Source organism: Devosia sp. Z6_126 (assembly GCF_058133495.1).
Window position 1 is genome coordinate 898046 of record NZ_JBYUNO010000003.1, and the last position, 57061, is coordinate 955106.

At 60.6% G+C, this 57061-nt stretch carries 53 protein-coding genes, 1 tRNA gene and 5 pseudogenes; 26 read left to right on the forward strand and 33 right to left on the reverse strand.

Translation table 11 applies throughout. The features are described 5' to 3' along the window. Positions 1-52: 52 nt before the first annotated feature. From AC3YOG_RS16575 to guaB, 5 genes are all read right to left on the reverse strand, one after another. Positions 53-373: a TspO/MBR family protein gene (locus tag AC3YOG_RS16575; RefSeq protein WP_489935863.1), complete on the reverse strand. Its 321-nt coding sequence runs from the start codon at positions 371-373 to the stop codon at positions 53-55. A 224-nt stretch (positions 374-597) separates the two neighbouring features. Next, the gene (locus AC3YOG_RS16580) at positions 598-1881 is read right to left on the reverse strand and encodes an RsmB/NOP family class I SAM-dependent RNA methyltransferase (RefSeq protein WP_489935864.1); all 1284 of its coding nucleotides are present in this window, start codon (positions 1879-1881) and stop codon (positions 598-600) included. 7 nt (positions 1882-1888) lie between these two features. Next, the gene (locus AC3YOG_RS16585) at positions 1889-2314 is read right to left on the reverse strand and encodes an MAPEG family protein (protein WP_489935865.1); all 426 of its coding nucleotides are present in this window, start codon (positions 2312-2314) and stop codon (positions 1889-1891) included. Positions 2315-2354: 40 nt separating this feature from the next. Further along, a complete protein-coding gene (locus AC3YOG_RS16590; protein WP_489935866.1) occupies positions 2355-2699 on the reverse strand; it encodes a DUF3140 domain-containing protein in 345 nt (114 codons plus the stop codon). 68 nt (positions 2700-2767) lie between these two features. Next, a complete protein-coding gene (guaB, locus tag AC3YOG_RS16595; protein ID WP_127754352.1) occupies positions 2768-4270 on the reverse strand; it encodes an IMP dehydrogenase in 1503 nt (500 codons plus the stop codon). Positions 4271-4588: 318 nt separating this feature from the next. Here guaB and AC3YOG_RS16600 point away from each other — a divergent pair, with 318 nt between their 5' ends. The 3 genes from AC3YOG_RS16600 to AC3YOG_RS16610 all read left to right on the forward strand — a co-directional run bounded on the left by AC3YOG_RS16600 (position 4589) and on the right by AC3YOG_RS16610 (position 8000). Then, complete coding sequence (locus AC3YOG_RS16600) at positions 4589-5983, forward strand: MFS transporter (RefSeq protein WP_489935867.1); 1395 nt, start codon at positions 4589-4591, stop codon at positions 5981-5983. Between the two features lie 36 nt (positions 5984-6019). Beyond that, positions 6020-7405 carry an MFS transporter gene (locus AC3YOG_RS16605; protein WP_489935868.1) on the forward strand — a complete coding sequence of 462 codons (1386 nt, stop codon included), beginning with the start codon at positions 6020-6022 and terminating at the stop codon, positions 7403-7405. 70 nt (positions 7406-7475) lie between these two features. Continuing rightward, the gene (locus AC3YOG_RS16610; RefSeq protein ID WP_489935869.1) at positions 7476-8000 is read left to right on the forward strand and encodes a DUF4126 domain-containing protein; all 525 of its coding nucleotides are present in this window, start codon (positions 7476-7478) and stop codon (positions 7998-8000) included. Here the strand turns inward: AC3YOG_RS16610 and AC3YOG_RS16615 are convergent. Beyond that, positions 7951-8691, reverse strand: coding sequence for an RlmE family RNA methyltransferase (locus AC3YOG_RS16615; RefSeq protein WP_489890829.1), 741 nt, complete (start codon positions 8689-8691; stop codon positions 7951-7953). The genes AC3YOG_RS16610 and AC3YOG_RS16615 overlap by 50 nt on opposite strands. Continuing rightward, positions 8684-9874 carry a Ppx/GppA phosphatase family protein gene (locus tag AC3YOG_RS16620; protein WP_489935870.1) on the reverse strand — a complete coding sequence of 397 codons (1191 nt, stop codon included), beginning with the start codon at positions 9872-9874 and terminating at the stop codon, positions 8684-8686. Before AC3YOG_RS16620 ends, AC3YOG_RS16615 begins: the two co-directional genes overlap by 8 nt. Before the next feature lie 523 nt (positions 9875-10397). Here AC3YOG_RS16620 and AC3YOG_RS16625 point away from each other — a divergent pair. Beyond that, positions 10398-10471 (forward strand) — tRNA-Gln (locus tag AC3YOG_RS16625). A gap of 217 nt (positions 10472-10688) precedes the next feature. Continuing rightward, positions 10689-12701 carry a hypothetical protein gene (locus AC3YOG_RS16630; RefSeq protein ID WP_489935871.1) on the forward strand — a complete coding sequence of 671 codons (2013 nt, stop codon included), beginning with the start codon at positions 10689-10691 and terminating at the stop codon, positions 12699-12701. Positions 12702-12932: 231 nt separating this feature from the next. On the opposite strand, the gene AC3YOG_RS16635 is transcribed toward AC3YOG_RS16630, so the two are convergent. After that, positions 12933-13892, reverse strand: a complete 960-nt coding sequence (locus AC3YOG_RS16635; protein WP_489935872.1) for a hypothetical protein — start codon at positions 13890-13892, stop codon at positions 12933-12935. Positions 13893-14494: 602 nt separating this feature from the next. Next, positions 14495-14962, reverse strand: a complete 468-nt coding sequence (locus AC3YOG_RS16640; protein ID WP_489935873.1) for a TatD family hydrolase — start codon at positions 14960-14962, stop codon at positions 14495-14497. Between the two features lie 21 nt (positions 14963-14983). On the opposite strand from AC3YOG_RS16640, the pseudogene AC3YOG_RS16645 reads away from it, so the two are divergent. The 4 genes and pseudogenes from AC3YOG_RS16645 to AC3YOG_RS16660 all read left to right on the forward strand — a co-directional run. Continuing rightward, positions 14984-15235, forward strand: a pseudogene (locus AC3YOG_RS16645) (transposase); the annotation flags it as partial. 505 nt (positions 15236-15740) lie between these two features. Continuing rightward, positions 15741-17015 (forward strand): DUF4357 domain-containing protein, encoded by a 1275-nt coding sequence (locus AC3YOG_RS16650; protein WP_489935874.1) that lies wholly within the window; start codon positions 15741-15743, stop codon positions 17013-17015. 84 nt (positions 17016-17099) lie between these two features. Next, positions 17100-19019 carry an AAA family ATPase gene (locus AC3YOG_RS16655; protein ID WP_489935875.1) on the forward strand — a complete coding sequence of 640 codons (1920 nt, stop codon included), beginning with the start codon at positions 17100-17102 and terminating at the stop codon, positions 19017-19019. A gap of 896 nt (positions 19020-19915) precedes the next feature. Then, positions 19916-20122, forward strand: coding sequence for a hypothetical protein (locus tag AC3YOG_RS16660; RefSeq protein ID WP_489935876.1), 207 nt, complete (start codon positions 19916-19918; stop codon positions 20120-20122). Positions 20123-20318: 196 nt separating this feature from the next. On the opposite strand, the gene AC3YOG_RS16665 is transcribed toward AC3YOG_RS16660, so the two are convergent. The 4 genes from AC3YOG_RS16665 to AC3YOG_RS16680 form a co-directional block, all read right to left on the reverse strand. After that, positions 20319-20672: a phosphotransferase gene (locus AC3YOG_RS16665; RefSeq protein ID WP_489935932.1), complete on the reverse strand. Its 354-nt coding sequence runs from the start codon at positions 20670-20672 to the stop codon at positions 20319-20321. Positions 20673-20702: 30 nt separating this feature from the next. Then, positions 20703-21179, reverse strand: coding sequence for a protein kinase family protein (locus tag AC3YOG_RS16670; protein ID WP_489935877.1), 477 nt, complete (start codon positions 21177-21179; stop codon positions 20703-20705). Positions 21180-21451: 272 nt separating this feature from the next. Then, positions 21452-21763: a type II toxin-antitoxin system RelE/ParE family toxin gene (locus tag AC3YOG_RS16675; RefSeq protein ID WP_489935878.1), complete on the reverse strand. Its 312-nt coding sequence runs from the start codon at positions 21761-21763 to the stop codon at positions 21452-21454. Positions 21764-21767: 4 nt separating this feature from the next. Continuing rightward, positions 21768-22031, reverse strand: a complete 264-nt coding sequence (locus tag AC3YOG_RS16680; RefSeq protein ID WP_127753252.1) for a ribbon-helix-helix domain-containing protein — start codon at positions 22029-22031, stop codon at positions 21768-21770. 301 nt (positions 22032-22332) lie between these two features. Between AC3YOG_RS16680 and AC3YOG_RS16685 the strand changes: the two are divergent. Beyond that, positions 22333-22918, forward strand: a pseudogene (locus AC3YOG_RS16685) (tyrosine-type recombinase/integrase). 426 nt (positions 22919-23344) lie between these two features. On the opposite strand, the gene AC3YOG_RS16690 reads toward AC3YOG_RS16685, so the two are convergent. After that, complete coding sequence (locus AC3YOG_RS16690; RefSeq protein ID WP_489935879.1) at positions 23345-25438, reverse strand: TonB-dependent receptor domain-containing protein; 2094 nt, start codon at positions 25436-25438, stop codon at positions 23345-23347. 240 nt (positions 25439-25678) lie between these two features. Here AC3YOG_RS16690 and hemP point away from each other — a divergent pair, with 240 nt between their 5' ends. Genes hemP through AC3YOG_RS16735 form a run of 9 tightly spaced genes read left to right on the forward strand, consistent with a single transcriptional unit; the run spans position 25679 to position 32183 of the window. Further along, positions 25679-25792, forward strand: a complete 114-nt coding sequence (gene hemP / locus AC3YOG_RS16695) for a hemin uptake protein HemP (protein WP_489935880.1) — start codon at positions 25679-25681, stop codon at positions 25790-25792. Positions 25793-25801: 9 nt separating this feature from the next. Beyond that, complete coding sequence (locus AC3YOG_RS16700; protein WP_489935881.1) at positions 25802-26857, forward strand: hemin-degrading factor; 1056 nt, start codon at positions 25802-25804, stop codon at positions 26855-26857. Between the two features lie 7 nt (positions 26858-26864). Further along, positions 26865-27740: a heme/hemin ABC transporter substrate-binding protein gene (locus AC3YOG_RS16705; protein WP_489935882.1), complete on the forward strand. Its 876-nt coding sequence runs from the start codon at positions 26865-26867 to the stop codon at positions 27738-27740. A gap of 2 nt (positions 27741-27742) precedes the next feature. Next, the gene (locus tag AC3YOG_RS16710; RefSeq protein ID WP_489935883.1) at positions 27743-28843 is read left to right on the forward strand and encodes a FecCD family ABC transporter permease; all 1101 of its coding nucleotides are present in this window, start codon (positions 27743-27745) and stop codon (positions 28841-28843) included. A 2-nt stretch (positions 28844-28845) separates the two neighbouring features. Beyond that, positions 28846-29664, forward strand: a complete 819-nt coding sequence (locus AC3YOG_RS16715) for a heme ABC transporter ATP-binding protein (protein ID WP_489935933.1) — start codon at positions 28846-28848, stop codon at positions 29662-29664. After that, complete coding sequence (locus tag AC3YOG_RS16720) at positions 29664-30086, forward strand: hypothetical protein (RefSeq protein WP_489935884.1); 423 nt, start codon at positions 29664-29666, stop codon at positions 30084-30086. Before AC3YOG_RS16715 ends, AC3YOG_RS16720 begins: the two co-directional genes overlap by 1 nt. Before the next feature lie 5 nt (positions 30087-30091). Beyond that, complete coding sequence (gene tolQ / locus AC3YOG_RS16725) at positions 30092-30781, forward strand: protein TolQ (RefSeq protein WP_489935885.1); 690 nt, start codon at positions 30092-30094, stop codon at positions 30779-30781. Next, positions 30781-31227 carry an ExbD/TolR family protein gene (locus AC3YOG_RS16730; protein ID WP_489935886.1) on the forward strand — a complete coding sequence of 149 codons (447 nt, stop codon included), beginning with the start codon at positions 30781-30783 and terminating at the stop codon, positions 31225-31227. Before tolQ ends, AC3YOG_RS16730 begins: the two co-directional genes overlap by 1 nt. Next, a complete protein-coding gene (locus AC3YOG_RS16735) occupies positions 31227-32183 on the forward strand; it encodes an energy transducer TonB family protein (protein WP_489935887.1) in 957 nt (318 codons plus the stop codon). Before AC3YOG_RS16730 ends, AC3YOG_RS16735 begins: the two co-directional genes overlap by 1 nt. 155 nt (positions 32184-32338) lie before the next feature. Here the strand turns inward: AC3YOG_RS16735 and AC3YOG_RS16740 are convergent. The 8 genes and pseudogenes from AC3YOG_RS16740 to AC3YOG_RS16775 all read right to left on the reverse strand — a co-directional run bounded on the left by AC3YOG_RS16740 (position 32339) and on the right by AC3YOG_RS16775 (position 42418). Further along, positions 32339-35913, reverse strand: a pseudogene (locus AC3YOG_RS16740) (YobI family P-loop NTPase). Positions 35914-36430: 517 nt separating this feature from the next. Next, positions 36431-37627 carry an aminotransferase class V-fold PLP-dependent enzyme gene (locus AC3YOG_RS16745; RefSeq protein WP_489935888.1) on the reverse strand — a complete coding sequence of 399 codons (1197 nt, stop codon included), beginning with the start codon at positions 37625-37627 and terminating at the stop codon, positions 36431-36433. 33 nt (positions 37628-37660) lie between these two features. After that, a complete protein-coding gene (locus AC3YOG_RS16750; RefSeq protein WP_489935889.1) occupies positions 37661-38863 on the reverse strand; it encodes an aminotransferase class V-fold PLP-dependent enzyme in 1203 nt (400 codons plus the stop codon). Between the two features lie 15 nt (positions 38864-38878). Further along, complete coding sequence (locus tag AC3YOG_RS16755) at positions 38879-39340, reverse strand: RidA family protein (protein WP_489935890.1); 462 nt, start codon at positions 39338-39340, stop codon at positions 38879-38881. Between the two features lie 20 nt (positions 39341-39360). Next, positions 39361-40140, reverse strand: a complete 780-nt coding sequence (locus AC3YOG_RS16760; protein ID WP_489935891.1) for an amino acid ABC transporter ATP-binding protein — start codon at positions 40138-40140, stop codon at positions 39361-39363. Between the two features lie 4 nt (positions 40141-40144). After that, positions 40145-40792, reverse strand: coding sequence for an amino acid ABC transporter permease (locus AC3YOG_RS16765; RefSeq protein ID WP_489935892.1), 648 nt, complete (start codon positions 40790-40792; stop codon positions 40145-40147). A 1-nt stretch (position 40793) separates the two neighbouring features. Beyond that, positions 40794-41459 (reverse strand): amino acid ABC transporter permease, encoded by a 666-nt coding sequence (locus AC3YOG_RS16770; RefSeq protein ID WP_489935893.1) that lies wholly within the window; start codon positions 41457-41459, stop codon positions 40794-40796. Positions 41460-41539: 80 nt separating this feature from the next. Next, the gene (locus tag AC3YOG_RS16775; RefSeq protein ID WP_489889846.1) at positions 41540-42418 is read right to left on the reverse strand and encodes a transporter substrate-binding domain-containing protein; all 879 of its coding nucleotides are present in this window, start codon (positions 42416-42418) and stop codon (positions 41540-41542) included. Positions 42419-42568: 150 nt separating this feature from the next. Between AC3YOG_RS16775 and AC3YOG_RS16780 the strand changes: the two genes are divergently transcribed. After that, positions 42569-43330, forward strand: a complete 762-nt coding sequence (locus tag AC3YOG_RS16780) for an IclR family transcriptional regulator (RefSeq protein WP_489935894.1) — start codon at positions 42569-42571, stop codon at positions 43328-43330. A 560-nt stretch (positions 43331-43890) separates the two neighbouring features. Here the strand turns inward: AC3YOG_RS16780 and AC3YOG_RS16785 are convergent. Then, positions 43891-44502 carry a TetR/AcrR family transcriptional regulator gene (locus tag AC3YOG_RS16785; protein ID WP_489935895.1) on the reverse strand — a complete coding sequence of 204 codons (612 nt, stop codon included), beginning with the start codon at positions 44500-44502 and terminating at the stop codon, positions 43891-43893. 487 nt (positions 44503-44989) lie between these two features. On the opposite strand from AC3YOG_RS16785, the gene AC3YOG_RS16790 reads away from it, so the two are divergent. Further along, positions 44990-45220, forward strand: a complete 231-nt coding sequence (locus AC3YOG_RS16790) for a hypothetical protein (RefSeq protein ID WP_489935896.1) — start codon at positions 44990-44992, stop codon at positions 45218-45220. 73 nt (positions 45221-45293) lie between these two features. On the opposite strand, the gene AC3YOG_RS16795 is transcribed toward AC3YOG_RS16790, so the two are convergent. After that, positions 45294-46052, reverse strand: a complete 759-nt coding sequence (locus AC3YOG_RS16795; protein WP_489935897.1) for an AfsR/SARP family transcriptional regulator — start codon at positions 46050-46052, stop codon at positions 45294-45296. A 364-nt stretch (positions 46053-46416) separates the two neighbouring features. Then, entirely contained in the window at positions 46417-46665 is a 249-nt protein-coding gene (locus tag AC3YOG_RS16800) for a DUF6894 family protein (protein ID WP_127753271.1), read from the reverse strand. A gap of 217 nt (positions 46666-46882) precedes the next feature. Here AC3YOG_RS16800 and AC3YOG_RS16805 point away from each other — a divergent pair, with 217 nt between their 5' ends. Beyond that, on the forward strand, positions 46883-47155 hold the full coding sequence (locus tag AC3YOG_RS16805; protein ID WP_489935898.1) for a hypothetical protein: 273 nt from the start codon (positions 46883-46885) through the stop codon (positions 47153-47155). Here AC3YOG_RS16805 and AC3YOG_RS16810 read toward each other — a convergent pair. The 6 genes and pseudogenes from AC3YOG_RS16810 to AC3YOG_RS16835 form a co-directional block, all read right to left on the reverse strand. Continuing rightward, complete coding sequence (locus AC3YOG_RS16810; RefSeq protein WP_489935899.1) at positions 47139-48599, reverse strand: hypothetical protein; 1461 nt, start codon at positions 48597-48599, stop codon at positions 47139-47141. The two genes, AC3YOG_RS16805 and AC3YOG_RS16810, sit on opposite strands and share 17 nt — an antisense overlap. Beyond that, complete coding sequence (locus AC3YOG_RS16815) at positions 48599-49063, reverse strand: hypothetical protein (protein WP_489935900.1); 465 nt, start codon at positions 49061-49063, stop codon at positions 48599-48601. The genes AC3YOG_RS16810 and AC3YOG_RS16815 overlap by 1 nt, the downstream gene beginning before the upstream one ends. Before the next feature lie 133 nt (positions 49064-49196). Further along, positions 49197-50423 carry a helix-turn-helix transcriptional regulator gene (locus AC3YOG_RS16820; RefSeq protein ID WP_489935901.1) on the reverse strand — a complete coding sequence of 409 codons (1227 nt, stop codon included), beginning with the start codon at positions 50421-50423 and terminating at the stop codon, positions 49197-49199. Between the two features lie 379 nt (positions 50424-50802). After that, positions 50803-52241, reverse strand: a pseudogene (locus AC3YOG_RS16825) (IS1182 family transposase). 170 nt (positions 52242-52411) lie between these two features. Beyond that, positions 52412-52999 (reverse strand): TetR/AcrR family transcriptional regulator, encoded by a 588-nt coding sequence (locus AC3YOG_RS16830; RefSeq protein ID WP_489891128.1) that lies wholly within the window; start codon positions 52997-52999, stop codon positions 52412-52414. 271 nt (positions 53000-53270) lie between these two features. Then, positions 53271-53825 (reverse strand): DUF992 domain-containing protein, encoded by a 555-nt coding sequence (locus AC3YOG_RS16835; protein ID WP_489935902.1) that lies wholly within the window; start codon positions 53823-53825, stop codon positions 53271-53273. A 756-nt stretch (positions 53826-54581) separates the two neighbouring features. On the opposite strand from AC3YOG_RS16835, the gene AC3YOG_RS16840 reads away from it, so the two are divergent. From AC3YOG_RS16840 to AC3YOG_RS16855, 4 genes and pseudogenes are all read left to right on the forward strand, one after another. Next, positions 54582-55133, forward strand: a complete 552-nt coding sequence (locus AC3YOG_RS16840; protein WP_489935903.1) for a GrpB family protein — start codon at positions 54582-54584, stop codon at positions 55131-55133. Positions 55134-55147: 14 nt separating this feature from the next. Continuing rightward, positions 55148-55262, forward strand: a pseudogene (locus AC3YOG_RS16845) (aminoglycoside 6'-acetyltransferase); the annotation flags it as partial. A 287-nt stretch (positions 55263-55549) separates the two neighbouring features. Beyond that, positions 55550-56035 (forward strand): GNAT family N-acetyltransferase, encoded by a 486-nt coding sequence (locus tag AC3YOG_RS16850; protein ID WP_489935904.1) that lies wholly within the window; start codon positions 55550-55552, stop codon positions 56033-56035. Between the two features lie 287 nt (positions 56036-56322). Further along, positions 56323-56460: a hypothetical protein gene (locus tag AC3YOG_RS16855; RefSeq protein WP_489935905.1), complete on the forward strand. Its 138-nt coding sequence runs from the start codon at positions 56323-56325 to the stop codon at positions 56458-56460. A gap of 141 nt (positions 56461-56601) precedes the next feature. Here AC3YOG_RS16855 and AC3YOG_RS16860 read toward each other — a convergent pair whose 3' ends face one another. Together AC3YOG_RS16860 and AC3YOG_RS16865 are read right to left on the reverse strand one after the other, a co-directional pair. Continuing rightward, positions 56602-56925 carry a bacterial transcriptional activator domain-containing protein gene (locus AC3YOG_RS16860; protein WP_489935934.1) on the reverse strand — a complete coding sequence of 108 codons (324 nt, stop codon included), beginning with the start codon at positions 56923-56925 and terminating at the stop codon, positions 56602-56604. Continuing rightward, on the reverse strand, positions 56807-57061 hold a 255-nt coding region (locus tag AC3YOG_RS16865; protein ID WP_489935935.1), incomplete at its 5' end, for a hypothetical protein. The genes AC3YOG_RS16860 and AC3YOG_RS16865, both read right to left, overlap by 119 nt.

The window sequence follows — 57061 nt, forward strand, 5'->3', positions numbered from 1 at the left end:
AGCATTTACCGGCACAAAGAGCTAAGTGCAAGCCTCGCGGATGCATGCCTGCCTAGTTCAAAAGTGCAATCGAAAGATTGAGGGCGCTGGCAAAGCTCACCCACAGCAAATAGGGCAGGAACAGCCAGCTGGCGAGCTTGTCGAGCGGACGCGCCATCAGCATGAAGCCGATGATCGCCAGCCACATGAGAACGATCACCACAAAGGCGGGCCACAAGAGATGCGCGCCGAACCAGACCGGCGACCAGGCGAAATTGAGCACCATCTGCGCCCACCACAGCTTCATCGCGGTGCTGCGCGGGTCCTTGCTGTAGATGCGCCAGCCGGCAATGCCGATCAGCACGTAAAGCGTCGACCAGACCGGACCGAACACCCAGCTGGGCGGATTGAAGAACGGCTTTTCGAGATTGTCGTACCATTCGCCGCCCCGCCGGTGAACACCCCGATCAGCGAGCCGATCCCCAGCACCCCGACCACAAAGACAGCGAGAAGCAGCCAGGAGCGCGGGGTGCGATGATCGGCGGTCGAAACGCTGGACATTGGGCTCTCGCGGTTGAACAGAGGTCCCCCGCTGAACGCCGTTGGGCCCGCTCGGTTTCACCGCCGCAGGATGTGGCAGTAAAAGCCGTCCGTGCCGGTCAGGCGCGGGGTCAGGGCAATGCCGCCCGCCGCGGTCGCAACGCCATCAGGAAGCGCTGTGCCGAAAGCGGCGCTCCAGAGCTCGGCGGGCGGCACCGAAACAAGGCCCGGCTGTTCGGCCCGCAGCGCCACGATCTGGTCGTCGTTTTCTTCCGGCAGGGTCGAGCAGGTGATGTAAACGAGCGTTCCACCGGGCTTGAGGAAGGCGAGGCCCTCGCGCAACAGCGCCGCCTGTTCGCCCATGCGGGTCGCGAGGAGTTCTGGCGAAAGCTTCCATTTGGTGTCGGGGCGCCGCCGCCAGGTGCCCGTGCCGGTGCAAGGGGCGTCGATGACGACGCGATCCATCTTGCCCATGAGGTCATCGAGCGCGCCCTCATGGGGGGCACGCACCTGCACATTGCGCGCGCCATTGCGCTTGAGGCGATCATAAATGGGCGCCAAACGGTTGCGATCGCTGTCATAGGCAAAGATCTGGCCCTTGTTGCCCATAGCTGCCGCCAAGGCGAGGGTCTTGCCCCCGGCCCCGGCGCAGAGATCGAGCACCTGTTCGCCGGGCTGTGCATTGGCGAGGGCCGACACGATCTGGCTGCCCTGGTCCTGCACCTCGAACCAGCCCTTGAGATAGCCCTCGTCGGTGGTGACATTGGGCGTGCGCGCATCGCGAGGCCCGGCCGGCATGGTCACACCCTGGGGCGCAATGGCGGTAGGCTGCGGGTTGAAGCGCGCAAGGGACTTGAGCACGCGTTCGCGGCTCGACTTGAGCGTATTGACGCGCAGATCGAGCGACGGACGAGTGGCCATGGCGGCCCCTTCGGCCACCCAATCGGCACCAAAGGCCCGCTCGAGCGAGGGCGCCAGCCATTCCGGCAGATCGGCGCGCACAGGAGCCGGCGCCCCCTCGAGGCTGCCGGCGGCACGGGCGATCTCGTCCTCACTCAGCGGCTCGGGGGCATGATTGTCGCCCGCAAAAGCGGCGTTGAGCGCCTGCGGGTCCTCCTGCCAGTCACGCAGGGCGACGGCAAGCACCAAGGCGCGCGGGGAATCGCTGCCCATCAGGAAAGCATGCGAAGCGCGGTGGCGCAGCGCGTCATAAACCAGATTACCGATGGCGGCACGATCGCCGGCGCCGGCGAAGCGGTTGGCCAGCCCCCAGGCCTTGAGCGCTTCGGAAACGGGGCGCTTGCGCGTTTCCACCTCGGACAGAACGGCAATTGCAGCGGCAAGGCGGCCGGGAAGGCGCATGGGCAACTCAGGCTAACAGAATGCGGAACAGCAGCACTAGCCAGAAGATGGCCAGCACCGCAAGGCCAAGGCCATATGCGGCAAAGCGCTGTTGCACATGGTTAGTGGTGACGTGAATGGCGGCGTGAACGTAGCGCGAAGCCACGAACAGGGCGGCGAGCACCACTTCAATCAGGTTCGGCACCCCAGCCCACAGCGCCAGCAGAGCGGCGATGTAGAACAGCACCGGCAGCTGGAACTGGTTGTCGAAATTGTTGGACAGCAGCCGCGCCCGCAGCGGATAGGCGGTTTTTTCCACCGCAATATCGGCGACCTTGATCTCCCCCGACAAGACGCGCGGCACCCGCTCGCGCCCCATCAGCATGAGGATAACGAGGGTCAGCAGCACCTGGGCGGCGATGGCGAGCACAAGGAGCTTGGCGTTGAGCGGCATGAGGCAAGCCCCCGGTGAGACAGCGTGAATGAGCGGAGGGTTAGTCGTTCAGCGGGTCATGGCCCCAGTTCATCAGCGAAAAGCGCCAGGGCGTTTCGCTGATGTCCCCGCTCGGGCGCTGCGCCAGGTGGCGATGCACATAGCCCACCACCTTGCGCATATGCTGGTAGTCGTCATCGGTCAGCTCGGCCTTGGACTTGCGCTTGATTTCGATGATGCGCTGGCCCGATTGGTGGCCCACCGATTCTTCGCCTTCGTCGCGATCCTTGGGCCAGCCGACCTTCTGACTGTGCTCGGAGGCCAGCCATTTGTTGAGCTCGGCGGGCGCCATGTTGACCGCTTCGTTGAAATCCTTGCGGATCGCGTCCTTCTCCGCCTCGTCCATGCCAGCCAATCCCCCGGAGTTTGTGCCCGGGGGTAACGGGTGCGGCAAGGCGGCGTTCCGTCAGCGCCTTAGCGGGCGCTGCGGTAGTTCGGGGCTTCGCGGGTGATGGTCACATCATGCACATGCGATTCGCTCAGCGCCGCGCCCGAAATCTTGACGAACACCGAATTGTTGCGGAAGTCCTCGAGATTATGAGCGCCGGTATAGCCCATGGCGGCGCGCAGGCCCCCTGCGAGCTGGTGCAGCACGGCGCCGGCCGAACCTTTATAGGGCACCTGCCCCTCGATACCCTCGGGCACGAGCTTCATCTGGTCGCGCACATCCTGCTGGAAATAGCGGTCGGCGGAGCCCGAGCCCATCGCACCCACCGAGCCCATGCCGCGATAGGATTTATAGGAACGGCCCTGGTAGAGATAAACCTCGCCCGGGCTTTCATCGGTGCCGGCGAGGAGCGAGCCCACCATCACGCAGGAGGCGCCGCCGGCCAGGGCCTTGGCCATGTCGCCCGAGAACTTGATGCCGCCATCGGCGATCACGGGAACACCGTGCTTGGCGCCCTCTTCAGCGCAGGCCATCACAGCTGCCAACTGCGGCACGCCGACGCCTGCAACGATGCGCGTGGTGCAGATCGAGCCGGGGCCGATGCCCACCTTGACCGCATCGGCGCCCGCATCGATCAGCGCACGGGTGGCTTCGGCGGTGGCGACATTGCCGGCCATGATGCGGGTGGAATTGCTTTCGCGCTTGACGCGCTCGACCGCTTCGGCAACCCGCACCGAGTGACCATGGGCCGTGTCGATGACGAGGAGGTCGACGCCCGCCTCGATCAGCGCCAGCGAACGCTCAAACCCGGCATCGCCCACCGTTGAAGCCGCGGCGACGCGCAGGCGTCCCTGGGCGTCCTTGACCGCGTTGGGATTAAGCTGGGCTTTTTCGATGTCCTTGACGGTGATGAGCCCCGTGCAGCGCCCCTCGCTGTCGACCACCAGCAGCTTTTCGATGCGGTGCTTGTGTAGCAGCACCTTGGCTTCGTCCTTGCTGACGCCATCGCGCACGGTGATGAGGTTTTCATGCGTCATCAGCTCGGCGATGCGCTGGGCTGGATTGGAAGCAAAGCGCACATCGCGGTTGGTGAGGATGCCGACGAGCTTGCCGGTCATGCGCCCGCCCTTGCCGCCATTCTCCACCACGGGAATGCCCGAAATGCGGTTGGTCTGCATCAGCGAGAGCGCATCGGCCAGGGTCGCATCAGGGCCGATGGTGATGGGGTTGACCACCATGCCCGATTCAAAACTCTTGACCTGACGCACCTGCTCGGCCTGCTCGGCCGGGGTGAGATTTTTGTGGATCACGCCCATGCCGCCGGCCTGCGCCATGGCGATGGCCATCGCGCTTTCGGTGACCGTATCCATGGCCGAGGACAGGATGGGCAGGTTGAGCGCGATGTCGCGCGTCACATAGGTGGCGATGTCGGTTTCGCCGGGCAACACATCGGAGCGTGCCGGCTGCAGCAGCACGTCATCAAAGGTGAGGGCGGAATCGCCGGTAATGGTGGTGATGATCTTTGCCAATGCCAATAACTTTCCGGTGGTCTGAGGGGGATCAGAGCTTTGGGGATGTGAACGGGGCGAGCGGGGCGCCGGGTTCAGGTTGGCGAGGGTCTCTAGCACCCCCCGGTTGCGCTGCATAGGGGGGCGGGCGCGCAGCGGGGGTGCCGGCTTTGCATGGCGCGCATGCCCATGGCGAGCGCGGCCAATATAGCGCGGCAAGAGCAAGCATTCATCATTTGGTCGATCAACACTTGTTTGCGCTTTCCAGTGCCGCCGCTGGCGACCATACTGGCATTGGCTGCTGCGTCGGCCCCTCTTTTGCTTTGCCCCGGTTTTCCCTTGATCCGCGTTACACCCCTCATCCTGGCGGTCGCCCTGTTCATGGAACAGATGGACTCCACGGTGATCGCCACCTCGCTGCCCGCCATTGCGGTGGACATCGGCACCGAGCCGGTGGCGCTGAAACTGGCGCTGACCAGCTATTTCGTGGCGCTGGCCATCTTCATCCCCATTAGCGGCTGGATGGCGGACCGCTTCGGGGCCAAGAACATTTTCCGCATCGCCATATTCGTGTTCATGCTGGGCTCGCTCGCCTGCTCGTTCTCCTATTCGCTCGAGACCTTTGTGATCTCGCGCTTCTTTCAGGGCATCGGCTCCTCGATGATGACCCCGGTTGGGCGCCTGCTGCTGGTGCGCTCGACCCCGCGCAACGAACTCGTTGCCGCCATGGCCTGGCTGACCGTGCCCGGGCTGATCGGGCCGCTCACCGGCCCGCTGATCGGTGGGTTCCTCACGACCTATCTGAGCTGGCACTGGATCTTTTGGATCAATATCCCCATCGGCATTGCCGGCATTCTGCTGGCCGGGCGGTTCCTCAAGGTCAAGGATGAGCGCAATTCGCGCCCCATCGACGCCGTCGGCTTTTTGCTCGCCAGCGTCGCCTTTTCCGGCACCGTCTTTGGCCTCTCGGTGATCAGCCTGCCCGCCCTGCCCCTGATCTATGGCTATCTGACCATTGCGGTAGGGGTCGTCGCCGGCATCTTTTATCTGCTCCATGCCCAGCGCACCAAATACCCGCTGCTTGACCCGCGCATGTTCCGCCAGCGCCTGTTCCGCTCCTCGATCATCGGCGGCTCGATCTACCGCATCGGCATTGGCGCCGTGCCGTTCCTCTTGCCCCTGATGCTGCAACTGGGCTTCGGGCTTAACCCCTTCCAGTCGGGCGCCATCACCTTTGTGTCGGCAATCGGCGCCATCATGAGCAAGTTCATCGCCGAACGCGTTTTTGCCTGGTTCGGCTTTCCCCATGTGCTGGCCGTTGCCGGAATCATCGGGGGCGTGCTGATCGCGGTGCAGGGCACCTTCACGACCACCACCTGGGTGCCCCTGATCATGGCCGTGCTGCTGGTCGGGGGCGTCTTGCGTTCGATGTTCTTTACCGGCTCCAACGCGCTGGGCTATGCCGATATCAGCGACGAGGATGCCAGCCAGGCCACCGCAATCGTCGCTGTAGCCCAGCAACTGAGCATCGCCTTTGGCGTTGCGGTCGCAGGGGCGGTGCTGGAAATCAGCACCCGCACCCATGGCGGGGAACTGTCCCTCGCCGACTTCCAGATCGCGTTTTTCGTTGTTGGTTGCGTCAGCGCCCTTGCCGGCCTCGTTTATCTTCGCCTCCCCGCGGAAGCGGGCAACAATGTCTCGGGCTACAAGGCCCTGGTTGCCACAAAGGAGTGAGTGCGGGGGCCGCCGCCCCTTGGCTCGAACACAGATTTGTCCCGCATCACGCCCCTGATCCTTGCCACCGCCTTGTTCATGGAAAACATGGACGCCACGGTGATCTCGACCTCGCTCAACGCCATCGCCAGCGATATCGGCACCGACCCGATCTCGCTCAAGCTGGCGCTGACGGCCTATCTCGTGGCGCTTGCGATCTTTATCCCCATCAGCTCCTGGATGGCCGACCGGTTTGGCGCCCGCACCGTGTTTCGCTGGGCCATGGGCGTCTTCGTGCTGGGCTCGCTCGCCTGCGCCTTTGCCAATTCGCTGGAAACCTTTGTCGGCGCCCGCTTCCTTCAGGGCATGGGCGGGGCGATGATGACGCCCGTAGCGCGCCTCGTTCTGGTGCGCTCCACCGCCCGGCACGACCTGGTCGCGGCCATGGCCTGGCTGACCATCCCCGGGCTCATCGGGCCCATCGTGGGCCCGCCATTTGGCGGTTTTCTCACCACCTATCTGTCCTGGCACTGGATCTTCCTGATCAATGTGCCGATCGGCATGGTCGGCATCGCTCTCGTCAGCAAGTTCCTGCCCGAAATGGAGCGGATCGAACCGGGGACGATGGATTTCAAAGGCTTCATCCTGGCCGGCAGCGCCTTCGCGCTCTTTGTTTTTGGCACCTCGGTGATCAGCCTGCCCGCCCTGCCGCCCATGTTTGGCGTGATTGCGACGGTGCTGGGCATTGTGCTCGGCCTGCTTTACGTCCGTTACGCGCTAGCCACCCCTAAGCCGCTGTTTGATCTGCGGCTGCTGCGCTTTCCGTTTTTCCGCAGCGCCGTCGCCGCCGGCTCGTTTTTCCGCCTGGGCCAAGGCGCGATCCCGTTCCTCTTTCCCCTCATGCTGCAGCTCAGCTTTGGCATGTCGCCCTTTGAGTCGGGGATGGTCACCTTCGCCGGAGCCGTTGGCGCCATCGTCGCCAAATTCGTCGCCAACCAGATCTTTGCCAGCATGGGATTCCGCAACGCCCTTGTGGTCGCGACGGCCGTGTCGGCGCTGGGGCTCGTCGCCATGGGGCTTTATACCCCCCAAACGCCCTTGCCCCTGATCATCGCCATTCTCGTTGTGGTGGGCTTTTGGCAATCCATCTTCTGGACCGGCAGCAATGCCTTTGTGTTTTCCGACATCAACGACAAGGACGCCGGCCAGGCCAATGTGATCAGCCAGGTCAATGTGCAGCTGACCATCGCCCTTGGCGTGGCGCTGGGCGGTGGCATTCTCGAAGCCAGCAATGCCCTACGGGGGGGCGAGCTGATCCTCGCCGATTTCCACCTAGCGTTTTTCGTTTTGGCCGGGATGTGCCTGATCTCGACGGCGCTCTTCATGCGCCTGCCCGGCAATGCCGGCCACCAGCTGACGCGCCCGGCCCCGGCGGCCGAGTAGGAGGGGGCGAGGAACTCCGGCACAGCCCACCCGTTGCTGGCAGGATCAATCCAGCCACGGAGTTCTGCGCTTGTTTCATTCCCTTCTGATCGGCATGGCCGGTGGCATGCGGGCGCTGAGCCCCCTTGCGGCCGTGTCCGTTGCCGCCAATCGCGGTGCCCTGCCCGCCGATAACGGCGCCCCGCCCTTTTTGGGTCATCCCCTGGTGGTTGCGGGCACGGTCGCGCTCGCCGCCGGCGAATTGCTGGGCGACAAGCTGCCCTCCTCACCCGACCGGATCATTGCGCCGGGCCTGGCCGCCCGCGCGATCACGGGCGCCATCACCGGCATGGCCCTGGCCCCGCGCGAACAGCGCTATACCGGGGCGTTGCTGGGCGCGGCCGGGGCTCTCGCCGCAGCCTATCTCACCTTTAACGCGCGCATGGCGGCCATGCGCGACCATGGACAGACCACGACTGGCCTCGTGGAAGATGCGGTGATGCTGGGCGCCACCGCCTGGGTCGTGGCCGACGCCAGCCATGCCAGCACCCGTGCCCTCGAAGAGGCTAGTCCTCGTCGTCTTCCGCCGCCGCCTCGGGCGCTTGGCGCCCCTTGAAACCCTTGGCCAGCAGATAAGCCTCCGCCGAGTCGGAACGACTGGACGGTGGCTTGGAATGCTGGGTGGTGCGGAAGTGGCGCTTGAGCATGTGCAGCAGCTCATGCTCGGTGCCGCCCTGGAACACCTTGGCCACAAACGTGCCGCCCGGCGCCAGCACATCCAGCGCAAAATCAGCCGCGATTTCGATCAGGTGCACGATGCGCAGGTGATCGGTCGGCCGGTGGCCGGTGGTGGGCCAGGCCATGTCGGACATCACGAGATCGGCCTTTTTGCCGCCCATCGCCTCGATCAGCATGGCCGGCGCATCGTCGTCAGTGAAATCCTTTTGCAGCAGGATCACGCCCGGAATGGGATCCATTTCCAGGTAATCGATCCCCACGATCAGCGGATTGGCGTCGGTGGAGCCTGTCGCCGCAGCCGCCACCTGCGACCAGCCGCCCGGCGCCGCACCCAGATCGACCACGCGCATGCCCTTGCGGAAGAGATGGTGCTTTTCGTCCATCTCCTTGATCTTGAACGCCGCCCGCGAGCGATATCCCGCAGCGCGCGCCCGCGCCACATAGGGGTCATTGAGCTGCCGCTCGAGCCATTTGGTGGAAGAAACCTTGCGTCCCTTGGCCGATTTGACCCGGATCTTGAGGTCCTTGTCGGACTTGCGCCCGCCCGTACCCAGTGCCTTGTCAACCATTGCTGCTTCTCCGCGTCGGATAGCGCGAGGCGCGCGTTCGGGTCTTGTCGGCATCCATCAGCGAAATCAGGATCCCTTCGCGCAGGCCCCGATCGGCCACCCGCACGCGTTCGGCCGGCCATTCGCGCCGGATGGCTTCAAAAATCGCGCAGCCCGGCAGCACCAGATCGGCGCGGTCGCGCCCGATGCAGGGGTGAGCCACCCGGCGATCGAACGGCATATTGAGCAGCACGCGCATGGTTTCATCCACCTCCGCGCGGTTCATCCACAAGCCATCGACCTTTTGCCGCTCATAGCGCTCCAGCCCCAGATGCAGCCCCGCCAGCGTCGTCACCGTGCCCGAGGTGCCGATCAGGTGCACGGGATGGGTGGTGATCATCTGGCGCAGCTTTTCGCGGCCCCGGAACTGGCGCAATTGCTCGGCGACATAGCCCACCATGGCCTCGAACACCGCCGGGGTCACATCCACGCCCCCGAAGCGCTCGGCAATCGACACCACGCCCACCGGCAGCGACTGCCAGGAGCGGATCGAGGCGGACATGCGCCCGGTGGCCTTGGGGCGGCCGCCGCGGAAATCGAGCCAGGCAAGTTCGGACGAGCCACCCCCGATATCGAACATCAGGGCGCCCTGTGCCCCGCCATCGATGAGGTCGGCGCAACCGGTGACGGCCAGTTCGGCCTCGGTGCGGCGATCGACGATCTCAAGCTCGATCCCCAGCTCATCCTTGACCCGCTGCAAAAAGGCGGGGCCATTCTCGGCCGCCCGGCAGGCTTCCGTGGCGATCAGGCGCATGCGGGCGGGCTGATGCTCGCGCAGCTTGTTGCGGCAATGGCGCAGCGCCTCGACCGTGCGGTCCATCGCGGCATCGCCAAGCCGGCCCGTCACCGAAACGCCCTCGCCCAGTCGCACGATGCGGGTAAAGCCATCCAGCACCCGAAAGCCGCCATCATGGGGCCGGGCAATCAGGAGCCGACAATTATTGGTGCCGAGATCGAGAGCGGCATAGATGGTGCCCCGATGCCGGCGGGGAGGTGGAGGTGCGGCTGATGTCCGCTGTTCCGAGGGGTATGGAGGCGCACCGGCCCCCTCTTCCCTGCCCGGCTGGCCCTGCGCTGGCCGGGAACGGAATGGCGCATCGTCGGCAAGCGACGGCGCTGCAGCGGACCGATCGGGATCGGTCACTGTGAACTCCTGCGTGCACGGTCGCCGGTCCGGCTTTTCCGGACGCGCCCGGGCACTGTTTATTGCGTGTCACCGGACAAGGTAGTGCAAGGGGCGGCCAAGCGCAATGGCAAGGATTGTTGCTGGCGCGCTATCCTCTTTAGGGAGGTAAGGATATCGACCTCGCCCTTGTCCCTTTGTGGCCCCCACCCTTGCGGCGCTCAAGCCGGGCGCCAAGTCCCTGCAAAGGGTCTAAGCGCCCGAAAGGAGCATGGCAAGAGCCCACAACGGCGGAGCGGACAGCCGCCATTGGTGGGCACTGCTGGCCAGTTATCTACCCTAAAATCAGCTGCTCGGTGCCGCTTCCCCCTTGGCTCAGCCCCTGGCTCGGCTAGGTTTATCCACTTCCCGCTGCTTTATCGGCCACAGCCCCTTGATCACCACCGCCAATGTGCTAAAAGCCGCCCCGAAGCCAGCCGAGCACCCGCCCCGCCAGCCTCCCAGCGCCGGGCTCGCTCACAGCCCACCGATGCCGCTTGCGCATTGGGGAATAGTTCAACGGTAGAACAGCGGACTCTGACTCCGTCAATCTTGGTTCGAATCCAGGTTCCCCAGCCAATCTCTCAGCGAAACTCTTTGTTCCCGGCAAGTTAGTGCCAACGTCGCCGGCCCCACTGCGTGGTTTCCCACCAGTTTGGCCACCGAGTTGGCCACCAGATTCGATTCGACGTGGGAAGTCGCTGGGGAGCGAATTACCCACTCAAGCTGTCGATCCGGTTCATTTGGAGCATGTTTCGACATGCGCACTGGACACTATACGCGCCTAAAGGGACGCGTGACCTACTTCCGCCGGAAGGTGCCCGAGTTTCTGCAGGAAAGGCTTGCATCCACGGAAATCTGTTACAGACTTGGCGTCATGTCTTCGCGGTTGGCAGAGCGGCTTGGCCGCAGGTTGGCAGTCGAAGTCGACGATTTCTTTGAGCGTGCCAAGTCCGACCCTATGTTGAAAAGCGCAGACCTAACAAAGCTTGTCCAAACTGCTCTTGCGGGTTGGCGCGAGGATGATGCCGTAGATGCTGCGACCGACGTCCAGCGATATGGCCGCCCCCTACTTGACCCGAGAGAACAGGCCACGGCGTGGGCGGAGCTTGCGATCGGTATCATCGAGCAAGTTGGCAAAGGCATTAGCGTCTACGATACCGCTTTCGTCACCGACACTGCCCGGTCCGCGGGCGTGGCGACGGGAGAAGATCAAGCCGTTCTTGCGACCGGTGGCCGTGCGCTTAGCCTTGGCCTGGCTACGCACTATCTCAAATCTGCAGTGGCAACGGCCTCAATGCACGGCCTCGCATTGGGTGGAAAAGGGCTTCCTGTGGGAGAGTGGCAGGAGCGGCTTTTCGCTCTGGAAGCTCATCTCGGTCTCGACCAAACTACCCAGGTGACGCGCTTTGATAACCCAGTGACTGCGCCGACTTCAGTAGACGGCCAGAGTATCGCTGCGAACGCGATGACGACTATGCCCAATTCATGGCGCAAAACAACGGATCAAGCGCCCTCCCTGTCCTCCGACACTGATGATACGAGCGTCATGCCGTTCTCAGCGCTGATGGACAAGTGCGTTGCAATCCGCATTGCCGCTAAAGAGGTCGGGGATGATTACGATGATGAGGTGCGGTCCAGCAGACGCATATGGCTTGAAGCCGTCGGCGACCGACCAATCAGTGCCTACAAGCGTGCTGACTTCCTAGCCTTTCGGTCGACGCTACAGCAGGTCCCAAAAGTCTACTGGAAGTCTAAGGCCTCACAGGCCCTTTCGATTCTTGAAATCATCGAGCAGGCACAGGCTAAGGCACATGCTGAGTGGGCAAAAATTTGGTCGCCGGGCAAGCTCAACGACGAAACTGCAATTGCCAAAGCCAAAGGCAATTACGTCCGCATCAGCAACACCACCATCAACCGGCATATGAGCGCAATTGTTCCTGTGTTTGTCTGGGCGATGGACAATGACGAACTGCCCGAAGATACACGGCCGTTCTGGAATAATCTGACCCTTCCCACCGGCCTATCAGTGACCGGTCTAAAACCCAACCAAGAGCGACCCGCTTTCTCACCGGAGCAGATTCAAGAGATCGCCAAACACCCAGTCTGGCTCGGCCGAAAGTCGGAGTATTTTTACAATGCTCCTGGTTTGATAATCATCAGAGACAGTCTGTACTGGGGCTTCCCGATCGCTCTACTGCACGGAATGCGTCGCGAAGAGTTTGCGCAACTCTGCGTTCGCCATGTTCGGATCATCGACGGGATATGGGTGTTCGATCTTCATGCGCATGACTTGAAGCTAAAGAACGGCCCACCGAGGAGGTATGTGCCTCTTCATAGCTGGCTGCTTGCGCTGGGATTTGTCGAGGCCATGGTCGAAGGGCGAGATCTGAACGAGAGACTGTTTCCTGACCTTGCAGACACAGGCGAGTCAGACAAGTTCGGCGACGCGCTCGGCAAGCGCTTTGCCAGGGTGCTCGACGACATCGGCATCGTCATTATTCGAAAGAACAACACCGAGTCGGACGGCGCCTACCATCCGCTTCGTCACCGCTTCATTACGGACCTCCTCACGGCGGGCGTTCGTGAGGGTGTCGTTGACTATCTAAGTGGCCACGCATCGGGAGCGCGTGACCGAGAGCGCGAGCGTGGTCGAGAAGGCGAACGGAGCCGCTATGATGAAGATCCGCCGATCGCGGAATTGCGAGAAGCCATCGAGCGGCTGCCTATTTCAGTCGACCTCCAGCCTTGGATTGAAGCATGGGCTCGCCTCGGGCCGGGTGCAGCAAAAACTCGGCGCAAGAGTTAGGTCTGAACGGCGCCTACCACGATAAGCGTGCCTCCTTAAGCACCGAGTGCCGCTTGGCTGCTCCGACCACCGAGCGGGCTAAGCAAGTCAACGCTTCGGCAGAGCCAACATCGGGTATGCGCAAGGGCTCGCTCAACAAACGTATGGCGTTTCCGGACGCCATACGCCCTCCCCTGCACTTCACGGTCCGAAGTGTGCTGAATAAGAGGCACCAAAGGTTGACCACGACAATCACCTGGATGGTTGGCGACCGCCCGGCTCGTGCTCTTCTTCGAGGACGACATCATCTCCTGCGTGCCGTGCCCGCTGAGACATGACAGAGGCAACAGCTTCATCCAGCGCTCTGGTTTGATCTTCTGAGCGCCGTCGATACTCATCCCACAAAGCTTTCGACGCATCCGGGGCCGAAGAGACGTTAACGGGCTGCGGCATGGGAGAAAGATCAAATTCTTGGCCAACCGACTGATTAATGCGTTCTTCGAGACTGGCAGCGTGATCCAATGCTGCGGGCGGTGTGACTATGGCGTCTTCAGGTCCCCATGCGGCGGCAGTGCGGATGTAATGAGATGGGCTGCGGCGCGAAAAATGCCCGGCCATGCGCGCGATCTCCTCCGTCGTGTAACCTGCGGCAGCCCACGTGGACAGAGCTGTGTGGCGAAAACTAGAAGGAGCAAGCCGCCTCACCTCGACTGCCTCGCAAGCTCGTGCGAGTATTTCCGCAAGAATGCTTAGCCAAGCTTCATACCCACCCTCTTCGACCTCGCTGGTAACGATGTCCAGCAGTGCAGCGAGCGCTACACGGTGCGGCAGGTGCCAATGCCGCACATCAAGACCACGATAATTAGACTGCCCAACCGCACGCTTTGCGTTTGGTAACACGAGATGCCCTGCAACGACTGTGGCTCCAACCAACTCCACCGGCCGCGCACCTAGGCGTGGCATAAGTACGCAATAGAATGCCGCCGCCGCCATCCTGACCCGATCGAGTTTCAGCGAGCGCTCCTTCAGTCGGGCGAACACTTTCACAACCTCGGCTTTGGGCGGATCCTTCCACTTTTTGCTCGCCGTGTGCTGAGCACTGGGTCGACCTCGCAGTGCGTTAACGGCGTCATCCATATCCGTTAGGAAGCCGGCAACCTGGCGCTCGCTGAAGGTACGCGGATCAACCTTCACGACCTCTAAGACCGCCATGCGAAGTTGTTGGCGCCATAGTCCTGCAGTGCCGCTTGGTAACTTTTCAGGGTACGCTCCGACGTATCTGAACAGGGCCTCGAGAGGCCGAAGGTCCGGGGACTGCCGCTGAGCCCTCTCGATCTTCTTAAGCGCTTCCTCTCGGTACCGTTCCAGGGTTTTCGTTGAAGCCATAGCAAAACTTCGGAAAATTGCATATTACTCCACGGTATTTACCATGCCTTCTTCAATTACTCCACGGTTTTTTTGAAAGTGTATGGCGTCCTTTGATATTCCAGAGGAGCAAGACAAAGGGACGACGATGCTGAAAAATCCGCCCCGCCATGGGGGTCAAGTGGGCGCCGGTATCCGGCCCTTGGCGCGGAAGATAGTGGATCGGCGTAATTTGGACGGATTGGGGGCCGTTACCAGACCGGCGGCTTTCAGGATCCGAGGCTGGAGAAGCTGCCGGCAATCTGCAATTCGAGCAATCGCGGCCCGCCAACCCCATTGCCGTCTTTTGACGCTAGTCGAAGAGTTCCTGAAGGCGCACCTGTCTTGTGGTCAGTTCCGTCAGCAAGGCCTGGCCAACTTCCCCCGTATCGACCTAGAGACCGGCGATCTTACGTCGCCATCGGCTCGCCTAAGTTACGGAAGTCCTCGCAACCACGCCAGCTGCAATCATCAAGTCTCCGGAAGAACCAGGCTTTGAGGTTAGTTTTCAGGATGAGTTGAACCTCCTGCTGCGGCATCTTCCATATCTCCGCAAGCATGCTTACGGCCTGCCAAGAGTCCTTGGCCTGGAGGGGGCGGCTTCCCTCCAGCGCAAATGGACCATCCGTTTCGGTGAGTATTCGTCCTTTGGGCACACGGGCGGCAATGGCTTTCCCTGTTTCCGAGCGCAGCATGGCGGGGCCGCAGCTGAACCAGCAGCCTTGGTCTATGGCTCGCTTCAGCTGTGCCTGAGAACCGGAGAACCAATGAAGGATAGGAGTGCCGGAGGAGGGTTCGTCGGCCAGGCAGCCGAGCACTTCGTCGACGGCGCGGCGGCTATGGATGGAGAGTATCCGACCGCCCTTTTGCGACGCCACCTTCAATATTGTCTTGAAGACTTCCAGTCGATGATCCGCTCGAAAACAGCCGCAAGGCTGGATGCATGGCTGCAGGCGGCAAAGACCAGCCTGGTGAGCTCGTTTGCCAACGGTGTCGAAAAGGACATTGACGCGGTCAGGAACGCCATCATCTCTCCCTGGTCAAATGGACAAACCGAAGGTCAGATCACGCGCCTGAAACTCATCAAACGCCAGATGTACGGGCGTGCAAAACTCGATCTGCTGCAGGCACGACTGATGGGCGTAACATAGGAGCCCACTTCAGCAAATATGCGACAGAGCCAAATCTCAGCGAAAATTTCTGCCCTTAGAGGGTCAGATCTCGGTGCCAATCAACAGACCATGCAAATTGCGTCTTGCTCTATGCATCCGAGGATGTGGAGCGGCAATTCTGGCTCTCTGCCCGGGGCTATTCTCCGACGGGCAATGCCCGTGCTCGAGTCTTCCCCAGATATGGTACAAGCCTTTTTGACATTGGGCCCTGCTCTTGCTTTTCCTTGCCGTCGTAAAGTTGCATTCCCTTCGGGTGACGGTATGGAACTCGGCTTTTACTGGTGCCTGCGTTACCAGTAGATTCGTCCGGTGTTAACCATGCGATCGAGGCAAGACTTGTAACCGGGACTAGGATGCTCATCTTGCACATGTCGGCGCCAAACGGCCCGATATGGTCTGAAACGCTCTGTGCAAGGAGCGGCCGACAGGGGTGTGCAAACCACCTGTCGACCTGACCATGCAACCCTGCACTACCAGGTGTCACATGGCTAAAGCCTTTTCTAACGGCGCGGACGCGCCGAGCAAGCCTTATTCCTCTTCCATGAACTATTCCCCGCCGGTTCTGTCCGCTGGCCTGGTGCAGCACGCACTGTTGTCCGGCTCGACGCAGATTACGATCCTGCGCATCGTCGATGAGACCGGCAGCGCCACTCTTGGCGACATTGCCGGTGGCCTGGCCGATCACCCCGATCCCGCAGGTGCCGTGTTGGTCATGGTGGATCTTGGTATTCTCGTCATCGACTATGCTGGCGTAATCGACGAAAACGCCATTGTAAGCCGCGTGCCTATGGATCGCGATCCGAGCTTTGCGAGCAGCGAGATCGATGCGGGCTCCTGCGGAACTGGTGTTATCCACCGCGTCGATGGCATGAAGGGCTGTACAGGCAAATTGCCCCTTCCTTCGGGCGTCGACCAGCTGGTGGCCTCGCCCCTTACTCCCACCGTGTTCGTGGCAGGACCTGAAGCGCGCCGTAGCGTTGGCAAGATCGGCGCTCTACAGCGCCCGGGGATCTACGCGCTGATTGGCGAACGCCAGGTCTATATCGGCGCAAGCGCATCGGTCGCAGCCCGTGTCGCTGGCGGTCAGCAGCCAATCGCCGATATCAAGACCATTGTCGTCATCACCGATGCAAACGGCAGCCTGTCTGAAGTCGATGTGCTTGCCGCAGAACGCATGTTCTTTTCCCGTGTGCAGGCGACGCGTGCCTATCCCGTCATGAACGAGCTTCCGATTGGCGCTGCCATCGATGCACAGCGCTATAGCGAGATCGATGCTTTCCTCGCTCAAGCATGCCTGACGCTGCGCCACAATGGCCTCCTGTTCACCGGGGGCGCAGCTCGGGCCGTCCTTGCTGGTCCACGCAATGAAGCTGGGCGCGTGGGGCCATTGCGCCCTTTTAACGAGATCCCTGTGGGTGAGCGGCTCGAGCTGTGCTTTGACGATGGTCTGGTTGCTCTGGCCGCCCGGCAAGACGACAATCGCTGGATCTTGCTGCAGGGCTCCGATGTGCGCATCGAGACCGCCGCGAGCGCCAATAGCAGCACACGCTTCCAGCGTTCCGCTTGGCTGCATGCTGGCCTGCTCGAGCTCTCGGCCGAAGGCCGCAGCTTCGTGACCACCCGCGATCTGATTTTTCGGAGTGGGAGTGGCGTCGCCCAGTTCTGTGTCGGCTCAAAGGGGAGGACGCGCGATAGCTGGCAGCCCATTGATCCCCATGGCGGGCTCGATCCAAATACTGCGGATTTGATCGCCGCCTGAGCCCTCAGCCCAAACAAACCATCCTTATTGATCCGACGGAGTGCGCGCGCCTGCGCGTTCTCTGGCGCATGGAGTCTGCCTGTGATGGCCGAACACGATATCGACGACGACGACTTCAACCCCGGGGACCTCGACGCTTTGACCGAGGCACTGCCCAGCTCTGCCGATTGCCTGATCGAGATGGCCTTGGACAAGGCACTCACGGCAAAAGCGCGCAAACTGATTGCGCGTGGATCGAGCGCCATTATCCTCGCCGTACCCGATCCTGAGTGGTCGCAGCTATTGGTGCGGCGCGTCGCTAAGCTCTCTGATAACGTTTCGATCAGCGCCGTTCTTGAACGCACCGGCCGGAAGAAAGAAGAACGATTGGTTGGGGCCGATGCCTTGCCCATGCTTCAGCGTGGCCGTTGTCTCTTCTTCATCTCCCATGATCCTGCCGGAACTCTGGATCCGGCGGTACTGGCTGCGGCGGACGTGACTATCTTGATTGGAGCACTTACCGTCCCAGCGCTGCGCAAGGTAATCTGCAAGGTGACTGGCGGTATTGCCCGTGGTGTCACGGCTGAGATGGCGGCAGTGCCACTGCCGTCGGTCATCAGCGCCATCCGCCCGGGCATTTCGGCGCGCGAATGCGTCGCCAATTTGAAACGCGCCATTGTGCCGCCGACGCAGAGTGCTGAACTCGATGTGCCGCTGCTCACCCAAATCCCACTCGTGAATGAGTTGCGTCGCTGGGCTGACACGACACTGGATGACTTAACTGCTGTCGCTGATGGAAGCCTTCCTCCCAGCGCTTTGCCCTATGTCACGTTGGAAGGTGCGCCAGGAACTGGCAAGACGCTTCTAGCGCGGAGCCTTGCGCGCACGGCGGGTTGGAAGTTTGTCGATAGTTCAGTCGGCTCGTGGTTCACGACCGGGGATGGTGCGCTTGGTGGTGTTGCTCGTAACCTCAAGAGCTTCATCGATGCAGCGATTGCCGCCCAGCCTGCGATTGCCTTTCTGGATGAACTCGACGCACTACCGGATCGCGCCAACCTGGATGCGCGGGGGCGTGACTGGTGGACACCTGTCGTGACGTTGATGCTGACCGAAATTGATCGCCTGCGCGCATCGGGCGCGCGCGTGCTGCTCCTCGGCGCCACGAACTACGTCGAGCGCCTGGATGCTGCGCTCGTCCGCCGTCTCCAGCAGCGGGTCACCGTTCGTGCGCCTCAAAGCCGTGAAGAGATGGCCGAGCTGCTCAGGTTTCACCTCAAAGAGGATCTTGCAGATGCCGATCTTATGGTCTTGGCCCATTTGAGCATTGGTGCAACGCCGGCCCGCGTCGAGGGCTGGGTTCGTGAGGCACGCGCCGCGGCGCGCACTGAACAACGGGTGCTCGCGATTGAAGATGTCGTCGCACAGGTGACGCCCAACGACGGCCGTCGGCCTGCCGATATCCGCGCCATTGCGCTCCATGAGGTTGGGCACGCTCTGGTCGCCCATAGGCTCGGCCATACGGTCGAGATGGTCTCCATTATCCCCAACGCCTCAATTAGTGGCCAGGTTACCAGCGTGCTGCCGACGATCGTGCCAACGCTGTCCCATATCCATGATATGGCCACGGTGATGCTGGCCGGTCGTGCGGCTGATCTTGCACTCGGCGGCGGTGCCAATAGCGGATCCGAAAGCGACATTGAGGCTGCGACGCGATTGCTGATCGATGCATACGAGCGCCAGGCATTGGGGCAGGGGCTCCTTTATGGTCCTGCCGTATCTAAAATGCCGTCGACCATTACCATCAAGGCAGTTGCGTCGGACTTGGCGGCCTTGCTCGATCGCGCCGTGTCTATGCTGGAGGCGGAGCGCGATCTTGCAATCAAGTTCGCAGAGCACCTCACAACGGCGAAGATTTTGTCCGGCGATCAAGTGCGAGCTTTCCTGGACGCCGGCTTGTCGGGTAACAAACAGCGAGCTGCCGCGCAGGCTCCCCGTGATGTGCCACGCGTTCCCCTTTCAATATGAAGGGGTCCCATGGCGCGTCTAGTACGTGGTGCATCACAAGCGCGGTCTTGGCCATGGACAAGGATCGCCGTTGGGCGCGGGCCGTGAGCAGTCTCTATCGGCTGGCATATCCACTGTCGCCAGAGGATAGACGACCGGATTTGCGACCAAGGCTATCAATCGGGCATGCGAGCTTGATAGCACCTGCGTATCGCGCACGTTTTGTTGCTTGCCAGCTTTTCTCCGAGAGTATCGGGGAAAGGAGAATTCATGACCCAAACCACCAAACCAATCGTCCTTGCCCTGTGGGGAAAGGGTGGCGCCGGAAAAACGACGACCGGCCTGGCTCTTGCCAGCTTTGGCGGTCGCTGAAGGGCGCCGCACAGTCGTTCTTGATGCGGATCCTCAGCGTTCCTCGAGCGCTTGGTACCAGTCGAGCAAAAACCGATCGTTCTCTGTCCACAGCACGGAGATCACTTCTGTTCCTGGCCTAATCGAGCGCGCCAAAGCCAAATATGACTTGGTCATTATCGACAATGCACCTGCGCGTTATAGCGGGTCGGATTTGATAGCGGGCAGTGCCGATCTTTCGCTGATTGTCGCAAGACCCAACATTTTCGACATCACTCTCGCTCTTGAATGGGTAGGCATTGTGCAGCGCGCTGGTGCCGACCCGCTCGTCGCACTCACTGCGGCACCTCCCCAGCGCCAGGGTCTACTGGCTCCTGCAGTCAAAGCCGCTCGTGCGCGCTTGACCAAGGCCGGCGCTCTTGTTTGGTCGCATCAAATCACTCAGCGCCAGATCCACCCTGAGCTCATTGCCCGAGGAATGTCCATTGCAGACCTGCAGGAGACAGCCCCCGCGCGTGAGGACTACGAGCGCCTTCGGGCATCTCTCTGCCGCCGGGAGGAAAGTAATGGGTGACCGGGCCAAACCGCGTGCCACCGCCATCGCTGAAGACCTCCTGGAGCCGATCGAGGGAAGGGCGCAAATCTGCTACCGGCTGTCTCGCGACCGTCGTGATCTTCTGCATCGTGTGGCATTGGACCGTCGCACAAACCTGCAAGGGCTTCTGGATGAAGCTGTGGGAGATTTGCTGGCTAAAATTCAAGCAGACATTTAGTCCAGTCATATTGCAAGCTGTCTTGCTAGCAAGCGAGCAAGACAGCTTGCAAAAATTTCAGCGGCAGAGACGCGCCCCCGTTCCTGCCGTTCAGCCAGTCCGATCAAGCTCCTGAAAGCAGCCATTCTGGTTCGGCGCACTAGAACGGCCACCATGGGGTGGTTTTCTGCCAGTCTGCAAATGGGTGATGCTCAGACTAAGCGGACAACACCCGCCGGCACCACGACCGGACGGCGGGATCGTCGTGCGCAAAGCACCAGCAACTGGCTATCCATCGCTTGGCACTCAGATAGTCGCTATCCAAGCCCTTGGACCTAAGCCATTCGAGAGCCAAGCCTCTGTCATCTTCGGATGCCAACGGAGAAAGTTCGTGGTCGAGATAAGCGACTGCCGACCAAACATCGAGACGCCTGTCCGCCATCCTGGATGAGGGGCCGAAGTCGATTATGGCGCTGACACTGCCCCCTTCCACCAACACGTTGTCAGGGAAGATATCGAAGTGCACCAAGGAAGGGGTCGAGCAGTCCGGCATTTCTCCGGGCTCCACCATGACAAGTTCGGCCAAAGGCCCACCGACGAGCTAGACGCTGCGCAACTTGTCAATGAGGTACTCGCTGTAGGTGGTGGAACGAATGCCGGGCGGCGCAAAAAAATCGCCCCAGAAGGGCATGTGGATTTGGATGTCGCCTATCGATGCCGCTGCGTCCAAATAGCTGCAAACCAGGCGATCGCGAGATCGACCTTGAGTAGTCTTCAAGGTCTCGGTCAGCGTTATGCCGGTCAGCCTTTCCTCGATCACCGCCACGCGCCCGCCGACGTTGAAGATGTCGATCACTTTGGGTGTTCTGAAGGCTGCCGCCGTGTGCGCAGCGGAAATCTTCTGCAAGAGTTCTGCACGCGTCCGCTGAGCGCCTGCTTGCCCGCCGGGCCGCACCAATCTTAGAACTCGATCACCGCCGATGTCGAACACCCGCGCTTCGCTAGCCTCACCGATAAGAGGAACGCCTCCCCATCTGAGGTGCGACAGCACTTGTTCGTCGGACCACTGGTTCTGCATCGGTGAGCTTTCCCACTGCAAGGAGGCTGCAACAGGTGGGTCTCGGAGCTGCGTGGTCAATCGTTACGTGTGGAGTGACCGCTTCCTTGCTCACCCCTAAGATCTACAACCAGGTGGCATTCTCCGCGGGACGTGGCCCCGGACGGCAGGCGGACCTCTCAACGACCACTTATGAAAAGTGGCGGAGGGGATGGGCCTACCGTCGAACCTTCTCCACCAGCGGAAGCCGCCGACGGCCCGTGCAAGCAATGTGGGCGTGGGCGCCTGCCGTCTCAGTCGCGAAAATCTTCCTTGAACCTGTCGATCTGGTGCATGCGCTCATGCAGAATCGCGACGATACCCATATCGCCGTCGGACAGTCGGCGCCAATAAACGAAGTGGTGCTCGTACCGGAAGAAGAACCCTTCGACGCCGAACTCTGCCGGGATGGGCTTTGAGGCGACGCCATGCGCCTCGATCCGTTCGAACGCTTGGAACATGCCGGTAATGTAGCGATCGGCCTGAACCTCGCCCCATCGGTCGCGCGTATAGCGGTAGATGTCATCGAGGCGGAGTGATGCCGCCTCCTGAACCCGGATCGCCATCCGGTCAGGCCCGGTTGCGAGCAATGACTTCGGCCGCTGTCAGCTGCCCGTAGCTGGTCTCGGGCGCGGCGAATGCGCGGGTCAGCTCGGCCTTCAGCCGGTCGAAAGCCTCCTGCTCGGCCCGCTCCTTGTCTCGCCGGATCAGGTCACGGACATATTCGCTGATGTTCTCGTAGGAGCCGTTCTCGCCGACATTGGCCGCGACGAAATCGCTGAGCGCACCGCTCAGACGTACGGTCATGGTCGTCGTGGTCGTAGTGCGGGACATGGAAGGCTCCTCATGCTTGGCGTGTATTCAATATAACCAAAAAACACGACACATCAAGGAAGGCGGCGGCCCAGTTTGGCTCCGCGCCGTGGCCGGACCCCAGGCCACCTCAAATCTGGATTCGATAGTGAACTAACTTCCACCGTCGGCCGACCGCGTAGCTACATCTGTTGTCAGACATGTCTGCTTTTCGGAATTTGCATAAGTCCATTTATCGGCTGGAATGGGGTCCCAGATCCGACGCCGGTCACGTTGCCATAGTCGTTCTCTGCACGGCCGCTTTGGCCGAAGGAGAAATGTGATGGGTATCTCTCAGTACGACCCTGCTGCTGCAGGGAGACCTGCCTGGAATGCCGGCCGGCAGCTTCTTCCTTGACCGAGAAGGAAGGATGAGAGACCGAGCACTCTTTGACCTGGCGATAGACAGCAAGCTCCGAGGCTGCGATCTCGTGAAGATCAAGATCGGCACACTCGTGGCAGGACCGGCCATCCGGTCACGGTCAATGGTGATCCAGCAGAAGACGGGGAGGCCCGTCCAGTTCGAGATCACTGCTGACACACGAGCCAGCCTACTTGCCTGGCTCGAGCGACGCGGGGGCACGATTGATGACTTCGCGTTCCCGAGCCGAGTTGTGGCCAATGGCCACTTGAGCACCCGCCAGTACGCCAGGCTGGTAGACGAGTGGGTCACGGCCATCGGACTAACGCCTGAGGAGTATGGCACCCATTCTCTGCGCCGTACCAAGGCGTCGCTCATCTACAAGGCCACAGGAAACCTGCGAGCCATCCAGATACTCCTCGGTCATAGCAAAATCGAGAACACAGTGCGGTACCTTGGCGTGGACGTCGACGACGCTCTCTCGCTGTCAGAGGCTACCGAGATCTGAGCAAGCGACTTCGCCGGCAGCCGTTTCTGCACCGTCGGCGAGGCGCCCCATTTCAGACGTTCAACCTGTCCGACCAAAATCTGAAAACCTGCCGGTCGGGTTCGGCCCCCCGAAACGGCTTCCATGGGATAAATCTGCGACCGGCAAGCTCTGAAGGAGAGTGGCAGAGCGACTGGGCGCAGCGTGCCGAGGACAGCAGCATGCGTTCAGCCGAGCTGTAGATGCGGGAGATAGTCCGAGGCTGGACAGTACCGAGAACAGGATAGCCCCGATAAACAACGAGATCGAGGTCTGCGCCCGACCACCCACAATGAGGGGAATGGCCGACGGTGGGGCTAGGGCCGCGGCAGACGCCCGCGACCCGACCAGCGTCGACTAGGCAAACACCAGCATGGTCAGCCGGATACACCTCTGGCATACCACGGCTCAGTAGTCGAACTGGTGCGCCACGCTGATTTTGAAGGTGCGGCTGAGGGAGCGGTCGAGGGCTAGGTTTTCGCGGTAGTCGGCGTCAAAGAGATTGTCGATGCCCAGCCCAATTTCGGTGCCCGCCAAAGGACCGTAATCGGGCTTCCAGGTGGCGAAAAGATCGAGCGTCGCAAAATCGTCGGCCGGACCGTCGGCCGGTCCGGTGATGTATTCGCCAGCCTCCGCGAGGGTCAGCCGCGCGCCATATTCCATCATCCATTCCGGATAGCGCCCGCCGAGCGTTGCCACCAGCCGCGATTGCGGCACGGTCGAGAGGGGAGCGCCGGTGACGAGGTTTGTGCCAATGGTCATGGCATAAGCGAGATTGGCGAACATCCATTCGGCGTCATAGGCCGCTTCCACCTCGATCCCGTACAGTTCGGCTTCCGAGATATTGCCGTAATAGGGCAATCCCCGGAGGCTGGGATTGGAGGCGATCATGTCCTCGATGCGATTATAGAACACCGTGGTCTTGAGCGCCCCCGTGTCGCCGCTCGTGAGCAAATCATTGCCTGAAATGGCAAAGCCGCCTTCCACCGTGTTGGCGCGTTCCTTGCGCAGATCTAGGCTCGTCGTCTTGACCGGGCTCGAAGAGTATAGCTCATCGATCGTGGGCAGCCGCTGCGTGTGCGCAATGGAGCCGAACACACTCAGATTGTCATTGAGGGCATAAAGTGCGGCAAGCTTGGGGGAAACCGCTACATCGGAGCGCTCTGGCAGTCCGGCGGTTTCCGGGGTGATGTCGTGCCCATCGCCGCGTAGGCCGGCAATCAGGGTCAGCCGATCGTCCCAGATGAACTCATTCTGAATGAAGAGCCCCAGCTTGTCTTCAGTGCCTTCTGGATGGCTGGCGACGGGCAGATGACCTACCCCGGGGAAGTTGACGAGCCGGTCCTGGGTGCTCGCCTGAAAGCCGATGGTTGTGTAATTCTCGAAGTCATCTCCGATCCACTCCACCGTGTTATCCCCCGTCAGTTGCAGGGTGCGATACTGGTAGTCAGTGTCCGCAAAAGTGGTGGGTGCTGGGGCATTGGTCAGCGGCCCGTCGAGTACTGCTCGGTGATTGCGCTGCATGTTGAGCGTATCGGAATAGCTCAGCGCCAGGTTCACATCGAGCCAGGGATTGTCAGCAGCCGGGTTGGACCATTTAACCACGGCTGTCTGGTCAATGACGTCGCGATCGATAAAGCCGAAAGGATCGAACGGCATGACGCCGGTCTGAGCATAACGGCTCTGGTCGGTCCGGCTATCGAAGCGCTGGTAGGAGGCCGTGAGGGTCTGCTCGTCGTTATCACCGAACTGTGCCTTGCCCTTGATGAGCCCTGACAGGCTGTCAAAGGCCGAGCCAGCCAAGGGAGCGCCGTCTGCCCGGTCCATTTCTTCAGAGCGACGCCAGTTGCCTGCCGCCAGTACTTCGAAGGTCTCGTTGATCTGTTGGGCCAGCACCGCGGAGGTAAGGGTGCCCGCCCCGTTGCTGGAGAAGCTCTCCTTGAGCCGCAGGGCGCCGGTATTGCCTTCCCGGATGAAGTCCGAGGCATCTTTGGTGGTAAAGTTGATGACCCCGCCAATGGCACCAGCGCCATAAAGCGTCGACGAGGCTGGTCCGCGCAGCACCTCCACCTGCTTGAACAGCTCGGGATCACCAAAGAAGGATCCCATGCGATATTGCTCGAAGAATTTGGGCTGCCCGTCGATGTTGACGACAATGCGCGCGGCGTCCGAGGAATTCTCGGTTGTGCCGATGCCGCGGATGTTGAAGGCTTCGCCAAGCTGGCGCTGGGCGCCCACTATCGTGACACCCGGCACGGTATCGAACAGATCCCCGGTGGTAGTGGGTTGCAGCCGCTCGATATCGGCCTGGTTGACGACCGTGACGGCCTGAGGCGTATCGATCGCAACTTTGGGCGCCCCGCCCAGCCCTATAACCAGCCGCTCCAACAGCGTCACATTGGATGCATTCACATCGGGCTGCGCGGCAGCTCCCTGTAGCGTCATCGCCACCAGCCCAATGCCGCCCAGCAGTGCTGCGGCGCGGCTCCTAACCAGCCCCATTCCAAACTCCAGATTCATGTGTGTTGATGGCTGGCTGGCGGTCGCTGGCTGGCTTCGAAATCGACGAAACAAATATGACTCTGTCGATCACCTATTGCGCTGTTTAGATATTATGGCTAAGTGAGTCAAGTTTTCTTGAGGGGCCCAGGTCGTGCTGAATGCATGACCTAAGATCCTGATACTGCCGGTAAATTCATGTTCCCACCCCTAAAGCCCGCCGACCCAGACAGGACCCCGACCGTGCTCAACAGTGCTGAGCTCTTCGCCGGGACGAACGAAATCGTCATCGTCCACAAGGGTGTTTCCTATCGGCTCCGCATCACCCGCCAAGACAAGCTCATCCTGACCAAATAGGCCAAGAAATTGACCCAGCCAGTTCCAAAGTCACCCGAGGAAATCCGCCGCCTTCGCGCCCTGCATTCCCAGATGCGGGAGCGGGATTTCGCCCGCATTCATTCCATCTCGGAAGCAGAGCTCGTGGCGGCCCAAATTGGCCGCTCCACTCTGCGCCTGCAGCCCAATGTCCAGATCCTGCTCAACGGCTTAGTCGCCTGCGGCGAGATCATGGCGCTGACCCGCAACGAGTCGGCCGTGCACGAAAAGATCGGGCCGGTGGAAAAGATCGTCGTGGGCCCGATGGCCTCGATGACCCTGGGCGAGCAGATCGACCTGCGCCTGTTCCCCAAGCGCTGGAAATTCGGCTTTGCGGTGGAGAAAAAGGCCGAGGATGGCGCGGTACGCCGCTCGTTGCAGTTCTTCGATGGCGACGGCACCGCCGTTTTCAAGGTGCATGCGCGGCCCGCCACCAATCCCGAGGCCTGGGCGCTGCTCGTCGACAATCTTCGCCACCCCGAGCAGGCCGACCACATCACGCTCGAGCCAACCGCGGCAGAAGCGGCCGGCGGAGAGCCGGCGGGGATCGAAGAGTTGCGCCAGCACTGGTCGGCCATGACCGACACCCACCAGTTCTTCCCCATGCTGCGAAAGCTCAACCTGCCGCGGCTCGAAGCGCTGGAAATGGTGGGCGAAGACTATGCCTGGCAACTTGACCACAGCGCCGTCGAGGCCCTGTTCGCCGCGGTTGCTGGCACAGATCTCCCTGTGATGGCCTTTGTTGGCAACAAGGGCTGCATCCAGATTCATTCGGGACCGATCACCAATGTCCGGCTCATGGGCCCATGGCTCAATGTCATGGACGAGACCTTCCATCTCCATCTGCGACTGGACCAGATCGCTGCCGCTTGGGCGGTTCGCAAGCCCACCACTGACGGGCATGTCAGCTCCGTCGAGGTCTACAATGCCGGGGGCGAACTCATCATCCAGTTCTTTGGCAAGCGCCAGGAAGGCACAGACGAACGGGCGGCCTGGCGGACGGTCGTTGAGCAGCTCCCTGCTTTCACCCGCACCCATGCGGCTTGAGGTCACCATGCGCAGCTTGTTTGTTTCCCTGCTTGCCGGTGCCGCCCTGACGGTGGCGCCGCTTGCCACGGCCCAGGAGCTACACGCCTTTTCCGACGCTTCCCGGCTCGTGTCGATTGGGGGCTCACTGACCGAAGTCATCTATGCCTTGGGTGAAGGCGAGCGCCTTGTTGGCCGCGACCAGACTGCCACTTATCCCGAGGCCGCCGCCCTGCCCGATATCGGCTATCCCAGGCAGCTCGCGCCAGAGGGCGTGCTCTCGGTCAGCCCGACCGCCCTGCTGGTGCTCGAGGGCAGCGGGCCTCCGGAAACGCTGGACGTGCTCTCGCATGCAGGCGTGGAGTATCAGGCCGTTCCCGAGAGCTATTCGGCTGAGGGTGTCATCGCCAAGATCGTGGCCGTCGGTCAGGCTCTCGGTATCGAGGAAGATGCGCAGGCTTACGCCGCCGAGATCCAGGCCCAGTTTGCGGCGCTCGCCAAAGCGACCGCAGCGATCGAAAAGCCGAAGCGCGTGTTGTTTGTCCTCTCGGTTGAGGGCGGCAAGATACAGGCGTCCGGCACTGGCACTGCCGCAGATGGCATGATTGCCTTGGCTGGCGCTCAAAACGCCATCACCAGCTATTCCGGCTACAAGGCACTCACCGAGGAGGCGATCATCTCGGCCGCCCCCGACGCCATACTGATGATGGACCGTGGCGGCGATCATGCTGCAACCGATGCCGAACTGCTGTCCCACCCGGCGATTGCGCTGACGCCGGTGGCTCAGACCAAGGCAATTTATCGCTTCGATGGTTCTTACCTGCTTGGCTTTGGCCCGCGAGCCGCCGCCGCCGCCACCGAGGTAGCCCGCTTGCTATACGGCGATCAGGTGGGCGGAGAATAAACATGATGAGCGGGGTCATGACGGTGGCGGACATTGTCCAACCGCGCGGGGAACCGGGAGATCGCAGTCATCTCGGTCGCGCCGCGATCGTGTTGCTTGCCGTGCTGCTGCTGCTGGCAATGATGCTCTCCATGACCACGGGTGCATCGGGCGCGTCGGCCTGGAGCATCCTCAAGGGCTGGTTCGGCATGGCGCCGGCAAGCGAACTCGAAACCCTGCGCGACCATGCGGTGATCATCAATATCCGGTTGCCGCGCATGATCCTGGGCGTGCTCATCGGCGCGGCACTGGCAGTGTCCGGCTTGTTGATGCAGGGCCTGTTCCGCAATCCGCTCGCCGATCCCGGTTTGGTCGGCGTTTCTGCTGGCGCGGGGCTTGGTGCGGTCGGGGTCATCGTGCTCGGAACTACCGCACTGGCGCCCCTTACGGCTTTCCTGGGCATCTATTCATTGCAACTAGCGTCGTTCTTCGGCGGCCTTGTGACGACCTTTATCCTTTATCGGGTGGCAACGCGCAGCGGACAAACCGCCATCGCCACCATGCTGCTGGCCGGTATCGCGCTTGGAGCGCTGGCTGGAGCTGTGACCGGGGTTCTGGTTTATGTGGCAACCGATGCGCAGCTGCGCGACCTGACCTTCTGGGGTCTGGGCTCGCTAGCCGGTGCTAACTGGATGAAGGTGCTGGCCTCTGGCCCGATCATCATTGCGGCACTGGGGGTCTCCACCATGCTTGCCAAGGGTCTGAACGCCATGACTCTGGGCGAGGCAACAGCCGCCCATTTGGGCATTCCGGTGCAGCGCTTCAAACTGGTGACCATTGTCACCGTTGCGGCGGCAACGGGCGCATCGGTGGCCGTGAGCGGTGGGATCGGCTTTGTCGGGATTGTGGTGCCGCACCTGCTGCGCATGGTGATCGGCCCGAACCATCGTTATCTGCTGCCCGCGACGGCGTTGCTGGGCGCCTCGTTCCTGCTCTTTGCCGATGCGGTGAGCCGCCTCGTCGTGGCCCCTGCCGAAATGCCGATCGGCATCATCACCGCAGCTCTTGGTGGCCCGTTCTTCCTGTGGATCCTGTTGCGCCGTCGTTCGGCCTTTGCGTGGTGACCATGATCGAGGTGCACGATCTTTCCGTTTCCGTTCGTGGCCGCGCGATCCTGCGCAAGGTGGAGTTGTCGGCGCCAGCCGGTCAGCTTACGGCGGTGATCGGGCCTAATGGCTCGGGCAAATCCACCCTGCTCAAGGCGCTTTGCAAGGATTACCGCTATGACGGCTGCGTGCGGATCAATGGCCGGGACCTGGCCGAGCTGTCCTTGACAGAAGCGGCGGCCCAACGCGCCGTCCTGCCCCAGTCGAGCACCCTCCCCTTTCCCTTCACCGTGCGGGAGGTGGTGGCGATCGGCATCACGGCCGGTCGCGCAGGCCCCAGCGGGGATGCCTTGCGCCGCCTGCCCGAGCAGGCGCTTGCCGCCGTGGACCTCCACGGCTTTGGCGGCAGGTTCTATGGCGAACTGTCAGGGGGCGAGCAGCAGCGCGTGCAATTGGCCCGCGTTCTCTGCCAGGTCTGGATGCCCGTGCTGGAGGGCGTTCCGCGCTACCTCTTGCTGGACGAACCGGTCTCAAGTCTCGATATCCGCCACCAGCTGATGATCATGGATGTCGCCCGGCGCTTTGCCGACAATGGGGGTGGGGTGATAGCCGTCCTGCACGACCTCAATCTTGCAGCCATGTACGGCGATCAGGTGCTCGCCCTACGCGATGGCGAGGTCGTTGCCGCCGGCCGACCCGACAGCGTCCTGAGCGATGCGGTTATCGAGCACGTATTCGACTGTCCCCTCCGCGTCGGGGTCGCGCCCAGCACCGGTGCACCCTTCGTGCTGCCCCAATCCATCCGGCGCACTGCGCCAGTTCACACCAAGGTTGCCTAATGTCCCGTACTCCTCTCGCTCTTTTCCTTAGCCTCGGGCTCTGCGCCTCCGCTGTCGCGCAAGACGCTGCTGTTCCGCAGTTCGCGCTTGAACTCAACGCGATCCAATCGTCTGACGCTGGGTGCCGCATCACCTTTCTCGCCACCAACCGGCTCGGCGGCCCGCTCGACCGCGCCGCCGTGGAAGTGGCACTGTTTGGTCCAACCGGCAGCATCGATCGCATCGTCACGCTGGACTTCAAGAACCTCGCCGAGGGCAAGACCAAGGTGCTGCAGTTCGAGCTGGCCGGTCTCGATTGCGAAGATGTGAGCCGGGTGCTCGTCAATGACATCGGCACCTGCGAAGGCGCGGGCGTCGCGCCCGAAAGCTGCCTTGCCGCGCTGGCGGCGACGGCTCGCCCTGACATCACCTTCGGAGTCTGACCCCTATGACAGCCGAGATGCATGACTTCTCCATGTTCGCCCTCTTCATGCAGGCGGACTGGGTGGTGAAATCGGTAATGCTTGGACTGCTGCTCGCTTCGGTCTGGTGTTGGGCCATCATCGCCAATCGCCTCACCGCCTTTGCGCGCGCCCGACGCGAAATGGCTGCCTTCGACCGTGCTTTTGCTCACAATATGTCGCTCTCGGACCTGCGCCGGGCCTGTGGCGAGCGCTCCGCCACCGGTCTTGCCGCCGTGTTCCTGGCCGCGATGGACGAGTGGGACAAGAGTCATGCAGCCCATGCCGCCAATTCGGCCGGACTGCAGAGCCGGCTCGAGATCGCGCTCGACTTGGCCGTGACCGAGCAAAGTGCCGAACTCGAAAAACGCCTCGGCTTTCTGGCGACCATTGGCAGCGCCGGCCCGTTTGTGGGATTGTTCGGCACCGTGTGGGGCATCATGAACGCGTTCACCGCGATCGCCTCAGCGGAAAACACGTCCCTCGCCGTGGTGGCGCCCGGCATCGCCGAAGCACTCCTGGCTACGGCGCTCGGGCTGCTTGCCGCAATTCCCGCTGTGATTGCCTATAACAAGCTCTCGGCCGATGCCGGCAAGCTGGTGGGGCGGCTCGAAGCCTTTGCCGATCGCATGGCAGCGATGCTGTCGCGTCAGCTCGACGCCTCGAGTGTCGGCTGATGGGTATCGCATTGGGCGGAGCCAAGGCACGCAGGGGCCGGCGCGGTCGAGGCGCGGCAGCCCCGATCGGCGACATCAACGTGACGCCGCTGGTCGACGTCATGCTGGTGCTCCTGATCGTGTTCATGGTCGCCGCGCCCCTGATGACGATGGGCGTACCAGTCGACCTGCCCAAAACAGCTGCCTCATCCATGCCGCTCGAGAAAAAACCCATCACCATCACGGTCACCGATGCCGGCGACCTCTCCATCGATGGTGATCCGGTCAGCATGCAGATGCTGGTTGCGACAGTGGACGCGCTGGCGGTGGAAGGCACCGACGAGCGCCTTTATGTGCGCGGTGATGCGAGCGCCGCCTACGGCAGCATCATGGAGGTGATGGGTGAACTATCCGCCGCCGGCTATGGCCAGATCGGCCTCATCACTGAGCGCAGGCAGAGCGACTGATGCGCTACGCCCTGCCCGGCTCGGCGCTGGTGCATGCCGGCATGCTGGGCCTGTTTGTTGTTGGCCTGTCTTGGCCTCCACCCGAGGACGCGCCCGCCCCCGCGTCAGTGAGCGTCAGCATTGTCTCGCTTTCAAGCGTGGCCGGCAACAACACTGAGCTGGTTGAGAGCAGTTCAACTAGTTCAGCGGTATCGGCCGGCTCGCCTGTTGGGGCATTGGTCCCAGTGACGTCCGAGGTCGTTGCGCCAATTGAGACCACAAGCGAGCCGCTCGCCTCCGAAGTTGTGGAGCCGCTGGAGCCCAGCCCGGCAGAGGCGACCGAGCCGCCCGCCGCCGATCCCACCATTGCCGCAATGGTGGAGCCGCTCGACGCCGCCGAATTGGTGGAACTGACCACGGAGCATGCGGAGGCGCTGGAGAGTACGCTTGCGCCGCTTGAGCCATTGCCCACGGCTGTGGTTGAGCCGGCAAACATTGCCGAGGCAAAGGTCGCCCCAGTGCCCCAGACCCTCAGTTTCGAGCGCCCAAGCAGACCGACGCCGCGCCCCGACCAGCGGCCCCGGCAGCAGCCCCCTCGCGCGGCCCCGGCCAGCCAGGCCGGCAATGGCGGTCAGAACCAGGCTGATGCAGCGGCCGCTGCAAGGGCCCCAGCCGCGGTATCCGGTCAGGGCCGCGGCGGCAAGGCGGAGGTTGCCCGCTATCCAGGCATGGTCATTGGCGAGTTGCGCCGGGCGTTGCGCCGGGTCGGATCGAGCCGCGGCGAGGTGGTGGTGCGCTTTACCGTCACTGCGGGCGGTCAACTGGCGGGCGTATCCGTCGCCCGCTCCTCTGGCAGTGCTGCGGTTGATGCTGCAGGGATCGCGACAGTGCAGCGCGCCGCTCCCTTCCCGCCAATCCCTCCAGCCGCCGCCAGAAACAGCTGGACCTTCGACGTCCCCTTGGCCTTCGGCGGCTAACGCTTTCGCAGCGAGCCAGACAGCATCAAGTCCCATCTTCAGCGACTACGGGGACATCAAACCAGCTTGTCGGCGAAGCGCCCCGTAACAGCCGTTCGCATCGCATTATCTAGTACCTGAAAGCCGCCTGTGGCGGTCATCTGCAGGTCGTTGCTTCAGCCTTCTTTCCTGAAGGTGTTGATCTTGATCTCGCCACCTAGGAGGGTTTCCGAGAACGACGAGATCACACCCTTATCCTTTAGCCATTGCGCCAGTTGGCGATTTGCCTCGTTGTTTTCCAGCTTCGGTGATTTCCCGAGTTTGGCGATGTCCTGGAATGGCGAGGGCAAGCCGTGCATAATTTCGCGGATATCGGGCACCGAGAGAGTGCGATGCATCTTGGTCAGGAGAGATATTCGGACCTTGAGTTCGCGCGTGTGCAGAATAAGCGCCTTGATGAAGTCAACGCCATAATCAAGGTTGGCACTGGCAGCTCTATCCAGCAACGGCCCTACGGTAGCGGCGACACCGGGATTTCCGGCGACATATGCCTCGTCAATGTCTGCGAGGACGCCGAGCTTTTGCACGTCTGTAATCGAAGTACGGAGCAATCTCGATCGAAACTCATTGTCGATCGAGTATGCAGCCTTGTCCGCGGAGAATGCATCGAAGTTCAACGCCACAAACAGGATCCGAAGTTCTGCATCGTCGAGGTGCTCGAAGTTCGCGGCCTTGAACATGACTTTCCGCTCTTCGATGAGGACCTTGGTTTTGTGGGCGTCTACACTCTGGAAGCTTTTGAACTGGTTCGGCAACTGCTTGACGTAAGACCTATAGGTATCGAGGTCGAGCGCATCGTTTCCCACGACAAATTGACGTAGGGGGAGGGCAGCGTCCCCTGTGGGGATCAGTTGCTGTGCCAGCGTTGCTTTCGCCTTTTCGGTACCCAGGTATGTCGTCAGGACGTCCGCGTCGAAGGATTCCGCGGCAATGAACTGAAGGATATTCTCCCAGCTCGGCTTCACGCGGTGGCCTTGGATGGCGATGCGCTGGAACTCGAGAGGCACATCATTCAAGTGCGGGAAGAGAGCATTTTGTCTCCCGAGGAACTCCGCACGCACATCGAAATCGACGTCAATATGCGACAGCACCTGAGAAATCGCGGGAAGCTCCTCCTCCATGTTGGTCGGTAGGCTCATAAGGACATCGTTCACATAGGTCGGGAAATCTTCATCGATACGTTTGAGCAGTGCCGCATCGTTAAGCGAGTTCAGCGTCGACAGGTGCTGCTTGTTCAGGGCCTCGATCTGCTGTCCGCCGAGGACATGCACGACGATATCTCTGATATTGCCGATCGAGATGCGATAGAGACCTTCCCTGGCGACGAACGACAAGGCCTCTGGGTAGTCGGCGAGCTTTATGACTTCGGCGATCTCGACCCCCAGGGTGCGGAACCTGACGAGTCCGAAGTCGATCCGCTCTGCCAAAACTCGGTCGGCATTCTCGGACAGGAATGCGTTCAGCGCTTCCTTGGCCTTGGGCGCCTGTAGAGCTTGGTCTGATGCATATGCCAGGATGTGGGCAACATGCGCTGGCCCCTCGGTTTCATCCACGGCTGCGGCGGCGAAGCCCGGCCACTTCGATGCAAGCGCCGCGACGAGTTTGTCTACTTGGGTCCCGGTCGCGTAGTAGCTGCGAAAGAACTCGCTGCAACTGCCGAAGTTGGTCTCGATAAACCCCACGGCAGCAGCAATGCGTATGGCATGCACTGCCGCATCCGCGAACATGTGGTCCAGTATGTAGCGGTTCAGCACATAAGCCTGACCAAAGTCGTCCGGTCGCATAGAGGCGATCACCTCGGCGACATTGTCCAACGGAAAATCCGGAGCGGGACTGTTGAAGGCACGAATTTTGATCAGGAAGCTGTTGTCCTTCGGGGATAGCCGACCGCTGTGGAACAGCGAGATGTACTGGTAGTAGGTGTCGTCGAGGTACCCCTCGAGGATGAGGTATTTCAGCAGATCGCGGTTCTCGCCTACTTCCGCGAAAACCTCCTCGATCAGATTGGCGCTCTCGCGCACCACCTCGTTGAACCTGCGGGTGCGGAGCGATGACAAGGTCGACTCCAGCTCGCGTATCCGCTTTTCGGCTTCTTTCCGCGCCTTGGCAGACTTGGCGCCGAGGTCGATCTTGCGTTGTTCAAAGGTTCGTGTCGGATCAACTGACGCCTGGACGCCTGACACGTCAGCAACGGCTTGCCGGTGATACGGCGCCGGACCAAGAACGGTAATCTTCTTCCGTGCAAAGAGCTTTTCCAGCACGTCGGGCTCCACCAACTGCTGGAGTTGAAGGTTGCCCTCAGGTGTCGCGATTAAAACGTGGTTTGCGGGAATGACTTGAATGACGGCCATGGCGTACACCTGGCGCAGCTCAGCTTCATCCCTCAGTGCCTGATCATCGCCGACCTGCAGTCGGGCCTCGATAGTGGATATCTCGCTGCGGACTTTTTCTTCGACCTTGGCAACGTATTGGTCGTACCGCCCCAAGACCTGAGACAGTACCCCTTCTTGCCGGTGAAGCGCCGCGAAGTCTTTTGGTATGACGTTCTTGTAGATGAGGATGGCCAAGAGCTTGTTTGCGTCGAGTAGCCCGTCTTCATCGGCGTTAAGGTTGGTCGAGTACACGACGTACTCGTTGAAAATATTCCGGATTAGGCGCAGGTCGCTCAGGTAGCGTGAAACCTCGCGGACAAATTGCTTGTCGAGTCTGACGTCGAGAGCGATGCGCTGGCTGTATTCAATGACCTTGTCGAGAGAATTCGAGTGGTTGATGACCGGCACCACCGGCACGATGAACTCGAAGAACTTGGTGCGATCCGTGTTGGCGAATATGTCGTCGCGCAACGCGTAGAGGAACCTGACGCGGCGCTTAATGCCCTCGTTGGCATTGATGAGGCCGTTGATCTCGCGCAGCGTGACAAAGATGTCGGGGTTCTCGAACCGGTCCAGGTCCTCGATCACGACAAGATCGTAGTCCGTCGATTGGAAGAAGTACAAGATTTCGTCCAAGTGTCGGTTCAGTATAGAATCCTGATCTGCCGCGGCCGGGGCGATTTGGACGTCTTTCAGTGAGATGCTCTTGAGCGAGAGGCCTAGGCTGTTCGTGTAGGCGCTATGGACTACCTTCCAACCCAGCATCACTACGGCGATCACACTGAAGTAGTTGAACCAGTTGAACGGATCGAAGAATTTACCGGACACCAGATCAGTCTGCTTGTTGAACAGATAAAATGCGCAGACGATGCCGATCGTGATCAAGAGGGAGGTCGCGATCGGGTTATCTTCGGAACTTTGATTCGCTTGAAGCGGGAGAAGGGGAGCTTGTCCGCGTCAACGCCGTACAGGATCTGCTGGAGGATGCTTCGCTCGATCTCTTGCTTGCTCACCCGCCCCGGCTGCTCGCCATCCGGTAGGAAGGAAGCCAGAGACAACTGCAAGGTCGAACCCGAATACCGTGTCAGAAACGTCTTGATGACGCTGCTCTTGCCCGAGCCGTACGGGCCGGTAAGAGCGATGTTCAGGACCTCGTCATTGGTGGTCGCGTAGTCGAGGGCGTCGAAGTATATCCCAACGTTGTCGGCGTTGGCGGTCGGTGCGAGGTCCACGAATTTCGTGCTCGGGGTCGAAGACGTCGTATCATCAAGGAACTTCCTAACGAATGCCTTGACCTTACTAACGCTCCGATCGAACAAGACTTCGCCCCCACTACCGCCGAATCTATCTGCCTACATTTATGCAAGGCGGCGAAGGATACGTCGATCGTAAGTGCATATTTACCGGTATTCTCTGGCAAGCAAGTATGGGCCGAATGTCGTATACATCCCGACATTGTCGGACATTGAGTCCCGCCGGCGCGACTTCTCGCCCGCTGTAAAGGCAAGCAAGGTCGTGAGGCGGCCACGGAACGAGGTCCAAACGACGGCCCGCGGTTTATGTACAGCCTTTCGCTTGCAGGTATGGGGGGCGAGTTCTCTTCCTCCCCTATGCACTCGAGCGAGGCCCCCGCAGGTCCGCTTTCCGTAAGACAGATTCCACAAGCCGTCTGTCCGCTACCGGCCCCGGACTTGCCCCCGCGTCAAAGCGGCGGCAAGTCAGTCATTCGGCCGTGGCAAGTAGGCATTGTGAGCTGCCGGCAAGTTTTATTTAGGTGAACGAGCAGACGGAAGGCGCAGATTGGCGACAATGCAGCCTTTCTGAACACCTTGATGCTCAATCGGGCCATGTCAAGATGCTAGCTTCGCGTGCCAGCCAGACCTCTTCAATCGGAGTTTCGGTGATCTCGTTGGACAGGGCAGCTTTCCCCAGCTCCTCGATTAAGCGTTCCGCCACCGTGAATTCCTGTCCGGGATGCAAGTTGCAGGGATCGAGGAAGAAGTGGCCATGCTCGATTTCATGATCGCGCACGATGACCGGGAGGTCGCCGGCAGCGAGGCGACTAGCTAGGTCCCACGCGGAGATATGGGCTTCCTGCGGATTAACCTTGACCTTCATTCGGTCAAGAGGATTGTTGGTCGGATCAGGAACGATTGTGGCAGTAATCCCCGGTTTTCCCGTAAGAGCCTGGTTCCACACCTCGAGCGCGGCGCGTTCGCGGGCTCGAATACCTTCGTGATCGCGGGTCTTCCAAGCGGTCATTGCTGACATGACGCCTACAATGCTTTCCTTGCCCACCTTCATGCCACGGCCGATGCCGCGGTTCTGCAGATAAGTCGCACGGACTAGGTCCTTGCGGCCGGCGACAATGCCGGAGGTAGGGCCGCCCAGAAATTTGTGGCCTGACCAGATCACAACATCAGCGCCCATGGCCAGCACCGTAGTTAGGTCATATTCGGATGCCGCATCGACAATCACCGGAATACCCCTGTCGTGGCACACATCGATGAAGGTCTTCAGAGGCACTTGGGCGTAATCGACTACATGATGGGAAATCACGAAAACCGCCGCCGCAGTGTTCGCGGTGATAGAGGCATTCAGCTGGTATGCTGATGCGGAGGTGGCTTGCCCCACCGGCACGACCTTGGCACCCGACAAGCGGATCATCTGCTCAACGGGGGCACCAAAGCTGATCATGTGGCCGGACAGTATGACCACTTCGTTCTTGAGCTCGCCGGTGTCCGGTAGGCGCTCGATGGCCAGCAGGTCTGGACCGGTGATGGCAGCTGCCACGGCAAGCGTGATCCCTGAAGCGCAGGACGCCGTGACGAAACCAGCGTCGGCCCCGGTCATCTCGGCGATGACTTTGCTGGCCTGCTTGTGCAAGGCGTTCATCTCAAAGAACTGGCTTAAACTGCCAGACATCGCGTCGATAGCTTCGGGCACTACTATCGAGGCGCCAAGCGCGGTCATGGTGCCCGACACATTGATGACTTGGCGCAGCCCCAGATCCTGGCGAATATCATTAGGCACGACGAAACCTCCAATGTTTGGGAGAATAGCGGGTTAGTCGGGCCACTTCAGGATGCCGACAGAAGATTTGACCGGGGCCGCCATCGCGTCTAGCGGGCGGGGGGCGTCTAGAAGTTCGCCGAGGCGGGTGGCGACGAGTTCCGCCTCGCCAGGATGAAGATTGCAGGGATCAAGCCAGAAAATTCCCCGTTCGGCCTGATGGCCCCGAACCATGATCGGGGGCGAACCACTTGCCAGCGCCGACGCCAGCCCATAGGCGCTAAAACCGCTCGTGGGCAAGACACGGATTTCCAGCCGGTCTAGCGGATTGCTGGTAGGGTCGGGCGTTAGGCGAGCTTCGATACCGCGTCTGCCGGCAATGGCGGCCAGCCAGCCCTGGAGCGCGGCTTGCTCTGCCGCCCGGATACCGGCGTGGTCCCGCTCTTCCCAGGCCTCAAGCGCGGCCATGACACCGGCAATGGTTTCCTTGCCCACCTTCATGCCGCGTCCAACGCCGCGGTTCTGCAGGTAACCCGATCGCACCAGGCCCTTGCGTCCAGCAACAATGCCGGATGTCGGCCCGCCTAGAAACTTGTGGCCGCTATAAATGGCGAGGTCAGCCCCTTGGGCGATGAAGCCGCGGAAGTCATATTCCGAGGCGGCATCGACGATCACCGGCACGCCTTTAGCATGGCAGATCGACACAAATTCGGGCAGCGAAAGCATGCCATAAGAAATGGTGGAATGGGCGACTACGTAGATGGCTGCGGCGGTAGAGTCGGTGATGGCGTCCGCCACCTGATAAGGCTGGGTTGAACTCACCGTTCCAGCAAAAACCGGTGTGCCTCCGGCGAGGCGGATCGCCTGGTCGATGCTGTTGCCATAGCCTACATCATGGCCGAGCTGCAGGATGACTTCGTGCTTGAGCCCGGTTTTGTCGAGCGGCAGGCGCTCGATGGCCAGCAGGTTTTCTCCCGCTATGGCTGCGGCCACGGCCATAACGATGCCGCCAGCGGCCGAGGCCGTGATAAAGCCGGCTTCTGCGCCGGTTACACGGGCCACAGTGGCGCTGGCGAGCCGCTGCAGATCATCGATCTCCACAAACTCGGGTGCAATCTCGGCCATCGCGCGAATAGCCTGCGGGACCATGATGGAGGCGCCCAGGGCCGTCATGGTGCCTGAGACATTTATGATGGGCCGCAGGCCAAGCCGTTCGCGGATCGGAGTATTGCTGGGGGCGTTGATGATCGATGTCATGGTGGGCGACCTTCTCTACGCGCGCAGTTCGAAAATGGCTTCGATCTCGACCGTGATATTGTTGGGGAGCGAGGCTACTCCGATGGCCGAGCGGGCATGCTGGCCGATATCCCCAAAAACGGCGGTTAGAAGGTCCGAGCAACCGTTGATGACATCAGGGTGGCCGGTGAAGCTGTCGGTCGCGTTGACCAGCCCTAACAGCTTGACTACCTGGCTCACCTTGCTGAGGTCGCCGACGGCATCAGCCAGCACAGAAAGCAGGTTCAGGCCGGTCAGCCTAGCATGCTGGTAAGCCGCCGCCACGGTGACGTCCGCGCCGACCTTACCGGTGTGAAGAGTGCCGTCGCGCTCGCGCGGACCTTGACCGGAAATAAAAATCAGCGATCCGGTGTGAATGTAGTTCCGGAAATTGCCGATAGGGGTGGGCACAGGTACCAATTGCAAGCCAAGCGTTTCAAGGCGCGCCGAGGGGGGCATTGCGTTTCTCTTTCGATCTTTTAGTGGGCAGTGCTGCTGAAGCGCGACAGAAAGCTGCGCAAACGCTCATTGGTCGCGACCTCAGCCATTAGGGCGTTGGGGGCCCCCTCAGCGGAGACAAGTCCATCGGCCATGAAAACGATGCGGTGGCTGGCGTCCCGGGCAAAGGCGATCTCGTGGGTCACCATCAGCATAGTCATGCCGTCCATGGCGAGTTGGCGAACGACGTCGAGCACTTCGTTGACCAGTTCCGGATCGAGCGCGGAGGTGATTTCATCAAGCAGCAGGATCTTGGGATCCATAGCAACGGCGCGTGCAATGCCGACGCGTTGTTGCTGGCCGCCGGACAGCTCGGATGGCAATGCCTGCGCCTTGTGCGCTAGCCCGACGCGGGACAACCAGTGGCGCGCAATTTCCTGGGCCTCCCTGAGGGGTTTCTTGCGCACCCGCCTCAGGCCAAGCATGACGTTTTGTTCGGCGGTCAGGTGTGGGAACAAGTTGAAGCTTTGAAACACCATGCCGGTTTCCGCACGCATGCCAGCGAGGTCTATTTCTCCCCGACGTTTGAGGCCGGCGCCATCGACATATCCGACTTCGCGGCCGTCGATCTGGATTGAGCCGCCATCATAAGCTTCAAGAAAATTGACGCAGCGCAAGAGGGTGGTCTTGCCGCTGCCCGACGGGCCGATGATGCTGACAACCTCGCCGGCAGCGACGTTGAGATCGATGGATTTGAGCACTTGGTTGCTGGCGAAGGACTTGCTTAGCTTACCGATCTGCAAAAGGCTGGTCGCGCTCATGCGGTCACTCCCGAATATATGAATAGCGCCGTTCCAGCACCTTGCTCAGGGTGGACAGGCTGTAGTTGATCGCGAAATACATGAGGGCGCCCAAGATATAGAGCGGTAGCGGCTCATAAGTGCGTCCGATGACCTGGTTGATGGCCTGCATCAGGTCGACCACGCCGAGGAGTGAGACTAGGGCACTGCCCTTGACCGCATCCGTGACGCCATTGAGCCATGGGGGTAGAAAGCGGCGCATAGCCTGAGGGAAGATCACATAGCGCAGGCGCTGCGGAAAAATTAGTCCTATGGCCATGCCGGCTTCCATCTGGCCGCGGGGAATGGACCCTACGGCACCGCGGACATACTCGATGACATGTGCTGATTTGAACACCGTGAGGGCCAGTACGGCCGCCCAGAATGAGCTCAGATTGAGCCCCAAAGGAGGTAGACCGTAGTAGACAACGAAGATCAGTACCAGGATCGGGATGCCACGAATGCAGTCGCTGAGCAGCCGGATCAGCCAGCGCAGCGGCCATGGACCATAGATCAGCCCTATGCCGAGCAGCACGCCGACCACCAACGACAGGGCCACCACGATCCCTGAAACCAGCAAGGTTATGCCCAGGCCGCTCATTAGATAGGGCAGGGAATAAACGACTGCGTCCATATCAGCGCTCCACTCTGAAACGCCGCTCAAGCTGTCTTAGCCCGAACAGTATGAGATAGCCGGTGACGACATACAGCACAGTGGTGACCGCATAGACTTCGACGATTCTAAAGGTCTTGTTGTTGATCCATTGTGCTCCATAGGTGAGTTCGGGCACGGCGATCACCGAAGCGATGGATGTGTCCTTAAACAGTGAGATGAAGGTATTAGACAGCGCCGGCAGCGTGATGCGCGTCATGGTGGGCAGACGCACATACAGCAGGCGCTGCCAAGGCGTCAGGCCAATTGCCTTGCCGGCATCCAGCAGCCCCTTGGGCACGGCTTCCAGCCCGGAGCGGAACACTTCCACGAGGTAAGCACCGGAATAAAGCGACAGGGTGGCGACAAACGAGACTGGGGGGCTGTAAGAGATATTGACCGCGGTCGGGAGGCCATAAAAGACGAGATAAACGAGCAGCAACAACGGCACGTTGCGGACAAATTCCACATACGCGGAAATAACGGTGCGCGCGATACGACCGGCCGAGACATACCAGATAGCTAGCACCAGACCGATGACTGCACCGATCAGGATAGAAATGAAGGCGAGCCATAGGCTCAGCAGCAGGCCTTCAGCCAGTTTGTCGAAATTGGTCCAGATCTGGTTGAAGCTTAGTTGATATCCCATGCCGCCTGCCATTCACCTATGTGTCCGCAACTCCCGGAAATCGGCAGCCAGCGAGCAAGCCGCTGGCTGGTTGTTGCTGGCTAAATTGTCGGAAAACCGGGAGTGCGAACGGGGGCGTCGAGGCCAAAATACTCCTTGAAGGCGGCATCGTAGAGGGCCGTTTCATGACCGAACATCGCGATTGTGAAAGCAGTGTTGACGAAATTAAGCCAGTCAAGGTCGCCCTGCCGTAGGGCAGCCCCGTAGAGCATAGCGCGCCAAGACTTGCCGCTGTCCACGTACCGGTCGGGATTACGCGCTACTAGCCATTTCACAGTGGACAGATCAACGGCCGCTGCGTCGACTCGGCCCGCTTCGAGCGCTTGAATGACGTTGGCTTGGGTGTCAATTTGCATCACCTGGGCTTCAGGCAGAACCTCGTGCACGCCTTCTTCCGCATCAACATTCTGCAGGATCGAAACGCGGGTGTTGGCACCGCCGGCGAGCAATTCATCAAAGCTCTTCATCGTGCCACGGGGGCTGGTCAGCAGCGAAACACCCTCGACGTAGTAGGGGCGGGCAAAGGCAATGATCTGAGCGCGAGCGCCAGACATGGTCATAAACTGAATCGAGATATCGACCTTGCCGGTGACTACGTTAGGGACGCGTTGCGCCGCATCCTGCAGCACAAACTCAACCTTGGTTTCGTCGTCGAACAACGCCTTGGCGAGTATTTTACCCATGGTGATGTCCATGCCGACCAGTTCACCAGCTTCGTTCTCGAAGTGCCAGGGCGCATTGGTGCTGCCGGTGCCGACAATAAGGCGGCCACGCTCAATGATGGTGCGCAGCAGGCTGTCACTGGCGGACTGAGCGGCGGCTTGTTGGGCGCTGAGAGCCACTAGCCCCATGCCGCCCGCGAGTGCGGCGCCAGTCATTCCGATCTTCAGAAATTCCCTGCGTCTAGAAACGTCCGTCATCTTCGCCTCCATTGCGATACCAGCTCGTCGGAACTTGCCTACACGAGTTTGTCTTGTATATCGGACAGTATTCCGATATTTAGGACGCTAATTACAATATCTGCGGTTTGCAATAGGGATGCTGCAGCACGAGCAATGGGCGAACCGAGGATGATGGATGGCAAGCCGTTGGGAAGCCGCGAGCGCGGCGTCGACCGGGTGCTCAAATTGCTCGCTTTTCTGCATGAATGCGGGCGGCCGTTGCGCCTGGCCGAGCTGCCTAAAGCCCTCGGCGCTCCGCGTTCGACTATTTACGAGCTCGTCCGGGTGCTGACAGAATCTGGAATTCTCGAACTCTCCGGCGAGGATAACAAGGTTTATTTCGGCAAGCTTATGTATCTCTACGGCATCAATTACATGCGGGAAAACGAACTGATCCAGCGCGGCTCTGCCGAGGTTGACGCCTTATCTCGATTAACAGGTGAGACTAGTGAACTTTGCGTGCTGAACCGGAATCGACAGGCGATCGTTCATACACATCCCGGATCCCGGCCGATGCGCATCAGTTCTCAGGCCGGTGGGCAGATACCGCTCCCTTGGACTGCTTCCGGTCGTCTGTTGCTAGCCCATATGACGCCTGCTGAGATCGAAGCTCTGGTGCTGCCCGAAGATCTGGTCCTTCCTGACAAGCGCATCGTCAGCATGGAGGATTTCGTTGAGGACTGTATCCGTGCCCGCGGCAGCACAATCGTGGCAACGAGCGGGCTGATCAACAGCTTCACCCAATGCCTGGCGTCGCCAATTTTCGGCGTGAACGGGGAGGTGCAAGCTACGATCTGCCTGGTGCTGCCCATGGATATCTCCAATGAACATCGGGCTGAGGTGCAGCGGATGCTAATTTCCAGCAGTCGCAACTTATCCATTGATACTTAGGCTCATCTGCAAACAAGTAGCGGAGTAAGTTGAGGCCGTTGTGCTTTGCGCTGAAAGCCCTCAGGTTGTGCCTCTGGCAAACTTAACACATCACTGAGTGACTTTCGCGAACGTACTCGGATCCGGGATCACAATGGGGGTCAGCCCATCGTGCAGCCTCAACATCGAACGGCCGCTTTTGCTCCCTTGTACCTAGAAGCTGACGGTCTTCTATCGGCCCCTACCCTGCCCTTCCGGGTCGTTATGCGGAACAGCAGAAACGGGGTGGGAAGCAGAACGCCGTCTTTTGGGAGCCGGTATGGAAAAGCTGCCATTCAATAACGCATAGGGATGAAGCACGCGCGATCAATTACATCGAGCCGATGGTAGAAGCCCAGCGACGATGATTCGAACCGGCCCATCGATATAGGAGCGGTTCGCCGGTTTGCGGGTAAAACGCCGGCCGGTGCTCAGCCGCTTGGGTTAGCCGCTCGGCGCCAATAGCTGGGCTATGCCAGGGTCGCCTAGAGGCCTTAACGCTTCGCTTTATAAAAGCGAACCGTACACTGCCGCAGAGGCTTTTAGGGTTGGTCGTGAGCCACGGCCCCGATGATGGTCGCAAACGCTTCAGCCGCCTCCGCAGCGGAACAAGTCCCCCGCGTGACGGCACTCGTCAACGCGTCTCCTGCAGCCACCAGGGCCACGCTGGCCAATGCCAGCGCTTCTGCCTGCAAGCTGGAGTGAGGCTGTAAAACCGCCACGAACATCTCAACCACGTTGTCGACCAGCTCTTGGTAAACGGTCAACTTTTCCTCGCTTCCAGCCAGCGCTGCGCCCACCGAATGAAATTCGTCGCCTTGGTCGGTTCCGCAGGCCAGATAGGTTTCCGCTAGAGCCAAAATGGTTTCACTGGCTGGCCGACTTCCCTCAGCCATTGCCACACGAAACGCAGTTATGCGCTCCGTGTCGATCCATCGATAGAGCTCAATAAGCAATCCGGTCCTCGTCTCGAAATGCTCATACGTGACGGGCTTTGAAACGCCAGCGCGCACTGCCAAATGGGCCAGCGTCAGCCGATCTGCACCTTCTTCGCGGACGATCAAACGCGCCGTTTCAAGCAGTTGCTGCCGCCGTTCAGCCTTTGAGAGACGGCCCACGCTGCGGTTATCGACCGTGGCATTTAATTTTTCCACTTGCTAACCTACTTTTCGTAACCTACGCTGCGTAGGTATTGGTAACGCAGTGGTATCGTTATGTCAAAAGTTTCTGAAAGTCTGCCAGCGCCTGTTTTTCGGCACCTCATGAATCTTGAACCCGTCGTCCTGCAGAGCGTTTGCCAGGTCGTGTAACGGCAATAGCCTGATTGCTGCCGGACCGTGGCGCGAATAGCCTACGTCGTCACATCGTCCGGGCCGTATCCCACTCTGCGAATGTTGATACGACCAACTACTGAACGAACACGTCCATTGGCAGCTTTCAAGCGCCGCGCCTTCTGTAACGAACGTCCGGCAAGCCGTGTTCGGGGTTTTATCCATGTGTGGGGTGAGCGGCGTCCAATATGGCCCCCAAAGGATTGTATGAGCAGACTGCCCGTCCCGGAGTGAGGATGGGTGGCATGTACATGGCCCCCGGAGCGCTCCACTCGTTTGGCGCCGGAACAACCAAGTTTGAGGACCAATCATGGCAACCAAAATGATCGACCAGGTAGCTTTGGCACTTTTCGCCAGTGACGGCTTGAAGCTCGCATCTGGAGAAATTACTCTTCAGCAATCTTGGGACATGTCACCCCAACTGCATGTGACTTATCGGGAGCGGGCCATCGTTTTTCTGAAGGTGATGGGCGAACAGATGCTGGAGCTGGCTGAAGCCGAGATCTCAGCACTGGACAAGCAAAGGAGGGCCGCGACCTAGTCGAGGGCACATGGCGAGTTTTTCGAAAACTCGCCTTCTCCACACCGCAGACGGTCCACGAGTCTGAATAGGTTCAGTCGTTCAGGCTCCGGCCGGTCAGTTCCTGGTAGAGCCGCACGGTTGCGTCATCGGGACCTACCCCGAGTTCGTCGTGGAGCTGCTTGCTGCAGGCGTTGTAGAGCTGCTTGACGAGCGAGAATTGCCCTTTCGCAGCCGCGTCAGACATCAGGGACCGGTGGGCGCCTTCATGACAGGGGTCGAGCCGCAGCAACCTGGACGCGCAGTAGCGGCGTTCCTGCGGGGTGAGTCCGGTCTCGTCCTGCAGGGCCTGTGACAACGCCTTGTTGAAGTCCGCGAACAACGCGGCGCGCTGGAGCGCCAGCCACTCCTCAAACCCGCTGCCGGCCGATCCGGGCGAAACCAGCAGTTCGGCATGATAGATCTCGCACATCCGCAAGCACCCTTTCGGGCTGGGACTGGCCGCGAGATCCAGAAACTCGGCAAGATCGATATAGATGTTCTGGCCGGGGTTGAGCCAGACCGTTTGGGTATCAGCCGAGAGCAACTCAAAGTCGTAGTCTTGCTGGAACTTGCGAATGCGCCCCATATTTTGGCGGATGTCCGCGTTGGCGCGCTCGGAGCCGTTGTCGGACCAGATCAGATCACGGATACGCCCCCTCGACACGGGATTACCCCGCCCCTCGAGCAACACATAAACCAATACCCGCAGCAGATTGAGCGGTGGGGTCGCCAACTTTCCGGACGATCGGACATGGTAGTCGCCGAAGACAAAAATCGATACCGGTGCGGTCGCGTCGTATAGCGCCGACATGCTTCCCCTTTCAAAGTCCCGCGTGCGGTCCGGGTAAAGTCTGTGGAACGAAGCCGTTGGCGCGGCAATTGACCGTCGCCACTACGCTTGTCCTCGCGACCAACAGCACTGCCGCCGACTTGACGTGCATTGGTCTCATTGCCTCGCTCGAACAAAGCAGATGCATTCACCGCTGTCACCATTCCATGCGGCAACGCAGCAATGCAGTCTTGATCGGCAGGCGAGCCACCACCGAGCCACACGCGCCCGAAAGATATGATTTCATCAGCAATGATCGCGGGTAAGTCGCTACTCGACGCAGGGGCGCCGGCAACTATATGCATGGCATGTCTTTGCCGGCTCGAGCAGGAATGCCAACAACGGCTCAGTGGGCTTCCTTCAGTCGCGAGATCGAAACCGACAGCGTCAGCCTGGCAACCTCCCTGCCGCTCTCCTCCCGGAGCGTCAGGGCCAATGTGGCCGGAGGCGTTATTCCGGGCAGGAAATCGCGCCCACTCTCGGCCAGAAACAGCAATGCCTCATTGACCGCCTCCTGGTCGTTCGGCAACTCGCTTCCTTCAGTATCCTCGAAAGGTGCACCGCCATTGGCGAGATCGAAGTGGTATCGCGGCATAGGAGCACCAGGGTTGGCAAAGACGGGCAATGCGCCAGTGCACAGGTAGTTTGGCCGGCCTGATTTATGTATGGCGAGCGCCGGGTAGAGCGCGTCCGCTTGCCGGGAACTAAGCTTTCCCGCTCGGCGGACCTTCGATGCGTAACCGATTGCATCTGTGCGGCGAGCTTGGTGGCAGTCTCGGTCTTGAGGCCGCGTCATCGGAGAATTTGTCGAGTTGATCGCGCAGTTCATTGTACTGCGTGGCCAAGTCGGCACGGACTGCATTGCCCTTGATCACGGCATTGCTGATCGAGGAGCCGGCGCCGCTCTCCATCGCCAAAGGCTGTGTCGAGATGTTCTCGATTCGCAGCTTGCCACTATCGTTGGTTGCGCGGACAGCGCCTTCGAGCGCACCGCCCGTTTCCGCCGCCTTGTTGATCGCTGCCGTGTTTCAGCGGTGGCTCTGCAGACATTGATCCTGACGGCAGGGCTCATCGGCCGGGGTTGAGTTTGTCGGTGACCGTGAACGCAAAATGAAAGGCTGGCAGATCTTCGCCCGGGTGATCAGCAGCAAAAGTGAGTTGGGGAACGCGATAGTTGTTGGGCTGAGTTTCGGTGCCTTTGTAGATGCCGGGATAGACGTCGATGTAGTGAGGTCCGGGCCCGCCTGACGCTGTCAGGTAGATGGTCAGATCGCCGTTGCTGTTGAATGCGCACACGTAGCCCAGGTACGCATTGTCGTAGGTCACATGATAGATGTTGGCCGTCTCGCTCCAGCCGCCGCCCTTGATGTGCACCTTGAATGTCGTTCCAGCGGGCCCGCTTGCAACATCGAGAGGGAGGGCCGTGGGCGTGATCCAGTGCCGGCCGGTCTGCCGATCTGCTCCTGTGGCTAGTACCAATTCGTGTGCACCACCAAGATCATCCGGGGTGTCGAACGCAAATGACGCCCTGCCCTTCTCATCCGCTATGGCAGTGCCGATGGGTTTGAACTCAGTGGTCCAGCCGTTTTGCACCACTCGATTTCCGACCAGGGTTCCCCACTCAAGTTGATAGCTTTTCCCGGGCTGCAGTGAAGTAGCCTGAACGCTCACCGGCTGGCCCACACCGGTAAAGGCCGGCGTGACTGTGAAATCGCCGGGCTCAGGTAAACCCCGCACCGCCGCGAGGGTTTGCTGATCCAGAGGAGGTGGCAGAACCGGTTTCCCACGCGTGAGCTCGAACTCAGCACGCGGGCGCACCCGGTCCGGATAAGGGTTTTGTTCGGGATTAAGATAGGGATAGGTGAACCCAGCATGCACCAGCCGAAGCACTTGTGTGCCAACAGCGCCGGTTGCAGGAATGGTGAAGTTGGCGGTTCCCGCAGTGGTTACGGAGGATAGCCAGCCTGTGAAGCTGTTTCCATAGACGAGGGTCCAGCTGTTTTCGAGGTAACGCCAACCCAGACCATGAACTTCGACATTGATGGGTGTCCCGAGGGGTCCACTTTCCGGAGAAAGCGTCATCGTGAGATCCACGCTGTAACCAGTCTGGTTGATCAGCCGGCGATCCTGCTGCAGCGTGATGTCATGAAGAAATCCGAAATCATCTGGAGTGATAAAGCTTTTCGAGAAGCGTCCGTCAGCATCGCTCGTGACAGCTGCTATAAGGTAGCCTTTGGGTGTAAACTCACGTCCCTTGTAGAGCCCCTCCTCGACCATCCACGATCCCTCTACTGTGTTCCAGACCAGGTCAAAGTTCTCGCCCGGGGGCAAACCTTCGCCATAGACCGTCACAACAGTTCCGGCAGGTCCGTGGGTAGGCACCGAAGACATCTCCCCGAGGAAACCGTGCGAGGCTTCTGCGATCGGTCGTTCCGCTCCAAGCTCAATCGCTGCCGGCGCAGGTGCTGCAATGGAACCGGTCGTCAGGATTATTGCGGCGGAGATCGCCGTGATCCAACCGCGGAACATCATTGCGCTGCAACAATGGTGAGCTGGGAAGGTGGTGCCTCGAACGGGGTAAATGTGACGACTTCGCCATCAAGGCTGGTCGCTACGACCTTGTAGGGATGACTGCCCGTGGGATAATCGGCAGGGATGGTCCAGGCGTAAGTCCAGTAGTAACCGGCAGCTTGCTTGGGAGGGTGCGGGCCGAACTTCGGCGCAAATTCGGAACCGTCTGGCATGACGACAACCAGCCTCTCAAGGCCACCATCCACTATCGGCTCCCCGGTTTCGGTGTCCGTGACGCGGACGCGAAAGATTACCTTGTCCTCTGGCTTGAACCGGCTCATCAGGACGCAAGGGCCACTGAGGACCGTATCTGCGTGGATAGCCAATGGAAGCGGGCCGGCGTGAACTGTGCCGGGGTAAACGGCTGCCATCACACCTGTTGCAGCAAGGACGGCGACTGGAAGTTTATCGGAAATTCTCACGGCAGCGTCCTTACCTGAGTGGTTTCAGCGGAGGCGTAGAGAAGGCGGTGCGGGTCGCAAATGGCCGACCAACCAAGCTGAGTTTGCACATCGTCGATGATCTGGCGTCGGTCGAATGACCGATGACCCATTCTTAGTTGCTATGGTGCAAGGGGCTTTGGTGCCCTGCAACCAGCTTGACCAAGTCGGCCTGTCGCTTGCTGCCCGTTTTCTCGAACAGATGTTCCAGATGCGTTTGCACCGTGCGGCGGGTGACACCCAGCCTTGTCGCGATATGCTCCAGCCCACCATGATCAACAATCTCGGCCAGCACGCGGCACTCTGCCGGGGTGAATTTATAGAGCTTGGTGGCTGCCGATATTGCCGATCCTACATCGATGCTTGTCTCCCGAACGAAGACAGCGGCTACCGCGGCGGTACTCATGCCAACCTGTCGACGGGCGCCAGACGTGAGAGGAAGCAGGTGCGTAGCGTATGGCTCACCGTTCGCGCCCGAAATAGATAAGGCAACCCGCTCAACGCTGCTTTCCAGCTTGGAATTCAGAACAGCGTTGAGCGCACGCCGCAGTTCAATCTGGGAAGGCTGATGAGTTGCTGCCAAGCTCTTTCCAATAAGGCCCAGCGGCTGCCCGGCAGCCAGAATCTCGCGACCACTCTGGTTGGAATGAACCAGCTCACCTGCCGCATTGAGGAAGAACACGCTGGTAGACAACGCATCCATGGCTTCCACGAAGGCGTCGGGCCGAAGATCGTGCTGATCAAGCAGTTTGCTGATCAACAAAGCGCGGCGAAAGTGTGGAAGGATGAGCCTCATCCGCCACGCACAGCTATCGTCCGCAAGCCCATCTTCGTGCCGGCGAATGCATGTCAGAGCCGCAACTCCAGAGGCGGATTTGTCTAACGTAGCACCAATCAGATCGATGAAGCCCTGCGGCGCCACCCACTCTCGGTAGTAAGTCGATGCGAGTACCTCCGGCCACAAGACGGAGTGGGAACCAATGAAGACACCACCGATCCTGGACCGAAAGACCCAACTGTTTAGTGGGTCCAGATGGAAATAGTGGTCCCTGTAGCTTTCCCAGCACCCAGGACCATACCCCCAGTGAACACTCAGACCAAAGGTTCCGAGCAGATCGGCGCTCAGCACCGCCCCAGCAGAGCATCGAAGAAACCGGCACGCCTGCCGCAGCGCTTCTATCCATGTTGCCCGCTCGATGGCGGCATCATAGACTGTATCAAGAAGTGCCGAGAGTTCTTCGGCATCGGAGTTGGACAGAGACATCGCATCGCCGGCGCCGTCCATTCCGACCGACAGCGGACGTCTCTCAGCCGAATCCGCAGCTACAAATTTGGCAGTCATGAGCTTTCCTTCAGGTCGGGCATTCTCCAACTATGAAAAGCGATAAACGCGCCTGAACTCGGATCGGCTGAACCAGTATTTGCCTGCTTGTCACCGGTGGCAAGTGATTACCTGGGTAGCAGCTCCGATACGGCTAGTGGGCTCGGAACCTGGCATTCACGTTCGCCGCCACCTTTTCATGCAGAGACCAGCAGGTACAATCGGGAACGCAAGCTGCTCAACCATGATGACAGTCCACGGACCGTCAGGTGAGTATTTACGTCCGCTCTTGGCGGTTGATCTTGCCCCCTTCTTACGTCCGAGATGGGGTCGAGGCTGTGTGAGAACCCGTGGCAGCTGATTGTTCAGGTTGCCTTGCTGTGGGGAGCGTTGACTCCGCTCACTCGGCTATCGCTTTGAGTATCGAGGCCACGCCAGCAACGGCGATAGCGCGCTTGATGTTGTAGGCCAGGATTGCCAGGCTAGCTTCGGTGGCGACGTTCTTGAGCCCGCGCGTTCGGAAGTGGGTGGCACCCATCCAGCCCTTGATGGTGCCGAAGACGTGCTCGACAGTACAGCGGCGAACCGCCATCGCCTCGGGCATCGCTTCGAACCTGCGCTCCATCGCATCGAGCACCGCCTCATGCTCCCATCGCCGGATGCGCTTCTCCTTGCCGGCCGTGCACAGGGGACGCGAGGGGCATGCGCTACAGGCCTTCTGGTTGAAGTAGACGCTGATGAGCTTGCCGCCCTCCACTCGGGCGAAGCGCTTCTGCAACTGCTGGCCGGCGGGGCACCGATAGGTGTCGGTCTCGGGCTCATGCACGAACATGGCCTTGCCCCAAAGACCTCGCGCCTGAGCCGGTGAGGTATTGGGCTTGGGCACCATCGGGATGATGCCAGCTTGGGCGCAGGAGCGGATTTGCTCGCCCTCATAGTATCCTCGATCGGCCAGGGCGATCATCCCGGCAGCGCCCGTCTCGGCCTGTGCAGCCTTGGCCATCTCCAGCAGATGCGAGCGGTCATGGCCGCGGTTGGTCACCGCATTGGCGACGACGATATGGTGCTTGGCATCGACGCCGCCTGGACGTTGTAGCCGACGACGCCGCGATGGTCGCTGCCGGTCGCCATGGCGCGGGCATCCGGATCAGAAAGCGATATTTGCTCCTCGGGAGCGGCTTGCAGTTGTCGGCCGATCTCCTCGAGTTCCCCAAGTCGCCCGCGCAGCGACGCCAGCCGTTCGGTCAGGTGCTCGATGCGCGGCGTAGCCGGGCCGGTCTCCGCACTGTCGGCTTCCTCAAGCTCGGCGAGATAGCGCGCGATGCTCTCCTCGACATGGGCTTTGCGCCGCGCCAGCTTGCCCTTGGTGTAGTTCTTCTCGTGCGTGTTCACTGCCCGCAAGCGTGAACCATCTATGGCGACCATGCGGCCACCCACCAGACCAAGAGCACGGCAGGTGGCAACAAAGCGCTGGCATGAGATCTGGATCGCGCCGGCATTGTCGCGGCGGAAATCGGCAATGGTCTTGAAGTCCGGCGCCAGCTTGCCGGTTAGCCACATCAGCTCGATATTGCGGCTAGCCTCGCGCTCGAGTTTCCGGCTCGAGGTCAACTGATGCAGATAGCCATAGACATAGAGCTTGAGCATTGTGCCGGGGGCGTAGCCGGGTCTGCCAGTCGCTGCCGGCTGCACGCGGGCAAAGCCGAGTTCGGCAAGATCGAGTTCATCGACAAAGGCATCGATGCTACGGACCGGGTTGTCAGGGTCAACATAGTCTTCAAGACAGGCTGGCAAAAAGCTCGCCTGGTCACGGTCAACAGCTTCAACGAAACGTCCCATATGGCACCCCCGAAGCAGTGCCAGATCATAGCACAATCAGGGGTTTTCACACAGCCTCGGGTCGGCTGCAGCCCGACCGCCACGGGTGGATTCCTGTCCGGTAGCTTCTGCGGACCAGAATGACCAAAGCGAACATGGTAGGTGGTCGCGGAGAGTCTCACGCGCCCGCCTCAAGTGGATGAGTTCTGCCTCAGCCCGGCTATAATCACGCCAATCAGCCTCCTAGCGTTGTTCTTCCAGTCAGGGTGCGAGTTGATCGTCGCGACGCCAGTTACAGCCCGCACGAGGTCCAACGGGTCAACATCGCCCCTTATCTGTCCTTCGGCGACAGCGCGATCGAAGAGCATCGTGAGGGCCGCGCCGACATCGGCGCAGGAAGAGTTTGTGCTGTCCAATGATGTGGAGAGCAGCGCATTAGTGGCTTCCGCAACGATCTGTTTGGTCGCAATACACCCGATAAAGGCATTCATCCACGCTGAAAGCGCCTCTAGCGGCGCGCGTGTGGCAGCCAGATGGGTAGCGGCGTTGATAAGTTCGCGCGCGTCCTCCTGACACACTGCCGCCACTAGGGCGGCTCTTGTCGGGAAGTGCCGATAGAGCGTCCCGTTCCCCACCCCGGCCGCTTGGGCGATCTCGTTCAGACTGACGGCGGCACCCTTTTCGTTCAGCACACGCTTAGCAGCTTCAAGCAGGAGAGCTCGATTGCGCTGACCATCTGCGCGCGATTTCCGTCGAAGGGTTTCGATGATTTCGGCCATGGATCGGGATAGGTCCTTTGATGAGCGCTCCTTTTACAAAGCAGAGTTCAACTCCGGCTCCTCTTGGTAGCGATCCGGTGGGGGTAATGGGGTGGACGCCCCCCCGGCGGCATCGATGTGCCAAAGTGGAGGTGCGGGACGGTTGTCAACTCGGTACAGCAGTGGGGCGCCTGAAAAAGTCTGGCGAGCCATTTGGCTCGGCCGCATTTTGATGGCCCGACGATTGCGGTGCGGAAGTAGAATGCCCGCCCTTTGGCGCCGTCGGGTACAGTTATACGGGGGTCAACTGAAGGTCGGTGATGCCGACGGCGATATCGACGCCGACTTCTTCCTGGACGCTGACCGGCTGCAGCACGATGGAGCCGTCGGTGCCACCGAGCAGGACATTGACGCCCGCGCCGATGCCGAGGGACGCATCGGCTGACACACCGAGGTAGTTACCGCCCAGCGCCGAAGGATCCCAGTCGGACTCGTCGGCGAGAACAAGCCACTGGATCTGGGTCCCGCCCGTAACGCCAACGTCCAGTCCGAACTTACGGACCTCGCCAACGTATTGCTGGGGTTCACCGCCGTCGGACGGCTGGAATACGCAGTCCAGCGCTTGCTCCGTCATTACGATGATGCCGCCGCTCTCTCCGGCCGTGCAGGCCAGAGAGCCGACCTCCAGCTTGGCGGCGAAGGCGGCCCCTGACGTTCCAAAAATCATGGGGAGGGTAAGCGCTGCAAGAAGTCCCGACTTTACTACCCGTTGCTGGATCGCATGGCGGAAAGCGTCTGCCTGGATGCCGTCAGTGTACCGGGGTTGAATCTCAAAGTTTTGGCGCATCGTGATCTCCTTGGAAGCCCCGCACCTCGGAGCCTGAGATCATTCTAATGCCCTCACCCACTGCGGCGCTGACCAAAGTCAAGATCGTGACGATTTCACCGGTGCCGGGGTGGCGGGGGCAGTCCTCGAAGTTGACGGGATCGTGTCCCTCGGCGTGGTGTAACTGAGGCAGGGCCTCCACGCACGTCCGGCTCGGCCGGGTTGGTCAGCGTGCGGGGACTGCCGGCTCACCATTGCCCAGGCGTTGCTCAAGGCTGACATTTAGTAGGGTCATGTCAGTCCTTCGCACTAAATACCTTCACGGAGGGCCAATACAAGCCCGAGTGATGCGGGGCCGTATGCCCTGCGAAGCAGAATTTCGCCTTGAAATTGACCACACCTTCCAGGCCGCCCCCCGGGCATGGGAAGCGGGGCTCTCCGGTATTTCCCTGGCTTCAGTCCACCCTTGGGGGAGGTGCGGAGTGGCCTTGCTGGCTAAGACGCAAATGAGGGCGCCGCTCAGATAGTCCACACGCCGTACTTACTCTCGAGCGCCAGGCGGACCTAACCGGTGCGAGATCAGAGCGCCAACTGGTCGCGTAGTGCCGCTGAGAGGTTTGACGGCAGCTTCCAGGAGGAGCGGTGCTCTTCGCGCAGCCGGGCCATAATAGTGGAAAAGTTGATCGCCTAGGTGGGGCATTGGCCGTTATTGGACATTGATTCCACCAGTACTATCCTTCAATCGTAAGTTGAAGCACTTAAGAATGGGACGCGGCCGTGGCGCATCATAACTTGGGTCTGGAGCATGGTCGCGTCAGACTGGCGGCTTACGATCAAGGTTGGCGAGCCGCATTTGAGGAAGAGGCTTCGGATCTACGGCAGTCGCTTGCGAGTCGAGTATGCGGCCTGGAGCATGTGGGCAGCACCTCGATTCCAGGTCTTCTGGCCAAGCCAATTTTGGACCTGCTGCTGGGCTTGTCGAACTTGGATGACGGCCCCGGGCTAGCTTCCGAACTTGCCAAGCTGGACTATGAGTTCAGACCCGACGCCGGGCTTCCTGCAGAGCATGTTTACGCGAAAGGAACGCCGCGAACCCATGTTCTACACGTGGTAGAGATCGGAGGTGAAGCCTGGCAGCAAAAGCTTGCGTTCCGAGACGCCTTGCGTGACCAGCCCGAACTCGCCCGAGCCTATCAGGAGCTGAAAGTGTCCCTTTCGCTGCAATTCCCCGATGATCGAGCCGCCTACACCGCGGGCAAGACCGAGTTTGTGAAAGGTGTTGTCAGCTCCAGGTTAGGCAATGGCTCATTCCATAGTCGCCATGCATGAGCCGTCTGGGCGTGGAGTTCGCATCCAACGCCTCCGTGGAACAACGCTGCCAGCCACCGGATGCATGAGGCACTGGGCTTTGAGAAAACGGAGCGTGTCGTGTTCTTCCGGAAGCGCATCGGCGGGTAGTCCGGTTCACCTGTCCCGAAGGGCAGCGCACACAACATGCAGTAGGCCCCGGCCGATATCGGCCAGACAGGCGCCGTTCGGCCAAATTTGGGAGGCTGCTCATATCAGGCAGTCGGCTGGCCTTCACAGACGATCATCGGCTGGGCGGAGAATCCGCACGTCCGCCAAGTCTCCTGACCCCCGAGGGGCGGTAGACCCCCGGTCAGCTCAAGGTACATAATCAAGCAGATGCTTGTCCGGCCATGTGGAGGAGTGAACACGCGAATGACTGGGACTATGATTTCAGAATGAGCGTCGGCTTCCAGACAATGTTCCGCAGAGCCGTCGATGATGACGCGGAGACGATCCGGCAGATTGTCCGTGCGGCTTATGCGAAGTGGGTGCCACTGATCGGGCGCGAGCCCCGCCCGATGGTGGCGAACTATGGCAGTGCAGTGAAGGAGCACGACATTGATCTGCTTTATGCCGATGGCACCGTGGTCGGGTTGATCGAAACCAAGCAGCATCCCGATCACCTTTGGATCGAGAACATCGCCGTATCACCTGATGCGCAAGGCCGGGGTTTCGGGAAACGCCTGTTGGCATTGGCGGACGAGAAAGCCGCTCGATCCCGCTGTGGTGAAATCCGGTTGCTCACGAATGAAGCCTTTTTAGCCAACATTGCGCTGTATGAACGATGCGGCTTCTCGGTTGACCGGAAAGAACCGTCCCGTCTTGGCGGCGTCACGGTCTTCATGAGCAAGAGGTTGGCTGAGGGTTCGCCTGACCATTGATCAATGAGGATGGCCCTATTGCACCGCACGCGCCCTTGCCGGATCATGGCGATCAACTCCTTTCCAGGGCCGTTGACGCACCATGCCGCACATCCTCGATGTTGCCCGGAGCCTATCGAACGACCTCGAAGGTGATCTCCGGTTCATTTCCCGGAACGTAGCAAGAGCTCGATATCACGAATGGACGGAGCCCGTGTCGGGATCGACCGCCTGGAAGACGAAGGTGGGACGTTTCAAAGAGCGTTCCGCTCGTTTGGCGCCGGAACAAGCAAGTCGCGGGAACGAACATGGCAACGAAAATGATCGATCAGGTAGCTTTGGCCCTTTTTGCCAGTGACGGCATGAAGCTCGCATCTGCAAAAATCAGTCTGCAGCAATCTTGGGACATGTCACCCGAACTGCATGTGAGCTATCGCGAGCGGTGATGGGCGAACAGATGCTGGAGCTGGCTGAAGCCGAGATCTCGGCACTGGACGAGCAAAGGGGGACCTAGGCCTCGTCGAGGGCCCACGCCACGTGCTCGGGAACTCACCTACCATGCCGACGGTCCTCGAGCTTGAATAGGTTCAGTCGTTCAGGCTCCGGCCGGTCAGTTCCTGGTAGAGCCGCACGGTTGCGTCATCGGGACCTACCCCGAGTTCGTCGTGGAGCTGCTTGCTGCAGGCGTTGTAGAGCTGCTTGACGAGCGAGAATTGCCCTTTCGCAGCCGCGTCAGACATCAGGGACCGGTGGGCGCCTTCATGACAGGGGTCCAGCCGCAGCAACCTGGACTCACCCCGCAGCAGCGGCGCTCCTGCGGGGTGAGTCCAGTCTCGCCTGCAGGGCCTGTGACAACGCCTTGTTGAAGTCCACGAACAACGCGGCGCGCTGGTGCGCCAGCCACTCCTCAAACCCGCTGCCGGCCGATACGGGAGAAACCAGCAGTTCGGCACGATAGATCTCGCACATTCGCAAGCACCCTTTCGGGCTGGGACTGGCCGCGAGATCCAGAAACTCGGCAAGATCGATATAGATGTTCTGGCCGGG

What these genes read in the sequence shown, in the direction of transcription:
- AC3YOG_RS16715 (WP_489935933.1), top strand. Translation starts at nt 28,846, where the DNA reads ATGATCGAGGTGCACGATCTTTCCGTTTCCGTTCGTGGCCGCGCGATC.
- AC3YOG_RS16780 (WP_489935894.1), top strand. Translation starts at nt 42,569, where the DNA reads ATGATGGATGGCAAGCCGTTGGGAAGCCGCGAGCGCGGCGTCGACCGG.
- AC3YOG_RS16680 (WP_127753252.1), bottom strand. Translation starts at nt 22,031, where the DNA reads ATGTCCCGCACTACGACCACGACGACCATGACCGTACGTCTGAGCGGT.
- AC3YOG_RS16765 (WP_489935892.1), bottom strand. Translation starts at nt 40,792, where the DNA reads ATGGACGCAGTCGTTTATTCCCTGCCCTATCTAATGAGCGGCCTGGGC.
- AC3YOG_RS16810 (WP_489935899.1), bottom strand. Translation starts at nt 48,599, where the DNA reads ATGTTCCGCGGTTGGATCACGGCGATCTCCGCCGCAATAATCCTGACG.
- AC3YOG_RS16585 (WP_489935865.1), bottom strand. Translation starts at nt 2,314, where the DNA reads ATGCCGCTCAACGCCAAGCTCCTTGTGCTCGCCATCGCCGCCCAGGTG.
- AC3YOG_RS16580 (WP_489935864.1), bottom strand. Translation starts at nt 1,881, where the DNA reads ATGCGCCTTCCCGGCCGCCTTGCCGCTGCAATTGCCGTTCTGTCCGAG.
- AC3YOG_RS16710 (WP_489935883.1), top strand. Translation starts at nt 27,743, where the DNA reads ATGATGAGCGGGGTCATGACGGTGGCGGACATTGTCCAACCGCGCGGG.
- AC3YOG_RS16675 (WP_489935878.1), bottom strand. Translation starts at nt 21,763, where the DNA reads ATGGCGATCCGGGTTCAGGAGGCGGCATCACTCCGCCTCGATGACATC.
- AC3YOG_RS16820 (WP_489935901.1), bottom strand. Translation starts at nt 50,423, where the DNA reads ATGACTGCCAAATTTGTAGCTGCGGATTCGGCTGAGAGACGTCCGCTG.
- AC3YOG_RS16590 (WP_489935866.1), bottom strand. Translation starts at nt 2,699, where the DNA reads ATGGACGAGGCGGAGAAGGACGCGATCCGCAAGGATTTCAACGAAGCG.
- AC3YOG_RS16790 (WP_489935896.1), top strand. Translation starts at nt 44,990, where the DNA reads ATGGCAACCAAAATGATCGACCAGGTAGCTTTGGCACTTTTCGCCAGT.
- AC3YOG_RS16750 (WP_489935889.1), bottom strand. Translation starts at nt 38,863, where the DNA reads ATGACATCGATCATCAACGCCCCCAGCAATACTCCGATCCGCGAACGG.
- AC3YOG_RS16660 (WP_489935876.1), top strand. Translation starts at nt 19,916, where the DNA reads ATGGGTGACCGGGCCAAACCGCGTGCCACCGCCATCGCTGAAGACCTC.
- AC3YOG_RS16830 (WP_489891128.1), bottom strand. Translation starts at nt 52,999, where the DNA reads ATGGCCGAAATCATCGAAACCCTTCGACGGAAATCGCGCGCAGATGGT.
- AC3YOG_RS16835 (WP_489935902.1), bottom strand. Translation starts at nt 53,825, where the DNA reads ATGCGCCAAAACTTTGAGATTCAACCCCGGTACACTGACGGCATCCAG.
- AC3YOG_RS16855 (WP_489935905.1), top strand. Translation starts at nt 56,323, where the DNA reads ATGGCAACGAAAATGATCGATCAGGTAGCTTTGGCCCTTTTTGCCAGT.
- AC3YOG_RS16770 (WP_489935893.1), bottom strand. Translation starts at nt 41,459, where the DNA reads ATGGGATATCAACTAAGCTTCAACCAGATCTGGACCAATTTCGACAAA.
- AC3YOG_RS16735 (WP_489935887.1), top strand. Translation starts at nt 31,227, where the DNA reads ATGCGCTACGCCCTGCCCGGCTCGGCGCTGGTGCATGCCGGCATGCTG.
- AC3YOG_RS16795 (WP_489935897.1), bottom strand. Translation starts at nt 46,052, where the DNA reads ATGTCGGCGCTATACGACGCGACCGCACCGGTATCGATTTTTGTCTTC.
- AC3YOG_RS16755 (WP_489935890.1), bottom strand. Translation starts at nt 39,340, where the DNA reads ATGCCCCCCTCGGCGCGCCTTGAAACGCTTGGCTTGCAATTGGTACCT.
- AC3YOG_RS16650 (WP_489935874.1), top strand. Translation starts at nt 15,741, where the DNA reads ATGGCTAAAGCCTTTTCTAACGGCGCGGACGCGCCGAGCAAGCCTTAT.
- AC3YOG_RS16800 (WP_127753271.1), bottom strand. Translation starts at nt 46,665, where the DNA reads ATGCCGCGATACCACTTCGATCTCGCCAATGGCGGTGCACCTTTCGAG.
- AC3YOG_RS16720 (WP_489935884.1), top strand. Translation starts at nt 29,664, where the DNA reads ATGTCCCGTACTCCTCTCGCTCTTTTCCTTAGCCTCGGGCTCTGCGCC.
- tolQ (WP_489935885.1), top strand. Translation starts at nt 30,092, where the DNA reads ATGACAGCCGAGATGCATGACTTCTCCATGTTCGCCCTCTTCATGCAG.
- AC3YOG_RS16730 (WP_489935886.1), top strand. Translation starts at nt 30,781, where the DNA reads ATGGGTATCGCATTGGGCGGAGCCAAGGCACGCAGGGGCCGGCGCGGT.
- AC3YOG_RS16760 (WP_489935891.1), bottom strand. Translation starts at nt 40,140, where the DNA reads ATGAGCGCGACCAGCCTTTTGCAGATCGGTAAGCTAAGCAAGTCCTTC.
- AC3YOG_RS16670 (WP_489935877.1), bottom strand. Translation starts at nt 21,179, where the DNA reads ATGCAGAACCAGTGGTCCGACGAACAAGTGCTGTCGCACCTCAGATGG.
- AC3YOG_RS16775 (WP_489889846.1), bottom strand. Translation starts at nt 42,418, where the DNA reads ATGACGGACGTTTCTAGACGCAGGGAATTTCTGAAGATCGGAATGACT.
- AC3YOG_RS16690 (WP_489935879.1), bottom strand. Translation starts at nt 25,438, where the DNA reads ATGGGGCTGGTTAGGAGCCGCGCCGCAGCACTGCTGGGCGGCATTGGG.
- AC3YOG_RS16635 (WP_489935872.1), bottom strand. Translation starts at nt 13,892, where the DNA reads ATGGCGGTCTTAGAGGTCGTGAAGGTTGATCCGCGTACCTTCAGCGAG.
- AC3YOG_RS16615 (WP_489890829.1), bottom strand. Translation starts at nt 8,691, where the DNA reads ATGGTTGACAAGGCACTGGGTACGGGCGGGCGCAAGTCCGACAAGGAC.
- AC3YOG_RS16705 (WP_489935882.1), top strand. Translation starts at nt 26,865, where the DNA reads ATGCGCAGCTTGTTTGTTTCCCTGCTTGCCGGTGCCGCCCTGACGGTG.
- AC3YOG_RS16665 (WP_489935932.1), bottom strand. Translation starts at nt 20,672, where the DNA reads ATGGTGGAGCCCGGAGAAATGCCGGACTGCTCGACCCCTTCCTTGGTG.
- AC3YOG_RS16655 (WP_489935875.1), top strand. Translation starts at nt 17,100, where the DNA reads ATGGCCGAACACGATATCGACGACGACGACTTCAACCCCGGGGACCTC.
- AC3YOG_RS16850 (WP_489935904.1), top strand. Translation starts at nt 55,550, where the DNA reads ATGAGCGTCGGCTTCCAGACAATGTTCCGCAGAGCCGTCGATGATGAC.